This window comes from Pseudobacteroides cellulosolvens ATCC 35603 = DSM 2933, from assembly GCF_001262605.1.
GTDB classification, from domain to species: Bacteria; Bacillota; Clostridia; order Acetivibrionales; family DSM-2933; genus Pseudobacteroides; species Pseudobacteroides cellulosolvens.
In genome coordinates, this window is the sequence record NZ_LGTC01000001.1 from 6,183,530 (window position 1) to 6,241,200 (window position 57,671).

Annotated in this window: 54 protein-coding genes and 1 pseudogene (2 of these 55 running past the window's edge); 48 read left to right on the forward strand and 7 right to left on the reverse strand. The window is 36.3% G+C overall.

The genetic code is table 11. From position 1 onward, the window contains the following. Positions 1–930, forward strand: the 3' portion of a protein-coding gene (locus tag Bccel_RS25570; protein WP_036945020.1) for a DNA topoisomerase III. 1,236 nt of this gene lie to the left of the window's left edge; the window shows 930 of its 2,166 coding nt (coding positions 1,237–2,166); the start codon falls outside the window, past its left edge; it ends in the stop codon at positions 928–930. Between the two features lie 18 nt (positions 931–948). Then, complete coding sequence (locus Bccel_RS25575; protein WP_036945019.1) at positions 949–1,956, forward strand: AraC family transcriptional regulator; 1,008 nt, start codon at positions 949–951, stop codon at positions 1,954–1,956. A 182-nt stretch (positions 1,957–2,138) separates the two neighbouring features. Here the strand turns inward: Bccel_RS25575 and Bccel_RS25580 are convergent, their stop codons facing one another. Next, positions 2,139–2,828 (reverse strand): DUF1287 domain-containing protein, encoded by a 690-nt coding sequence (locus Bccel_RS25580; protein WP_036945018.1) that lies wholly within the window; start codon positions 2,826–2,828, stop codon positions 2,139–2,141. 163 nt (positions 2,829–2,991) lie between these two features. Here Bccel_RS25580 and Bccel_RS25585 point away from each other — a divergent pair, with 163 nt between their 5' ends. The 10 genes and pseudogenes from Bccel_RS25585 (at position 2,992) to Bccel_RS25630 (ending at position 11,977) form a co-directional block, all read left to right on the forward strand. Next, positions 2,992–4,863, forward strand: a complete 1,872-nt coding sequence (locus Bccel_RS25585; protein WP_036945016.1) for a hypothetical protein — start codon at positions 2,992–2,994, stop codon at positions 4,861–4,863. Between the two features lie 26 nt (positions 4,864–4,889). After that, a complete protein-coding gene (locus Bccel_RS25590; RefSeq protein WP_242853193.1) occupies positions 4,890–5,657 on the forward strand; it encodes a sugar phosphate nucleotidyltransferase in 768 nt (255 codons plus the stop codon). Positions 5,658–5,752: 95 nt separating this feature from the next. Next, positions 5,753–6,639: pseudogene (locus Bccel_RS25595) on the forward strand (NAD-dependent epimerase/dehydratase family protein). Positions 6,640–6,644: 5 nt separating this feature from the next. Then, a complete protein-coding gene (locus Bccel_RS25600; RefSeq protein WP_050753859.1) occupies positions 6,645–7,787 on the forward strand; it encodes an NAD-dependent epimerase/dehydratase family protein in 1,143 nt (380 codons plus the stop codon). Next, complete coding sequence (locus Bccel_RS25605) at positions 7,723–9,117, forward strand: UDP-glucose dehydrogenase family protein (protein WP_050753860.1); 1,395 nt, start codon at positions 7,723–7,725, stop codon at positions 9,115–9,117. The genes Bccel_RS25600 and Bccel_RS25605 overlap by 65 nt, the downstream gene beginning before the upstream one ends. After that, complete coding sequence (locus Bccel_RS25610) at positions 9,101–9,310, forward strand: WxcM-like domain-containing protein (protein ID WP_050753861.1); 210 nt, start codon at positions 9,101–9,103, stop codon at positions 9,308–9,310. The genes Bccel_RS25605 and Bccel_RS25610 overlap by 17 nt, the downstream gene beginning before the upstream one ends. Positions 9,311–9,315: 5 nt before the next feature. Then, positions 9,316–9,501 carry a cupin domain-containing protein gene (locus Bccel_RS25615; protein ID WP_152966092.1) on the forward strand — a complete coding sequence of 62 codons (186 nt, stop codon included), beginning with the start codon at positions 9,316–9,318 and terminating at the stop codon, positions 9,499–9,501. A gap of 26 nt (positions 9,502–9,527) precedes the next feature. Then, on the forward strand, positions 9,528–10,859 hold the full coding sequence (locus Bccel_RS25620; RefSeq protein ID WP_036945010.1) for a YheC/YheD family endospore coat-associated protein: 1,332 nt from the start codon (positions 9,528–9,530) through the stop codon (positions 10,857–10,859). A gap of 163 nt (positions 10,860–11,022) precedes the next feature. Beyond that, positions 11,023–11,700: a hypothetical protein gene (locus Bccel_RS25625; protein WP_036945008.1), complete on the forward strand. Its 678-nt coding sequence runs from the start codon at positions 11,023–11,025 to the stop codon at positions 11,698–11,700. Next, positions 11,678–11,977 carry a winged helix-turn-helix domain-containing protein gene (locus Bccel_RS25630; protein WP_050753863.1) on the forward strand — a complete coding sequence of 100 codons (300 nt, stop codon included), beginning with the start codon at positions 11,678–11,680 and terminating at the stop codon, positions 11,975–11,977. The genes Bccel_RS25625 and Bccel_RS25630 overlap by 23 nt, the downstream gene beginning before the upstream one ends. 20 nt (positions 11,978–11,997) lie before the next feature. On the opposite strand, the gene Bccel_RS25635 is transcribed toward Bccel_RS25630, so the two are convergent. After that, the gene (locus Bccel_RS25635) at positions 11,998–12,741 is read right to left on the reverse strand and encodes an N-acetylmuramoyl-L-alanine amidase family protein (protein ID WP_050753864.1); all 744 of its coding nucleotides are present in this window, start codon (positions 12,739–12,741) and stop codon (positions 11,998–12,000) included. A 272-nt stretch (positions 12,742–13,013) separates the two neighbouring features. On the opposite strand from Bccel_RS25635, the gene Bccel_RS25640 reads away from it, so the two are divergent. From Bccel_RS25640 to Bccel_RS25675, 9 genes are all read left to right on the forward strand, one after another. Next, entirely contained in the window at positions 13,014–13,778 is a 765-nt protein-coding gene (locus Bccel_RS25640) for a metallophosphoesterase family protein (protein ID WP_036945007.1), read from the forward strand. Between the two features lie 599 nt (positions 13,779–14,377). Beyond that, complete coding sequence (locus Bccel_RS25645) at positions 14,378–14,782, forward strand: GntR family transcriptional regulator (protein WP_050753865.1); 405 nt, start codon at positions 14,378–14,380, stop codon at positions 14,780–14,782. Next, complete coding sequence (locus Bccel_RS25650) at positions 14,748–15,443, forward strand: ABC transporter ATP-binding protein (protein WP_036945006.1); 696 nt, start codon at positions 14,748–14,750, stop codon at positions 15,441–15,443. Before Bccel_RS25645 ends, Bccel_RS25650 begins: the two co-directional genes overlap by 35 nt. A 104-nt stretch (positions 15,444–15,547) precedes the next feature. Then, positions 15,548–15,715: a hypothetical protein gene (locus Bccel_RS30495; RefSeq protein ID WP_154673507.1), complete on the forward strand. Its 168-nt coding sequence runs from the start codon at positions 15,548–15,550 to the stop codon at positions 15,713–15,715. 33 nt (positions 15,716–15,748) lie between these two features. Continuing rightward, positions 15,749–16,126, forward strand: coding sequence for a hypothetical protein (locus Bccel_RS30500; protein WP_036945004.1), 378 nt, complete (start codon positions 15,749–15,751; stop codon positions 16,124–16,126). 99 nt (positions 16,127–16,225) lie between these two features. Further along, on the forward strand, positions 16,226–17,128 hold the full coding sequence (locus Bccel_RS25660) for an IS982 family transposase (protein ID WP_050753351.1): 903 nt from the start codon (positions 16,226–16,228) through the stop codon (positions 17,126–17,128). A gap of 185 nt (positions 17,129–17,313) precedes the next feature. Beyond that, positions 17,314–18,006: a hypothetical protein gene (locus Bccel_RS25665; RefSeq protein WP_036944842.1), complete on the forward strand. Its 693-nt coding sequence runs from the start codon at positions 17,314–17,316 to the stop codon at positions 18,004–18,006. Between the two features lie 64 nt (positions 18,007–18,070). Then, positions 18,071–18,280 (forward strand): response regulator transcription factor, encoded by a 210-nt coding sequence (locus tag Bccel_RS25670; protein ID WP_036944841.1) that lies wholly within the window; start codon positions 18,071–18,073, stop codon positions 18,278–18,280. Positions 18,281–18,299: 19 nt separating this feature from the next. Beyond that, entirely contained in the window at positions 18,300–18,683 is a 384-nt protein-coding gene (locus Bccel_RS25675) for a phage holin (RefSeq protein WP_160317758.1), read from the forward strand. Positions 18,684–19,102: 419 nt separating this feature from the next. Here Bccel_RS25675 and Bccel_RS25680 read toward each other — a convergent pair whose 3' ends face one another. The 3 genes from Bccel_RS25680 to Bccel_RS25690 all read right to left on the reverse strand — a co-directional run bounded on the left by Bccel_RS25680 (position 19,103) and on the right by Bccel_RS25690 (position 21,252). After that, the gene (locus Bccel_RS25680; protein ID WP_050754077.1) at positions 19,103–19,681 is read right to left on the reverse strand and encodes a CAP domain-containing protein; all 579 of its coding nucleotides are present in this window, start codon (positions 19,679–19,681) and stop codon (positions 19,103–19,105) included. Between the two features lie 114 nt (positions 19,682–19,795). Then, on the reverse strand, positions 19,796–20,167 hold the full coding sequence (locus Bccel_RS25685) for a ribosomal maturation YjgA family protein (RefSeq protein ID WP_036944838.1): 372 nt from the start codon (positions 20,165–20,167) through the stop codon (positions 19,796–19,798). Further along, positions 20,164–21,252, reverse strand: a complete 1,089-nt coding sequence (locus Bccel_RS25690) for an acyltransferase (protein ID WP_036944837.1) — start codon at positions 21,250–21,252, stop codon at positions 20,164–20,166. The genes Bccel_RS25685 and Bccel_RS25690 overlap by 4 nt, the downstream gene beginning before the upstream one ends. Positions 21,253–21,370: 118 nt before the next feature. Here Bccel_RS25690 and nagZ point away from each other — a divergent pair, with 118 nt between their 5' ends. From nagZ to Bccel_RS25735, 9 genes are all read left to right on the forward strand, one after another. Beyond that, complete coding sequence (nagZ, locus tag Bccel_RS25695; protein WP_036944836.1) at positions 21,371–22,585, forward strand: beta-N-acetylhexosaminidase; 1,215 nt, start codon at positions 21,371–21,373, stop codon at positions 22,583–22,585. A gap of 111 nt (positions 22,586–22,696) precedes the next feature. Continuing rightward, complete coding sequence (locus tag Bccel_RS25700; RefSeq protein ID WP_036944835.1) at positions 22,697–25,411, forward strand: transglutaminase-like domain-containing protein; 2,715 nt, start codon at positions 22,697–22,699, stop codon at positions 25,409–25,411. A 40-nt stretch (positions 25,412–25,451) separates the two neighbouring features. Further along, positions 25,452–26,603 (forward strand): hypothetical protein, encoded by a 1,152-nt coding sequence (locus Bccel_RS25705; protein WP_036944834.1) that lies wholly within the window; start codon positions 25,452–25,454, stop codon positions 26,601–26,603. Further along, a complete protein-coding gene (locus Bccel_RS25710) occupies positions 26,581–27,567 on the forward strand; it encodes an AAA family ATPase (RefSeq protein WP_242853181.1) in 987 nt (328 codons plus the stop codon). Before Bccel_RS25705 ends, Bccel_RS25710 begins: the two co-directional genes overlap by 23 nt. Positions 27,568–27,569: 2 nt before the next feature. Next, a complete protein-coding gene (locus tag Bccel_RS25715; RefSeq protein WP_050753866.1) occupies positions 27,570–28,895 on the forward strand; it encodes a DUF58 domain-containing protein in 1,326 nt (441 codons plus the stop codon). Beyond that, complete coding sequence (locus Bccel_RS25720) at positions 28,892–29,533, forward strand: hypothetical protein (RefSeq protein ID WP_036944833.1); 642 nt, start codon at positions 28,892–28,894, stop codon at positions 29,531–29,533. Before Bccel_RS25715 ends, Bccel_RS25720 begins: the two co-directional genes overlap by 4 nt. 536 nt (positions 29,534–30,069) lie before the next feature. After that, the gene (locus tag Bccel_RS25725; RefSeq protein ID WP_036944832.1) at positions 30,070–30,861 is read left to right on the forward strand and encodes an amidohydrolase family protein; all 792 of its coding nucleotides are present in this window, start codon (positions 30,070–30,072) and stop codon (positions 30,859–30,861) included. Between the two features lie 66 nt (positions 30,862–30,927). Continuing rightward, a complete protein-coding gene (locus tag Bccel_RS25730) occupies positions 30,928–33,111 on the forward strand; it encodes a glycoside hydrolase family 3 N-terminal domain-containing protein (RefSeq protein WP_036944831.1) in 2,184 nt (727 codons plus the stop codon). A gap of 151 nt (positions 33,112–33,262) precedes the next feature. Further along, complete coding sequence (locus Bccel_RS25735; RefSeq protein WP_036944829.1) at positions 33,263–33,922, forward strand: hypothetical protein; 660 nt, start codon at positions 33,263–33,265, stop codon at positions 33,920–33,922. Positions 33,923–33,965: 43 nt separating this feature from the next. On the opposite strand, the gene Bccel_RS25740 is transcribed toward Bccel_RS25735, so the two are convergent. Next, on the reverse strand, positions 33,966–34,853 hold the full coding sequence (locus tag Bccel_RS25740) for a L,D-transpeptidase (protein ID WP_152966094.1): 888 nt from the start codon (positions 34,851–34,853) through the stop codon (positions 33,966–33,968). Positions 34,854–35,347: 494 nt separating this feature from the next. Between Bccel_RS25740 and Bccel_RS25745 the strand changes: the two genes are divergently transcribed. The 18 genes from Bccel_RS25745 (at position 35,348) to Bccel_RS25830 (ending at position 56,110) form a co-directional block, all read left to right on the forward strand. Next, the gene (locus tag Bccel_RS25745; RefSeq protein WP_036944828.1) at positions 35,348–36,523 is read left to right on the forward strand and encodes a polysaccharide deacetylase family protein; all 1,176 of its coding nucleotides are present in this window, start codon (positions 35,348–35,350) and stop codon (positions 36,521–36,523) included. A gap of 159 nt (positions 36,524–36,682) precedes the next feature. Then, entirely contained in the window at positions 36,683–37,378 is a 696-nt protein-coding gene (locus Bccel_RS25750) for a response regulator transcription factor (RefSeq protein WP_036944846.1), read from the forward strand. A 1-nt stretch (position 37,379) separates the two neighbouring features. Then, the gene (locus tag Bccel_RS25755) at positions 37,380–38,783 is read left to right on the forward strand and encodes a sensor histidine kinase (protein WP_036944827.1); all 1,404 of its coding nucleotides are present in this window, start codon (positions 37,380–37,382) and stop codon (positions 38,781–38,783) included. Between the two features lies 1 nt (position 38,784). Further along, positions 38,785–40,461, forward strand: coding sequence for a hypothetical protein (locus tag Bccel_RS25760; RefSeq protein WP_050753868.1), 1,677 nt, complete (start codon positions 38,785–38,787; stop codon positions 40,459–40,461). Between the two features lie 228 nt (positions 40,462–40,689). After that, positions 40,690–41,859, forward strand: coding sequence for an iron-containing alcohol dehydrogenase (locus Bccel_RS25765; protein ID WP_036944825.1), 1,170 nt, complete (start codon positions 40,690–40,692; stop codon positions 41,857–41,859). Between the two features lie 216 nt (positions 41,860–42,075). After that, positions 42,076–42,648, forward strand: coding sequence for an ANTAR domain-containing response regulator (locus tag Bccel_RS25770; RefSeq protein WP_036944824.1), 573 nt, complete (start codon positions 42,076–42,078; stop codon positions 42,646–42,648). 350 nt (positions 42,649–42,998) lie between these two features. Then, positions 42,999–43,820: a nitrogenase iron protein gene (gene nifH, locus Bccel_RS25775; RefSeq protein ID WP_036944823.1), complete on the forward strand. Its 822-nt coding sequence runs from the start codon at positions 42,999–43,001 to the stop codon at positions 43,818–43,820. 99 nt (positions 43,821–43,919) lie between these two features. Next, complete coding sequence (locus tag Bccel_RS25780; protein ID WP_036944821.1) at positions 43,920–44,246, forward strand: P-II family nitrogen regulator; 327 nt, start codon at positions 43,920–43,922, stop codon at positions 44,244–44,246. 13 nt (positions 44,247–44,259) lie between these two features. Next, positions 44,260–44,643, forward strand: coding sequence for a P-II family nitrogen regulator (locus Bccel_RS25785; protein ID WP_036944820.1), 384 nt, complete (start codon positions 44,260–44,262; stop codon positions 44,641–44,643). A 15-nt stretch (positions 44,644–44,658) separates the two neighbouring features. After that, positions 44,659–46,251, forward strand: coding sequence for a nitrogenase molybdenum-iron protein alpha chain (nifD, locus tag Bccel_RS25790; RefSeq protein ID WP_036944819.1), 1,593 nt, complete (start codon positions 44,659–44,661; stop codon positions 46,249–46,251). A gap of 5 nt (positions 46,252–46,256) precedes the next feature. Further along, positions 46,257–47,618 carry a nitrogenase molybdenum-iron protein subunit beta gene (nifK, locus tag Bccel_RS25795; protein WP_036944817.1) on the forward strand — a complete coding sequence of 454 codons (1,362 nt, stop codon included), beginning with the start codon at positions 46,257–46,259 and terminating at the stop codon, positions 47,616–47,618. A 211-nt stretch (positions 47,619–47,829) separates the two neighbouring features. After that, complete coding sequence (gene nifE, locus Bccel_RS25800; RefSeq protein WP_036944816.1) at positions 47,830–49,164, forward strand: nitrogenase iron-molybdenum cofactor biosynthesis protein NifE; 1,335 nt, start codon at positions 47,830–47,832, stop codon at positions 49,162–49,164. A 139-nt stretch (positions 49,165–49,303) separates the two neighbouring features. Next, complete coding sequence (gene nifB / locus Bccel_RS25805; protein ID WP_036944814.1) at positions 49,304–52,018, forward strand: nitrogenase cofactor biosynthesis protein NifB; 2,715 nt, start codon at positions 49,304–49,306, stop codon at positions 52,016–52,018. A gap of 78 nt (positions 52,019–52,096) precedes the next feature. Further along, complete coding sequence (locus tag Bccel_RS25810; RefSeq protein WP_036944813.1) at positions 52,097–52,408, forward strand: 2Fe-2S ferredoxin; 312 nt, start codon at positions 52,097–52,099, stop codon at positions 52,406–52,408. Between the two features lie 90 nt (positions 52,409–52,498). Then, complete coding sequence (modA, locus tag Bccel_RS25815) at positions 52,499–53,305, forward strand: molybdate ABC transporter substrate-binding protein (RefSeq protein WP_036944812.1); 807 nt, start codon at positions 52,499–52,501, stop codon at positions 53,303–53,305. Positions 53,306–53,347: 42 nt separating this feature from the next. Further along, complete coding sequence (locus tag Bccel_RS25820) at positions 53,348–54,208, forward strand: ABC transporter permease (protein WP_081927169.1); 861 nt, start codon at positions 53,348–53,350, stop codon at positions 54,206–54,208. Between the two features lie 10 nt (positions 54,209–54,218). Then, the gene (locus tag Bccel_RS25825; RefSeq protein ID WP_036944810.1) at positions 54,219–55,277 is read left to right on the forward strand and encodes a homocitrate synthase/isopropylmalate synthase family protein; all 1,059 of its coding nucleotides are present in this window, start codon (positions 54,219–54,221) and stop codon (positions 55,275–55,277) included. Between the two features lie 32 nt (positions 55,278–55,309). Next, a complete protein-coding gene (locus tag Bccel_RS25830; protein WP_036944809.1) occupies positions 55,310–56,110 on the forward strand; it encodes a beta/alpha barrel domain-containing protein in 801 nt (266 codons plus the stop codon). Positions 56,111–56,344: 234 nt separating this feature from the next. Here Bccel_RS25830 and Bccel_RS25835 read toward each other — a convergent pair whose 3' ends face one another. Continuing rightward, positions 56,345–57,671, reverse strand: the 3' portion of a protein-coding gene (locus Bccel_RS25835; RefSeq protein WP_036944808.1) for a hypothetical protein. Its footprint extends 206 nt past the window's final position; only the last 1,327 of its 1,533 coding nucleotides appear in the window; its start codon lies off the right edge, out of view — the gene reads right to left on this strand; its stop codon occupies positions 56,345–56,347.

Here is a 57,671-nt window from a genome sequence, read left to right on the forward strand (position 1 = left end):
GATGTTCAGGGAGAGACCCTTTATGCAAAGGGGAAAATTGTAAAATCAAAGGGCTGGAAGTCCATATATGATGGAAGTGTTTATGATGATAATGAAGAGGATGAGGATAAGGACCAATCCCTTCCGGATATTAAAAAGAATGAAAGCCTTAAGATTTTAGCTGTAAGAACAATTAATGGCAAAACAAAGCCGCCGGCTAGATATAATGAAGCGACACTTCTTTCTGCAATGGAAAGTCCGGGCAAGTTTGTTGACAACAAGACTTTGAGAGAAGCGTTGGAAAATACCTCAGGCCTTGGTACTCCGGCAACAAGAGCAGATATTATTGAAAAATTATTCAGCTCCTTTTATGTAGAGAAAAGGGGAAAGGAAATTTTTCCTACTTCAAAGGGTATTCAGCTTATAGGCCTGGTTCCACAAGATCTAAAATCGCCAGAGCTCACTGCAAAATGGGAGCTTCAGTTATCACATATAAGTAAGGGAAAAGCCAACCCTGATATGTTTATCAAAGACATGAAAAACTATGCAACAAAGCTGGTTAGAGATTGTGTTACCAGTTCTGCAGCATACACCCATGACAACATGACAAGGGAAAGGTGCCCTGAATGCGGCAAGTATCTATTAGATGTTAAAGGTAAAAAAGGAAAGATGCTTATATGTTCCGACAGGGAATGTGGCTTTAGAAAATCCATATCCCAGGTTTCCAACGCAAGGTGCCCTGAGTGCCATAAGAAGATGGAAATAAGGGGAGAAGATGAAAAGAAATCATTTTATTGTGCTTGCGGATACAGGGAGAGGATTTCTGATTTTACAGAGAGAAAGAAGAATGAAGTAAATAAGAAAGAGGTTAGCAGGATACTAAGTACACAGAACAAGTCCGAAAGCATCAATTCGGCTTTGGCAGACGCATTGGCAAAGTTTAAAAAGTAGGCTTCATGGGGTGAAAAAATGGACAATAAAATCAACTTTCTTCATGAGGAATATAAATCAAGGATTAACAAGGTTCAGGATTATATAGAAGCTAATATTGAAGAAGAACTGACTGTTATAAAGCTTGCTGAGGTTGCTAACTTTTCACCGTACCATTTTCACAGAATTTTTAGTGCAATGACAGGAGAATCACTTTACCAGCATATCCAGCGAATTCGTCTGGAAAAGTCTGCGTATACTCTCATTGCAAACCCTAAAAAGTCCATAACAGAAGTAGCTTTTGAGTGTGGTTTTACAAACCAGGCCTCATTTGCAAGGGCATTTAAGAAGTATTTCAAAGTAAGTGCCGGTGAGTGGAGAAAAAATCCTGGTGTTTACAATAGCAAGAATTGCAAAGTGGAAAGCAATTCCTGCAAAGCCAATAGCAATTTCAGCAAAGAGGAAAGCAATTTGGGAAAAGAAAATGTTCAAGAAATTCCTTACAATAAAGATGCTGCAGCCAAAAAACTTTATTGGAGGGAAAAAGATATGTCAAATATCAAATTTAATGTAGAAGTAAAAGACATACCGGAATTATGCGTTGTGTATGTCAGAAACACAGGCCCTTACAAGGGAAACCCGGCTATATTCGACAGGCTGTTTGAAAAACTGTTTAAATGGTCAAGAGCAAGAGGTCTTATGGATTTCCCTGAAACCAAGACGCTCACAGTATACCATGACAATCCGGATATAACTGATGAAAACAATTTGAGAATCAGTGTGTGTATGACGGCCCCCGAAGATACTCAGGTTGACGGTGAAATCGGAAAGATGAAAATTTCTGCCGGCAAATATGCAATAGGTCATTTTGAAATAAAGTCGGATCAATTTCAGGAGGCATGGAATGCCATATATGGAGATTGGCTTCCTAGAAGTGGTTACCAACCTGATGACGGTTCCTGCTTTGAATTATATTTAAATGACCCAAACCAGCACCCTGAGAATCTGCATATTGTAGATATATATGTTCCTGTTAAACCATTCTAATGAATAAGGTATAATAGGAAATGTGTGCAAGACTGCTTCTTACTTGGTTTGTATTAGTAGGGAGCAGTTTTTTTATTAAGGGCATGATTGAAATATTACTTCCCGTTTTGAGCGTGTGTTCACGAGTTAAGTTAACTTAGAAAGTGAAGTTATACGGGAAGTTATATTTTCATCATGCCTAATCAATTCTTGGGAAATCTGAAATGCCCTATTATATATTTCTTTTTGTACCACTTAAGAAGCAGGTTTTCTTCCATGGCATATGTGCTTGCGTTGTGCAATATGTAAGGTACGCCATCTCTTCTTCGCTTATCGGATATTATTGCCACATGATCTGTTGTTGGGGTTTTTAGTATAACTATGTCCCCTCTTTGCCATTTGGACAAATTATCTTTGTCATAGGGGATTACCTCAATAGTAAGGCTCTTTGCATGTTTTTCCAAAAACACCAATTGATTTTTAACCCGCCTGAAATCAATATTCGGATCAGGCTTATCAATCCTATCAGCGTAATCTTTTAAGTTTTTGGCTATATCATTATCCATAAGTGTCTTAAGGTTATAGCCAGCATTTTTAAGGGATCTCCAAATTACATCAGTACAGACACCCTCACTCTGTGGAGGATAGCCTCCGTCAAAGTATCCGTCTTTATACCTGGTTTTATTGGCAATTTCCTTTCTTGCTCCCTCAACTATATCATCAGGGTCACTAACTCCATCACAATCCTTATCTTTATTAAAATTAATATTCTCAACAGCTATGGAGCCTTTTATATAATAAAAAGGGTTTTGGTACCGATAATAACTGAAAACAGTAATACCGGCTGCCAGTAATGCACATAGTATTGTTGCTATAATTATTACTTTTTTCATATCTACCTAATACTCCCAAAATAGTTTTCATGGTAATTTTGTTATTGCAGTAATATCTATTTTATAATAAATACTTTTACTTTTGTCAAGTTATTATGTAGCTCATTCTTAATCAGGTGAATATATTGATAGTAAAAAATATATTAAAGGGGTAGCGACGAGAGTGAGACATTATTATTGTTCTACATTCAGCAGAGATTATGTCTATAAAGGACTTCTGCTGTACTACTCAATGGAACGCTGGGATAAGGATTTTCATTACTTTATCATATGCATGCATGATGATGTTAAGAATCTGTTGGAAAAAATGGATTTGACACATGCAACACTAATAACGTTAAAAGAAATAGAAGAGTATGACAAGGAGCTTATTAAGGTTAAAAGAACTCGCAGTGACAAGGAGTATGCCTGGACTTCAAAGGCATCGGTATGTTTATATATTCTCAGTAATTATGAAGAAGCTGATCATATTACATGGTTAGATGGCGATACATTATTTTGTTCAGACCCAGATCCCATTTTCGATGAGTGGGGAAACTTTTCCATAATGCTGACTGAGGAAAGATGGAGAAAGCCTCATAGAAGGATGGGCATAACAAACGGTTTTTACAATACCGGGTTTATGGGATTTAAAAGGGATAAGGCCGGTATTGAGTGCCTTGAGTGGTTCAGGGCAAGACTTTTGGAATGGTGTTATGATAAATGGGAAAATGGACTATGGAGTGATCAGGTTTATGTTAATGATTGGCTTCAAAGGTTCCAAAACATCGGAGTAATTAAAAATATGGGGGTAAATGTAACACCCTATATAATAGGCGGCTGCACGGTTCAAAAACACAATAATGAAATTTTTGTAAATGGTGAAAAGCTTATTTTATACCACTATTATGGATTCAAGTACTTTGATGGAAATGAGTTTGACCTGTGTAGTTATAAGATGAAATTTACAGATAATGTAATAAAATGGCTGTATCTTCCTTATATTAAGGCTTCCAATGAAGTTATGAGGCTTATTGGAAAGGTTTGTAAGGGTTTTTATGTGCCTAAATCCATGAATGATTATTTTATGAGAAATTATTTCAACCTTAACTTAAATGAAGCCTATGACAAAGATACCTGCCATATATGTACCATATTGAGCAAGGACTATCTGGTAAAAGGCCTGGCCCTATACATATCGCTTAGTAAGAATACTCCAAAGTTCCATCTTTGGATTTTATGTATAGACGATATGTCATTTAACTTCATGAAAAAAATAAATCTAGAAAATACAACTTTACTAAGGCTTAAGAACTTTGAAGGCAGGAAGCTTTATAAAATCAGAATGGAGAGAAAAACAAACGAGTATTGCTGGACCTTGAAGGCACCTTTCATACAATTTGTTTTAAAAAATAACTATAACCTTGATTCAATTCTTTATTGCGATGCCGATTTGTTTTTCTTTAAAGATGTCAGAGGGGTTTATGAAGAGTGGGGTAATAGTTCCATATTTATAAGCAAGCTTTGGATGAATTCAAAATCGGAAAAAATGTTTGGCAGCTACTCTGCAGGGCTTATAGGCTTTAAGAGGGATAAAACTGCATTTAAATGTATTTGCTGGTGGAAAATTCAGTGTATTAAATGGTGTTATAACAAGATCGAGGAAGATCGGTGGTCTGATCAAAAATACCTGGATTATTGGCCTAAGATGTTCCCAAATATCAAGATTACAGAGAACCGGGGAATCAATCCAGGTCCCTGGAACATAAAGCGGCTTGAAGTTACCGAAAACAAAAAATGTGTGTATTGCAACAATTATGAACTTGTTGTGTACCATTACAGTGGGTTTAATATCTTCAATGAGTGGGAGTATGAGCTGTGCGGAAGGAAGCAAATTCCTGAAAAAGCAGTTAGGCTTATTTATAAAAGATATGTAAGGCAAATTAAAAAAGTTATTGAATTTGTAAAGGTTTTAGACAATGAATTTTATCAGAACATTTTAAAAGATACCGGTTCAAATAAGTTTATTAACTACTTTAGGATAGGTAGGGAATAAGGCTTGGAGGGATTTAATTGAAGGCTGTGATTCTATGTGGTGGAAAAGGTCTCAGAATGGGGTATGATTCGGGTATTACATCAAAGCCTTTGGCAAAAGTTGGGGGTATGCCAATACTATGGCATATTATGAAGTTCTATAAGCAGTTTAAAATTCATGAATTCGTGCTTTGCCTGGGTTTTAAACAGGAAGCGATAAAAGATTATTTTGTAAATATGGATTGGAGAAACAATGATTTTCGCTTGAAAACCAATAAAAGCGGAGTGAAAATAATAAGCAATTTGAACTCACAGGAAAGCTGGAACATAATATTTGCGGATACAGGGCTGGAAACAATGACCGGGGGAAGGATTAAAAGAATACAAAAGTACATTCAAGAGGATGAGTTCATGCTGACTTACGGTGACGGTGTATCTGATGTTAACATTGATGCACTTTATGAATTCCACAAGCAAAAGGGGAAGATTGCAACTGTTACAGGTATAAGACCCAGGTCGGGATATGGTGTTATGGATGTGGAGGAAGGAGTAGTAACAAAATTTGAGGAGAAACCCATAATGGATAGATGGATAAATGCAGGTTTCTTCGTTTTAAACAAGGGAGTATTCGATTATATAAGTGATGATGAAAAATGTATTTGGGAGGATGAACCTATAAGACAGCTGGTTTTGGACAGGGAGCTTGCTGTTTATCAACATGATGGTTTTTGGCAGCCCATTGATACTCTAAAAGACCTTGAAGTTATAAATGAAATGTGGAAGAACAATAAAAGGCCATGGGTTAATTGGGAATAGATAGGGAGGTTAATATGGCAGAAGAATTTTTTAATGGAAAGAAAGTATTAATTACAGGGGCCAGTGGATTCATTGGCTCCCATATGGTACTTAGGATGGTGAGGGAAAATGCCGATGTATGCGTGATGGCAAGAGAATCCTCAGATCTGTGGCGAGTTGAAGATGTCTTAAATGATATAGACATAAGAAGGTTTGATTTAAGGGACCAGGCAGCTCTATCAGCCCAAATGAAGCAAATAAAGCCGGATTTTATATTTCACCTTGGTGCCTATGGTGTTGATGCCAGGCAGAAGGATTACTATGAGGCAGTCAATACAAACATAATAGGAACAATGAACCTTATAAACGCTGCAGGGCCATAGGCTGCCAAAAGTTTATCAATACCGGTTCCTGTGCAGAATATGGAAATAAAACAGAGATAATACATGAAGGTGATGAACTTACTCCGTTAAGTATATATGGAAGTACTAAAGCGGCAAGTGTTATTATAGCCCATCAGATAGCACATGAAAAAAATATTGATATTATTACACTAAGATCATTTGGCACTTTTGGTGAAAATGAAGGCAGCCATAAGTTTTTCCCGCATCTTATTCTTTCCATTCTGAATAACATTGACATTAACCTGACATTTTGTGAGCAATACCGTGACTACTGCTATATTGAGAACATTATTGATGGGTTTGTTCTTGCTGCAAAAGATAAAACCGTTAAAAACGGAATATTTAACATAGGAAGTGGAGTTGTACATAAGATGAAAGTTTTTGTAGACCTCGTCTTTAAAAATATAGATACATCAAGCAAGCCAAACTATGGTGCTGTTCCGTACAGGGAAAATGAAATGTGGAAGCAGCAGCCTGATATAAGTAAGATCAGGGATGTGTTAGGTTGGGAACAGCGAATAAGTCTGGAGGATGGTATTATCCGCACTATCCGCTGGTATGAAAATAATCTGCATAAATACAAAAATACAGGGAGATGATTGTTTTGAGCTTTAACAATGTTATATATGAAGATGTTGTATATATTTGCAACGAACTTGGGGAAAAGCTAAGAAAGGCTGAGGGAAGCACGTGGCTGATTAGCGGAGGTGGCGGCTTTATAGGAGGATACTTCCTTGACATATTAGATTATTGCAACAGGTATATTTTTAAAAAGCCATGCCGTGTAATATGCCTGGAGAATTTTATTTCTGGAATCCCTGAAAGAATCAGTCATCTGGGTGATAATAGAAATTTTAAATTTCTAAACAGGGATGTAGCCAAACCCTTTTCCATAAGAGGCAAGGTGGATTATATAGTTCATGCTGCAAGCATTGCTTCACCTACATTTTACAGGAAATACCCCATTGAAACCATTGAAACAAATGTTACAGGATTAAAAAACCTGATGGATTTGGGAGTCAAAAAGAAGGTAAAGAGCTTTCTGTTTTTCTCTACCAGTGAGATATATGGAAATCCTGATCCTAAATGGATTCCGACTCCGGAAAATTACAACGGAAATGTATCGTGTACCGGGCCGAGGGCTTGTTATGACGAGTCCAAAAGGCTGGGTGAAACCTTATGTGTAAACTATCATAGCCAGTATGATCTGCCTGTAAAGGTAGTACGTCCTTTCAATGTATTCGGACCGGGTCTTAGGATAGATGATAAAAGGGTTATTCCTGACTTTTTCAATAATGCTCTTAACGGAAGGAAAATTGAGATATTAAGTAACGGCTCACCAACACGTAGCTTTTGCTATATAAGCGATGCAATGTGCGGTTTTATGAGTGCCATACTTTCTGATTGTAATGGTGAGGCCTTCAACATAGGTAATGATCAGTTGGAAGTTTCAATGATTGGCTTGGCAAAGGCAGTAGCTAAGACGGTTGGGGGTACTGATGTGGAATATAAACAAAGCAGTGATATAAACTACCTTGTTGACAATCCTCAAAGAAGGTGCCCGGATCTTACAAAGGCCAGAAAATTATTGGGTTATGAGCCTAAAATCGATTTGGATAAGGCTTTAAGGAGGACTATGGAATGGTATAGGAAGGCATATCAGTTTGAAGGGGGAGTCAGAAATGAAAATTTCCATTATAGGAACTGGATATGTTGGCCTTGTTTCAGGTGTGTGCCTTGCACATAAAGGACATAAAGTGATTTGCGTAGATAAAAGGGAGGATATTGTAAGAAGGATCAACAACAGGGAAGCCACTATCTATGAACCGGGGCTTCAGGTCTTGTTGGAACAGGTTATTGATAAGGGTAAGCTTAGTGCCACTTCTGATTTGAGACATGCGGTTATGAATTCCGATGTTTCCATCATTGCGGTTGGAACCCCCTTTGGAGATGGAAGAATAGATTTGAGCTATATAATTAGCTGTACAACTGAAATAGGTGAGATTCTGAGAGAAAAGAGCAAATATCATGTTGTTTGTGTAAAAAGTACTGTTGCCCCAACTACTACCGACATTGTTGTAAAGAGTATTTTGGAAACTGTCTCGGGAAAAAAGGTTGGGGAGTTCGGACTTTCCATGAACCCGGAATTCCTGCGGGAAGGTAAGGCTGTGGAGGATTTTATAAACCCTGACAGGATCGTTATTGGGGCATCTGACAATAAGAGCTTTAATGTTGTAAACAGAATTTACAAGGGATATTTTAAGGCTCCTATCATACGTGTCAACTTGAGGACGGCTGAAATGATCAAGTATACATCCAATGCATTGTTAGCCACGCTTATATCCTATGCCAATGAGATTGCCTCCATTTGTGAGGAAACAGGCGGAGTTGATGCACGGGAAGTTCTTGAGTCGGTTACCCTTGATAAGAGGTTCAATCCAAAGGTAGGAAAACATCTGATAAATCCGGAAATGGTAAGTTATCTGAGGGTAGGATGCGGTTTTGGAGGAAGCTGTTTCCCTAAGGATGTCAAGGCACTGATATCATTTTCAGCCGGAAAGGGATATGAGCCTCAGATGCTTGAATCTACAATGAGTATTAACGAAACTCAGCCTGTAAGGCTTGTTAATAGGCTGGAAAAAACAATAGGAGATCTTGATGATAAGAAAATTGCTGTTCTGGGATTGGCTTTTAAGCCTGATACAGATGATGTAAGAGAATCGCCAGCCCTCATAATAATAAGGGAGCTCCTTCGGAAGAAAGCCAAAGTGTTTGCAGTAGACCCAATAGCTGTTAATAATGCGGCCATGATGCTTCCTATGGATGCCGATGAGCTTGTGCTTCTAACTGATTATAAAGTAGCACTACAGAATGCCAATGCAGCTATACTTGTAACAAGTTGGCCAGAGTTTGTCTGCATACCTTCATATGAGTTTGTCAGCTTGATGAATAAACCGATCTTGGTAGATGGACGCAGGGTATATGATAAAAAGACTATGGAGAATGCAGGTATAAGCTATGTAGGAGTTGGTTTGGAGGATACAGGAGAGGTTGAAAATCATGGATACCAGATTTGAGTTCATAAGTATTAATCCTTTCCGGGATAAACGTGGCAGCCTTAAGAAAATAGCTATGAAAAGCCGTATTGGTACGGAAATAGAAGAGGTATATGTTTTATACTCAAACAAAGGTGCAGTACGTGGAAACCATTATCACAAAGAGACATCAGAATATTTTTCAGTTCTGGAAGGGACTGCCTTTTTTCCTTGAAGGATTTGGAGACTGAAGATTTTGAAACAGTTAAGATTTCTTCTGACGATAACATTATTGTAAAGGTGCCGGTAAATGTTGTGCATGCCTTTAAAAATGATACTGATCAGCCTATGGTAATGCTTGCTGTTTCATCACGGGAGTATAACCCGGATGATGACGACACTTACCCTATGGTTATTTTGCAGTAAAGTCTTAGAATCAGGGAGAATGTAATATGAGCAAGACTTATATCATAAAAACAGATTCAAATAACTACTCCGATTTCACTATTAGTCCAAAAACAGCCGAACAAATTAATACAATCTATAAAAAAGAAGCATATGTAAGGTTTGGTTGCAAGAGATATTATGTAAATGTTAAAATATCAGAATATATCCCTGATAATGTAATTGTACTGTCAAAGGATATAGTGTCAGATCTTAATCTCCCTGATTATACTTCATATGAAATATCGGTAAATAAAAATGAAATTATAGTCGGACCCTATATAGGTCTCCTTCTAAAAAAACAGGATAAGGATTTTACAGGCACCTGTTTGAAAAAGCTGTTGATATATGCGAAGGATTATTCTGTGCTCAATGGTGCGATTGTTATATTTGCTCTTGACAAGGTAGATGCTGCAAACCTTTTGATAGAGGGTTTTTGCTATAACCCACAATTGGATAGCTGGCAAAGAGGTACCTTTCCATATCCTTCAGCCATATACCGAAAGATTGGACTCAATGATCAATGGAAGAACCATTTCCTTAGCATTATGGGGGACTGTGTATTTAACAGTCACTATTTTAACAAATGGTATATGTATAAATGGCTATCAACAAGTACTACTGCCGGTCCCCATCTGCCCTGCACCACATTTTTCTCTTCTTGTAATGATGTGCTTAATATGCTCAAGAAATTTGACAAGGTTTATATAAAGCCAGCCTCAGGACTAAAGGGACATGGTATAGTGCAGGCGAGTATGAATGGAAACAGCATTGTTTTAAGATACCGTGATAAGGCAAAGAATCATGAGACAGTGTTAAATAATACAGATGAAGCTTGTGCATATATGGATAAGCGTTTTACTGACAGAGAATACATTGTTCAGCAGGGTATAGATCTTTTAATGTATGATGAGAAGGTAGTGGACTTTAGGTGTGTCGTGCAGAAAAATCAATGGAACAAGTGGGAGTGTATGGCCGTATTTGGAAGATGCGGCGAGAGGGGAAGCGTTGTAAGCAATATTTCCAGCGGAGGTACGGCCTTTTATGGAGAGGAGCTTTTAAAAATGACACTGTTATCATCATATGAGCGTGCGAAGGAGGTTAGGGAAGGCATAGAATATCTTGCAGTCAAGGCATGCTATGAACTGGATGAATGTGGAATAAATTGCGGTTTCCTTGGGCTGGATATAGGGGTTGATGTTTATGGCTATTTATGGCTTATTGAAATCAACAACAGAGACCCATGCCTTTTATATGCCCTGGATGTTAAGGATGAGGAGCTTTATTACAGATTGAAGACTCAGCCTCTTTATTATGCAAAATATCTTGCAGGATTTTAGGGAGAATGAAACAGAAATATGTGCCTATAAAGCAAAAGCAGTGGTTTTTGAATAAGAATCATTGCTTTTGCAATTTTGTATTAACAACTATTGACAGAGTATTTTTGTGGGTGTATACTTTAAAATACAAAGTACTTTAAATACTAAATAAGGAGTTGATTTTATGGATGAAAAGAAATTAAATGAAGCTGTAGAGAATATCTCATTGATTAAGGGTGTGATAGATAAGACCAGCAAGTCCTTTAGTGCCTTCAGCAAAATATTTATATACTGGGGCATGCTTTTTATATTGAACAGTATTGTAACCTTGTTTATGATTGAAAATAAGGATAGTATATTTGAAGTATTCAAAAATTACCATTTTATTTGGTTTATATTACCGGTTGGTATTGTAGCTTTGATGGCAACATTAATCTATAGAAATATATCAAAAAAAATACCGCTTGTGGGATTGGAAAAACACCTTATGAAATTATGGATATTAATTCTTATAATGAATATTATACCTGTAAAAATAAATGTTAATGCTCCTCAGTCATCAGGAATTGACTTGCAAACAATTGTTGTACAAACTAGTTATTTTTCTACAACTCTTTTCAGTCTGGCAATTGCATTGATTGTTACGTCCCTTTTTACAGGATATAAGCATCTTATGAAAATGGGAGCCGTATATATTGGCATAAGCTTAATAAATGCGTATTCCAATATATCTTTTACTGATGCTACTATATTCCAATTGCTGTATTCACTGGCATTGCCTTTTACCTTCTTATATACAGGCTTTTACTTAAAGGCTCAACAGGCAAGGGGGGAGCAGCTTGGATATAAATTCGATTCCTGATATATTTCAGTCTAAGCTTCGGATAGCAATTGTTGCGGCACTTATAACAGGTGAGAAAACTTTTAAAGAGGTAAAGGAAGTTACAGGTGCTACTGATGGAAATTTGAGCATTCACCTGTCAAAGCTTGAGGGGGCAGGCTATATTGAAATATATAAAGATTTTTTTAACAACAAACCAAGAACTAGATATAACCTTACGGATAAGGGGAAAAGTGAGTTTGTTGAGTATGTAAATAAGTTGGACAGTATTATAAAAAGCCATGGATTTCATAACTAAAAATTATAAAGAGCAACCTACTAATCTAATACAGACTGATGGGTGTTGGAAAGGTTTTCTGAATAATAATTTTCAACACCCATTGCAATTGCTTTTGCTAGTTCATCTTTAAATTCATCAGTCTTTAACAGGCTCCTATCGTAATCATTGGATATAAAAGCGGTTTCCACAATTACCCCGGGGATGTTAGCGTTATTTAGTATAAAATAATTGGCGAGTTGGGGCTCATGTGCAGACCTTTTATTTCCATCGATGGTGATGGTATTTAATTCTTCTTGTACATTATTTGCAAGTGATTTTGATTCAGGGTACTTGTTGCTGAAAAAAACTATCGCACTATTTGCACTGGGGTTTTTTAGGTGACAATTAACATGTATGCTTAAAAACAGTTTGGCATTGCATGAATTTATTATATTCACCCTGGCGTTCAAATCTCTCAGTTGACGTGTTGATCCTCTCTTTGAGAGTTCATCTAAAGATGTATCTTTGTCACGGGTCATTTTAACCTCAAAACCATTTTGTTGAAGATACGATTTGACTTTTTTGGCTATATAGAGATTTGCATCTTTTTCTATCACGCCCGAAAGTGACGTACCTCCATCTATACCGCCATGTCCTGGATCAACCACAATTACCTTGGAACATGAATCATTATTGACACTTTTTATAAAATTAAGTATAGTGCAAAAGATGGAAAATAAAAAAAGTATTGCTACAAAAGCTGCGGTAACAAGTGTTTTTCTTTTTAAAATTATTATCTTCATATAATTATTTGATACTCCGGTATTTATTCATTAATAAATATTCATAAATCTGACGATATATGAAGAGAAAGTAAGTAAAAGGGCTAGAGTATTGAATATTTTAACTTTTACACATAATATTGACAAATATATAAATTATATCTAAAATAGTTTATTATACAATTTGCTCTGCTATGTAAAATTAATGTGATTTTTGTGCAGCAAAGTTATGAATATATTTAGTCTTATAGATAGTGCGTTTTTATTATGCATGAAAGGGAGAACTATGTCTATTGAGGATATACGCAATATCTGATATTCATCTTGACTATAAAGTGAATAGACAGTGGCTTAATGAATTATCCCGACAGGAGTATATAAATGATATTCTTATAATTGCTGGAGATATAACAAGTGATATTAAGCTTTTGGAATATGTGTTTAAAGAGTTAAAGAATTGCTTTTCAGAAGTGTTGTACGTTCCTGGTAATCATGATCTATGGGTTATGGATAACAATAAAATAACTTCCATAGGCAAGTTTTATAAAATAATAGAGCTGGCAGAGAATAATGGTGTAGTAACTAAGCCATATACATATAAGAACTTATCTATTATACCTATATTCGGATGGTATGATTATTCATTTCAAAAGCAAACAGTCAACATATCCGGTGTATGGATGGATTATCACGCATGTAGATGGCCCGATAATTTTGATGAGTATGATGTATGCAATTTTTTTACTGAGTTCAATGTTAGTAATGGTAACATGAATATAAAAAATGACTTTATAATTTCATATTCTCATTTTTTGCCAAGAATAGATATAATGCCGTTTTTCATACCTCCTAAATACAGAGAATTGTATTGCGTATTAGGAAGCAGTGTAATTGAGGAGCAGATTAGAAAACTAAGGTCGAATATTCATGTGTATGGTCATAGTCATGTCAATTTAAGCGATTTTAGGGATTCTACTCTTTATATAAATAATGCTTATGGATACCCATATGAGACCAAGATATGTGCTAAGAAATTAGTTATGATTCATGAGGTGTAAATAAATTTCATAATATATTATGTCTTGATAAAACACTTTAGGTTTTTGGATCTAAAGTGTTTTATCATTTCTGACATAATTTGATGTCTAAGGAACTATTGGTTCACACCACAATTCCTTAGAATCAATCAATGTTGCAAAGTTTATTAATATAAAAAGCATTATTGATTGCTTTTTATAAAGGGGGTAAGTGTGCGTACTTTAAGCCTGAAATTGTTATATTTAAAGTAAATCAACACTAGTGTGTCTACCGGATTTAAGGAAAAACTGTTTATGGATTTTGCTGAGCTCATCTTAATATTAAAGCAAGAATAGGGAAAATGAAAGTTAGCAAAAATATATATATAATTCCTTATAGACAGCCAGTACAAGCCGTTTTCATAAAATTTTACATTTTTTTAAAAACTTATTGACATTAAAAGTGTGGGAGTGTATTATATAAGTAATACAGTGCGACACTACTTTAAGTCCATTAATTAATTTTATTTGTTTTTTCTAGAAAATTTGCTCTAGATTGCTTTAAGACTACATTTTTTATTATTTGCCGAGGCCTGGCTTCAAAACACTTATAATATGATTCTAAGAAGATAGGAGATTGTATGGATTTAAAGTTTGAAAACAATACACCAATTTATGTTCAGATTATGAACTGGATAAAAGAGCAGATAGTTTCCAATAGATTTTTACCTGGAAGCAGACTTCCTTCAGTCAGGGATATGTCCGAACAATTCAATGTTACATCCAATACAATACAGCGTGTATTACGAGAACTTGAGATTGAAGGAATAATATATACACAAAGGGGAATTGGCGTGTTCATAACTGAGGATAAGGATAAGATAACAAGTCTAAGGCTTAATATGTCCAAGCAATTGGTGGAAAAATTTATTGTAAGCATGCAATTATTGGGGTTTAACAATGATGAGATTATTAACGCAGTTATTAGAATATCTAAGGCAGGGTTAACGGATGCAGACGGTAATCAAAATAAAGGATCTATGTAAGAAATACAAGAAAAGATATATATTAAAGGATATAAACCTTGAAATAGAAAAAGGTGTTATTACTGGTATCTTGGGGCAAAATGGGAGTGGGAAGTCAACTCTTATGAAAATTATCTCAGGTATTGAGAAACCAGAGTCGGGTGAGATACTTATAAATGGTGCAGAGCCCGGCATATCTACCAAGTCCCAGGTAGCCTTTTTGACTGAAAACAATCAGCTGTATGATTGGATGAATATAAACGATGCAATTAAGTTTCATCAGGATTTTTTTGAAGACTTTGATGCCCAAAAGTGTGGTAAATTGATAGATTTTATGGATCTTTCAGAAAACTACAAGATAAAAAAGCTATCCAAAGGGATGCTCCAAAGATTAAGACTAAGTCTGACTTTAGGCAGGAATGCGTCGGTTTATTTGCTAGACGAGCCTTTTATGGGGATAGATACAATAACAAGAGATAAGATAATTAAGGCTATTAACAGTTACTATTGTGAAGACTCCTGCATATTAATAACTACACATTTAATTAGTGAAGTAGAACGTATTTTGGATAGGGTAGCATTTATCTCTGATGGAAACATTGCTTTAACAGGAGATTGCGAGCAGCTGAGGTATGAGAAGAATCAATCGATAGAAGATATGTACAGGAAGCTATATGTTTAATAATAACTAAAACTATTAATTAAAAATAATCCACTCATAGACTTATGAGGATTGGTTAAAATAGATTGTTTATCTTATGGGATGTATGTATCGGGGGTGAAGGTGTGGGTTTATGGGATGCTATTATAAACCAGATAAGGTCGATATTAAAGCCTGGAATAGTCGTATGCGATTCAGAAACAAACGAAAAGAACAGTAAGCCTGTAAATAAAAAACAAGAAAAAAAACCTAAGTCTGGTAAAACAGATAAAACACAAGTAGGAAATGCCTGACAATAAATTTTACTGGTAATTTGGGAGAAATGTATGACGAAGCTATTAAAATACGAGTTTTTAAGAAGTTTAAAGGTTATATTACTATCTAGTGCAGCTATAATACTGTTTAACATTATATTACTTTTTGATAATTCATTATCACGATCACAAGAACTAATATTTCTACTTTCGATAATAATTTTGGGGATATTTTCTATAATGGTATTTTATGAAATAGGAATTTTTAAAAAAGATTTTATTAATAGCTCGCCAAACATTATACAGCTTGTGCCTAAGTCGGCATTTCAAATTATTGGTACTAAAATACTGAAAGCATTCCTATGTATACTGATTTATTACTCCATCATGGTGGTATTCAGCCTTATTAACAGTAGAGTTTATATAAATAACGTGAGTTCGATAATATGATTGTAATAAGAATGAAACAGAAATGAAAAATGAAGCTCCTGTCCGAATCTGTATAATCAATGTTGGCAAAACAAATTTAACAGAGGGAGATGGAGCTTCATGGAAGATTTACTTATTAAAATTTTCTGCGATACTGATGATTTTTGCATTAGGCTCAACAACTATTTAAAGCATCATTTGGTTACTGATAATAGACTGAAGGAACCTAACCTCTTTAACATTTCAAGAATGATGACACTAAGTGAAGTAATAACAATAACAATATATTTTCATCATTCGAGTTATAGAAACTTTAAGCATTATTATAAAGAATTTGTTTGTAAAAGATTAAGTGGGTACTTTACGAGCCTTGTAAGTTATACAAGGTTTGTAGAGTTAATGCAGCAAGCACTAATTCCATTAATATTATACACACAAAAGTTTAGACTAGGCAAGACAACAGGAATTTCCTTTATTGACTCTACGACATTAGATGTTTGTGATAACAGGAGGATTCACTCTCACAAAGTTTTTAAAGATATTGCTCAGAGAGGTAAATCTTCTACAGGTTGGTTCTACGGGTTTAAGCTGCACATTGTAGTAAATGAAATAGGAGAAATTTTATCGTTCTTTTTAACACCAGGTGATACAGACGATAGAGACTCAAAGGTGATAGATATACTTACAAAAGATCTATTTGGAAAACTTTTTGGAGATAAGGGCTATTTATCACAGCCTTTGTTTAAAAAGTTGTATGATCGAGGGATAAAGCTAATAACCAAGATAAAAAAGAACATGAAAAATAAGCTAATTGATATAGAAGAAAAGCTTCTACTCAGAAAGCGAGCTCTTATTGAGACAATAAATGATTTTCTGAAAAATACTTGCCAGATTGAACATACTAGGCATAGAAGCTTTACAAACTTTTTAACTAATGTTGTAGCTGGTATTGCTGCGTATAGCTTTTTGCCGAGCAAACCAAGCTTAAAGTTTAGTAAAAGCATTCTTGTTGCCACACTCTAAGGTTGCTTTTCATAATAAAAAGGCTTCAGAATTCAAGAAACTAAAGCCTTACTTAATTATAATCTATGAGTATGGTTAATTATGGCACTTATTTTATCGAACTCACGTTAAATAGCATACTTATGTTTTATAATTCGTACAACGCTATTCCAATGATGATAATAGTCTTTGCAAGCTTGGTTTTTATGATATTAAATATGGTATTAGTTGGAATATTATCATTGATAATAGCACACAGGGTATCCTTTGATAAAAAGAAAGCATTAGGGTTGGCAATAATATTTGGTGTATTGACTTTCATATTAATATTGTTCCTGTTATCTAATGTTAAAAGTCCATTTGTTTACTCGGATAATATTTTTGAATGTGAATGTTTGGCTGTTATTTTCGTAATACTTTATTCATCCATCAGTTTATTATTGGACAATAAGCATATTATATCGAAATTAAGTATCAAATATTTTATGGTTCCTATTTTATTGATTTTAGCTATATCTGCAGCAGCACAAGGAGTTGCTTATTCCAATAGAATTGTTGAAAGAATAGATTATTCATTTGAAAGCGACCAGGAGGCTATTGGTCAGTGGGAAAGCATCGGCAGGGTAGATGACATGGAAAGCTTTAATCCTGCTAAAAACCGTTATGTTTCAATCTATCCGGAATTGGAAACAGTAAACATAATGGCTGGAGGAAAGACCGATATTTCAGATTTAAGCTGGACCAGCAGCATGCTTTTAAATCATAAGCTGTCTACGGTAAATCCATACAAGATAAAGACTTTTAACGGTATAAAGTATATGTTTGTCCAATGGAAGAACGAAGAGTTTGTCTATGAACATATAAAGCCGTTTTATCTGGTATTGCAGGAAAAAAGTTAATGTATAGCAATGCGAAAATTGTAATCAAATTAAAATTGTTATTTAGATTTTAGGAGGAGAGAACATGTTAAAAACTGAACCTAAGTTGACAAATATGCAGCAAAAGATTGCCGGCCTTATAGCGAAAGGCTATACAAACTATCAAATTGCAAGTGCTCTAAAAATAGCCGAAGGAACTGTAAACGCACATATACATAACATATTCAACAAATTTAGGTTCCATAACAGGGCTCAGATTGCAGTTCTTGCGTATGAGAAACAAATAATTGATTAAAAGCAATTGGGAGGATACTGTGGATATACTTCATGATATAATTCTAAAGACACTGCAGTATATAATAGAAGCTACTATAGCAATTTTAGTACCTATTGTTATCAGATTTGTACTGACTAAGACCAATAAGGAAAATTTATCAAAGTATGTGACCATTGCGGAGTTTATTGTTAAAGCAGTGGAACAGATTTACGGTGGTGGAAATGGATCCGCGAAGAAGTCAGCTGCAGTGACTAAACTTTCACAAATGACCAAAGGAAAGCTTTCTACCGATGATTTACATCATTTGATTGAAGCTGCTGTCTTTGAAATGAATAAGGATTTAAAGCAAGCAATTAAAGCAATTCCAGAAATGAAAGATTCAAAAACTGTAATAGCTAAAAAAAATGCAGCAGTGGTTTAAATATATAAAAGTAATTTTATTTAAATTGTTTAAAAAGCTCCCGTATATGTGGAAACATTTTAGGATAAATACAGATCTATACATTAGAATAATACGCAGTAAATATTTTACTTGAGTAACATATGAATATATAATTTATAACAATTGTTCACAATAATTATTTTCAGCCAAAAGACTCAGCTCAATTTAAAAGTACAGAATGATAAGATTACTAATACTTTAATTTTGATTAAGCTTTAGTTAAATTTATAATTATAGACATTTAAGATATATTGTTGAATTGATCTAATATACATAGAGGGAGTTTTCTAATAGGTGCATTGAATAATGAATATATTCAAATGCCATCAATAAAAGATAACCAGCTGGTTTATATAATAATTTTATATAAAACGGCTGGTTATATTTATCCTTAAAGCCTAACTTAAAGGTTTCATAAACATCTGAGTCCAGTAGTTAACACCACTGCTGGTTTTTGCAAGACCAACACCAATGTGTGTAAATGAAGGGCTTAGAATATTAGCTCTGTGTCCTGGTGAATTCATCCACCCATTCATAACCTCAGCAGGTGTTCTTTGACCGTATGCTATATTCTCACCTGCAGCTGAGAAACGAATACCGAAGGATTCCATCATCTTGAATGGCGAACCATATGTTGGTGATGTGTGCGAGAAGTAACCCTTGTTAACCATATCCTGGGATTTATATCTCGCAACCCTTGAAAGCTGCCAATCAGATTTTAGAGCAGGCAAGCCGTTTTTTGCCCTTTCGACATTAACCAGTCTCAGAACTTCATCTTCATAGGCTTTTGTGCTGCTTTGAGAAGGAATTATGAGCTTTTGTCCAGGATATATCAAATTTGCATTTTTAACCTGTGGATTTTGTGTCAATATTTCATTAATACCAGCCTGGTGCTTAACTGCAATCTTCCAAATGGTATCACCCGGCTGTACGGTATAAGTAGTGTTTTGTGCATAAACCTGCACAGTGCATAGCATAATAAATAATGATGCTAAAAAGAATATTTTTTTCAAATTAATCACCTCCACAAATATTCTTTGTCCGGCACAGGATATTATGTCAGGCAATTATTCTTTATTCATGAAATTATTTTAATGTCTTATTAATTTTGTATCAATTATATAAACTGTGATTGCACCCAAAGTATATGCAATCAAGTCAAAAGGATCAAAGACTGATCCTATTATGAGCTTTGCTATTGTATTTTGTTCAAGTCCTAACAATCTTATAAGTTTGGCATATTGCAGAAATTCTGTGATAAAACCCAAACCGAGAACTAAGATGGCAAGATGCGATGGCTTAACGTCATAAATTGCCTTTACAAGAAAATAAATAAGCAAAATTACAATTATATCTCCGGTAAAACCCCTGATAAACAGATTATCGTCAAAGAGCTTTACTATAATGATACATGATAAGAAGCATAATATTGATAAGGTAAAATACATTAAACGTTTTTTCAAAGTGATAACTCCTGTGATTTGTTAAAAACTGTTTGTTTTTTGATGCTTACTCCTCCAAGCCAGGAGATAAATGGGATAAAACTCAATAAATATGTGAATACAAGTGTTGATAATACAGTAACGATGAAAAATAGAGTCATGCCGGAAAGGGAGTCCCAAATATTAGTAAAACCTATTCTATAAGCAGCAGCACGGACCAACCTCATTATCAGGATATGGCTTAAATATATTATAAATGATTGTTCGGATATCCATGTGAATATTTTCTGAATAAATGTCTTTGTGGCAATATACTTCGAAACCAAATAGAACAGGAAAAATGTTATGATGCTGTAAACTATTATTATCGGTTTCATTGAAGATTCAAAAGTCCCGGTAATTTTGCTCTCTGCAATTAGCAGTGCAGAACAAATAAACCAAGCTAATGAAATGTTTAATTTGATATTTGTAACTTTATCCTTCCATTTATCCATATGGGTTACCAGGTACATACCCAGGGCAAAATAGAATATCCAACATGGAAATGAAATGTAATTATAGACCAATAATTTTTTCGGTAATATTAAATACCCCCAATTACTAACATATGATGCCAACTGGAAGTAAAAGGTCATTAGAAAAGCCAGCAGTAATACAAGTTTATCATGACCCTTTTTAAATGACCACTTTAATAAGGGATAAAGCAAATACAGCTGGAATATAATAACCATGAAGTAAAGATGATCTATTCCGGTTAGTAAATGCTTTAAATAGTATGGCACAATTTCTCCTAAAGAATGATCATGGATAATTGAACCTCTGAAATTATATAGAGCATATATTGCCGACCATAAAAAATATGGGATGAGTATCTTGTTTAACCTCTTTGCTAAAAAACTCAGATATCCCATTTCTTTGTTTCTGTCTGAATTGTATAATAAAAAGCCGGAAATAATTATAAACATTGGTACAGCGTATCGTATTAACTGATTCCAAACATATCCTATATCGTTTGTAAGTATGTAGGCACTTGTTGTATGAATTGCTATCACTGATAATGCTGATATTGCACGAATAAAATCAAATTCATAAAGACGTACCTTCATAAGATTAGAATCCTCCAAATTATTTATGCTTAAGCATATGCAGATATTATATTGAATAATAGCATGCATTGCAAGTACAATATATACATTAAAATAATCATGAAATTGGGGAATGAGTATGGATAGAAAGCTTGTTATACCGATAATCATTTTAATATTTACATTTTTGACATCTTGTGCACATACAACTTTGCCTGAAACGACTCCTACAGTGACCCATAAAACCAGCACTCCAAGAAGTGATGAGATAATGGAAAAACTAAACAAGATGACTTTGGAAGAAAAAATAGGGCAGTTGGTAATGGTAGGGGTTGAAGGCAAAACCTTGGATTCCAATATAAAGGAATTAGTCGTGAAGCACTATGTTGGTGGTGTTATACTTTTTAAAAAGAATATAAAAAGTGCTACACAGGCTGCAGCCTTTATAAATTCAATCAAGGAAGTAAACAGCGTTAATAAATTGCCGATATTTATTTCAGTGGATGAGGAAGGCGGAAGGATATCAAGGATGCCGGATGAGTTTAAGAAGATTCCCTCAGCTAGGGATATAGGAAAGAAAAATAAGGAGAATCTTTCTTTCGGTATTGGAAGTGCTATTGCAAGTATGATTGGTCAGATGGGTTTTAATATGGACTTTGCACCTGTTCTTGATATTAACAGCAATCCGCTTAATAAGGTAATTGATGACAGGGCTTTAGGTTCTGAACCTGATATTGTAAAGCGGCTTGGAGTAAGCACCATGAAGGGACTTCAATCAAAGAATATTATACCTGTTGTAAAGCATTTTCCAGGGCATGGGGATACGACGGTAGATTCACATAAGGGCTTGCCAGTTATAGATCATAGCTTGGATAGATTGCAAAACTTTGAGTTCATACCTTTTGCCGAAGCTATACAAAATGATGCCGATACGGTAATGATTGCACACATCCTTATGAAAAAGATTGATGAAAAATATCCTGCATCCATGTCCTATAAGATTGTAAACAATATTCTGAGGAATAATATGGGATTTCAGGGTGTTGTGGTGACTGATGACCTTACTATGGGTGCAATCGAAAAGAATTTTGTAATTGATGACGCTGCCGTTAAATCTTTTAATGCCGGGTGTGATATATTGCTTGTTTGTCATGGATATGATAAAGAGTTAAAGGTTATTGAGGCATTAAAGCGAGCAGCAGAAGATGGTACTATATCAAAAAAGCGTATAGACGAAAGTGTATATAGAATAATTCAGCTTAAAGTAAAATATGGGTTGACTGATACTAAAAATCATAACGTGGATATAAGGAATATAAATAGAGAGATTGAAAGGGTTTTAGAAAAAGGTTAATATAAGCATAGAAAAATCATAATAAATTGTTTACAATATTAAGATAAGGTTTTTTTTAGCATTATAAAACAAATATGTTACATTTGATTTATTATATAAGGACGGTCATTTATGAATTTTTCTAATATAAAAAATATTCTAAAAGACAATAGGTTCAAAGCTTTGCTGCTTGCATTAGTTACCCTTGTTTCGGCACTGCTTATTATTTCATCCATCAACATGCTGTCCTTCACTTATATGGGAGAATCCAAGAAGACAGCTGACAGCGGAAGCGGAAAAGATAATAAAAATAGCCCGGGAAATAATAATAGTAATAATCAGGAAAATAATGAAAGCCGGCAAAATGATGGACAAGCCGATGATAAAAATGATCATAAGTTGGAAGAAGATGAAGCAGAAGGGGATAACCGGGATTGGGACAATGAAGGTATGGATCGGGAGAACAGAGACTTCAACTTTGATCAACCCAATAATTCTCATGAAAATAATGGAGAGACGCAGGATCCCGAATCAAAATCCTCTGAAAACGGACAGGATGGAGAACGGCCGGATGAAGATAATCCAAGGGATTCCGAGGGTGAAGGGAATGAGCGGGATGACGGATACTCAGGAGGTTATACCATACCCGATGAGTTAAGGAATAGACTAAAAAACCAGAGGCCTGAATTCAATATTGATTTATCCAAGGACGACAGCTTACCTAAAGGGCGTTATTTCGGGGATGGTGACTCATACTCTATAAGTAATGCTAAAAAAGGAAATCATGTACCTTTGTTTGAGATTCTTGGAAAGCTGGACAGCCCTTTTATAAAGATGACTGTTCAGGATACCTATTCAGGCAGTAAGTGGTATTCAAACCCTGAAAAAACAGCAAAAGTATATAAATATAATGAAAATAATAATGATGAAGAAAATTCATGCAAAATAAAATTCATAAATCCTGCAAAAGGGTTTATTCCTATGCCTGTAAATATGCAGAGCGTTAAAGTGCCTGTTTTAGGATTGCTCAATTACCCTGATGAAGGTGTATTTTATTCAGATTTCTTGATAAATGACTATTATGAGGTTTTTTTAAAGAATGAAATGCCGGACAGGTATGTCCTTGAAAACAGCGATATTGATCCGAGATTTTTGTATAATACCGATAGCCTGGGCAAATTGAACAGTGGAGTGGAGGAGCTTGTGGAGGGCTTGGAAACTCCATATGAGAAGATAGAAGCTATCGCAAATTATCTAAAGTTCAACTTCACAAAGGGAACTGTAAAAAACAGGGCCAGAGAGGATGCCTTATACAGGTTTTTAAATGATAGGAAGGGAAGTCAACTTGACTTTGTGTCAACATTTGTTACCCTACTCAGATGTGCTGATATTCCGGCACGTCTTGTTACCGGTTACAGAGCTGACCCGAGTGCCGAATACCAGATTGTATATGCCGATCAGATGTGTGTTTATCCGGAGGTTTGCTTTCTTGGCTATGGATGGGTTCCGGTGGATTATTTTGCACAGATTAATCCCATTGATCCTCCCAAACCTTCAATAACTCATATTACCAAGTTGAATGAAACTGCCTTAAAGGGTGAGGGATTCAATGTGGCAGGTACGGTAAAGGATGTAGCAGGAAAGGCTCTTAATGGACAGACGGTTCTTATTTACCTTAAGAAGGATAAGTCAGAAGAATGCTTGTCCTATGATAAGGCAATTGTAAAGAACGGTGTGTTTGACATTGACTGTATTCTGAAGGAGAACATAGATGTAGGAAGCTATCAGGTTGTAGCAAGGATGCTTGCTGATTCCACTTATAAGGAATCGGACAGTGATCCGGAGCTTAAGGTTCTGGCAGAAACAGATATGTCAATTGCACAGCCTAAAATAACCGATAATGGAAGCAAGCTTGTTATAGATGCAAGTCTTTTTGAGAGACTTTCTAAAAAGCCTGTGAGTGATGGTGAGGTGGAGATATCATATACCAATATAGCTCATGATAGTGATAAAGAAATGGGCTTAGTTAGTGTAAAAGGGGAGGTGCAGGCCGGGAGATTTGTTACATCTGTAGATATTTCCAAAACTGTTAAGCCTGAAGGAAATTACATTTTCTTCTCTCGTTATCTCGGTGTACTGACAGGCAAGTACATTGGAACTGATTATTATATACCGTCAACTGGTGAAGTGGATGTGAATCTTACAATAATCTATTGGTGGAGGATTATAATAACATTGTTTATTTTGATTTGTCTGGCTGTTTTAATTATTGGATTTGTTCTCCTTAGGAGAAAGAGGCGGCTTGCTGCAGTATCAGCTTACGGAAACGGACTTGATTATTTTAATAATAAGTATCGCACAGAAGATAATGTAAATATTGAAGAGTTGAAAATTAGATTTCCTGACATAGTGCCGGAATTTGAGGATGTCTGGGGAATAAACGAACCCTTTAGGGTGATATTTTACGATTCTTATGGAAATTTTGACGAGCTGGACATGGTTTTTGATAAAAAGGGTTTGAAAAGGATTAGTGTTTTGCCGGATTCAGGCGGTAGAGCAAATATAAGTAGAAATATTCGCATTGTATGTTATGGTGAGGAAGTTTTGGTTCTTGGAAAAAGGCTTAATGATATTCTTTATAATAAATTCGGTTTGATGCCCAAGAGGCTTACACCCAGGGAAATTATAAAATACCTGCAGAGTTTCCAAAAGAGCAATGCAATAAATGGATATACCGACAGCAACATAGAGGACCTTATACTGATATTGGAGAAAGCAGCATATAGCAGTGATGAAGTTAGAAGAGAGGATTACGAGCGTTTTTACAAGTTCGTGTCTTCATTATAATTAACACTTTTAATATATAACCATTGAAAGGAATTAAGAAATGGGAAACAAAAGCAGTAAGAACGCCATTTACGTATACATTACAGCAATAATTATACTGACAGTAATATCAGTATTAATGGGAATAAAGGGATTGGGTCAGGAAGACGGGATCAGGATTAGGCTGCTTTTTATGCTGATTCCAGCTATATCTGTCCTTATGGGTTATCTAGCCAGAAATATTATCAATATTCTCTTAAAAGGTCAACTGGCAAATGCTTTTGAAAGAATGTCGGTAATGGTGGGTTGGGGCTTTGCAATATTTCTTTTTTTGTTTCTTTTACCTGAAGCTGATAAAATGAATACCGCAAGCTTTGGAGTGCCTTTTTTAGTTTTGATTGTTACCTTTAACAGCTGTTTCTATGAATTTATTAAAAATAATATTATATTTTCCAGAGTTATTAAAGCACTTTTGTATTTTCTACAGGGGTTTGTTTTAAGACAGATGATTTTTGTTTTGTGGGAGAACGGTTCATGGGATATTGGAGTGACAATATCGTTAGGGGATATGGTTTTATTTGGACATATAATGCTGTTTGCTGCTGCTCTTATATCTATACTGGAGCTTTCTGATTACTCTATCTATAAAAAAATCGGAGAATGGTTTTCAAGAAACACTTGGCTAAAGTTTTTTGTCGGGTGTGCTTTAGTTTTATACTTTAAAGATATAAGAGTGAGGATTAATGAGAGTTATCCGGAGCTTTTTGTATATGTTGAGTGGGTGGGCATATTTTTAATTCTACTTATAATATTTATAGGAGCCTTCAGTAAAATACGGGGCGAAAGGGCACCTCAGTTTAATGAAAGGTTTGGAAAACATGTACAGGAGATTGTATATAATAAAAGCTATGATGGACGGGAGATCTCAATGTTTCTTGATAATTATGTTAGCAGGGGAGAGTTGTCAGGAATGCTGACATTCCTTGTGGGGCTGGCAAAGGAGCGTATGATACCTGATGTGGAAATTAGCCGCTTGATTAAGCCACTGACTGACTTTAAGGGAATGGAAGTTCCCAAGGTATGTTATAGGGGTGAGTATAACTATATTATGAAGATGAATATGGACGAGCGAAAAAAAATTATTGAGGTTGTGATTTGGAATATTAAATACTACGGGAGGAACAATGGCTATGTTTACCAAAATGAATACTGAGGATATACGGACAATGTGTGGGAGAATCATTGATGAAGCAGGGAAGATATTTGTTGCTGCCGATAAAAGTGTATTGGTTAAAATATTAAGTGGTTTTCTTGCAGGAGGGCATATTCTTTTTGAAGATAATCCAGGGCTTGGAAAAACCTTGCTTGTTAAAGTTTTTGCTAAAATTGCCGGGTGTGAATGGAAAAGGATACAGTTTACTCCCGATCTGATGCCTGCCGATATTATTGGAACCAAGGTTTGGAAAGGTATCAACTCCAGTTTTGAGGTGGAAAAAGGACCAATCTTTACAAATTTTCTTTTAGCTGATGAAATCAACCGTGCCATGCCCAAAACCCAGTCTGCATTGCTAGAGGCCATGGAGGAGCACCAGGTAACCATAGAAGGCATCACTTATAAAATGGGACAATTGTTTACAGTTATGGCCACTCAAAATCCAATTGAGATGGAAGGTACATACCCGCTTCCAGAAGCTCAAATGGATAGGTTTATCATGAAAATTTCAATGGGATATTTAGATTCGGTGGAAAAAGAGAGTGAGATCTTAAGAAGAAGAGTATTGTGGAAAAAGGATGATCCCACGGAAGGGATTAAAAGCGTTATAACAAGAGATGATATTATAATGCTTCAGAATGAAGCCGAAAATGTTTATGTAGATGAAAACATAATAAGATATATATCAGAAATTGTAAGAGCTACACGAAAGAACTCAAATGTAAGGATGGGTGCAAGTCCAAGGGGAGGGTTGGCTCTCCTTAAGTTGACTAGGGCATTTGCACTTATAAATGGGAGAAGTTTTGTTATTCCCGACGATGTGAAGTATCTTGCCTCAAATGCGTTATCTCACCGCCTGATGCTAAACGTTGACAGCATTTTGGAGGGAGTTACAGCAGATACAGTTATAAATATGATATTAAAGGGCGTTGAAGTCCCTAAAGAATATACGAGAGGTATATAAATATGTTGCTGCCGGATCCTGTTGTAAAAATGATAAGACTCTTTTGTTGGGTTTTATTAATAGGTGTGTTTTTTGCCAATACAATAATTATAATGCTGTCTTTTATTCCTTTTATGTTTGCAGCTATAGGGCTATTAATTAAACCCCCGTCAAAAATTACTTTTGAAAGAAGCTACACCAAAGACAGGGTTTTTTCGGGGGATACTATTGAAATAAGCCTTGATATAGAAGTTCATGATGGTACAGGAATTGTTGAGATTTCGGAAATACTTCCAAGGCACTTTGAAGTGACTGAAGGCAGCAGTTATAAAGTCTTGTGGAAGGGCATGGGACCCCAAAAATATAGGCTGGTATATAAATTAAGATGTACTACTACCGGCACTTACCACATAGGAAATACAGCTATAAAAGTTTCTCACTGTATCTATGGACACGTTCACAGTTTTATGGAAAGGGATCCTAAGATTATTGAGGTTAGTCCCAGGCTTTTTGATACAACAAAGGCAAAAAGCATTTCCAACTTTAGCAAAATACCTATGCCTTTAGGAAGTGTTTCAAATTTAGGAATGTCCACCCTTGAGTTTAAGGAGATAAGGCAATATTGTTATGGTGATTCCTTTAAGTCCATCAATTGGAAAGCAACAGCCCGAAACTTGAATAAGGGCGGATACTGGCCAATAGTCAATGATTATGAAAAAGAGGGTAAAAAATCCGTTTGGATTTATCTTAATGTGTCAACAAGCATGAGTATGGGTTCAAACATAAAAAATTCATTTGAATCAGGGCTGGAGGCAGTAAACTCATTAGCGGATTTTTATCTCAGACAGAATGCATTTGTGGCCTTTGGTACCTACAATGACATGCAGGAATTCATATATCCTGGGTCAGGTCAAAAACATTATTTTAAGATACTTAAAGCTATATTAAAGTGCAGCTCCAGCATTGGAACTGCAAGAAAAAATGGTAACAAGCAGATTACATTAAAAGAGGCTATAATTTCCAACAAAAAATACATATCTGGATCAGAGCCATTATTTATAATAGTTACAAGGTATTATGACAAGTTTTATGATGCATTGTCAGATGGAATAGATGAAATGTCAAAGTACACGTCATATAGAAGAGGCGGCTTTAAAATAATGGTTGTTAACATAATCGGTTATGGAATGACGGCTAGCACCGATTTGGAAATGCTGTGTGCGGAGCTTATGCAGCTTAGGGATTATAAAAATATACAGAGGCTTAGGAAGAAATGCATATGGATTGATTGGGATCCTTCACAAATGAGTTTTTCCAAAGCACTCATAAGTCAGGTGGTAGGTATATGACAAACCGTTTAAGGCTTGTAAAGATAATTCTATTAAGTACAATGTTTTTCAGTTCATTTTTTTTGCTTATAGGCACATCCTGGTTTGATTATTTGATTAAAATGTCAGGATCATATATGTATGCGGTAATTTTTATAAATGCAGCTGTAGTAAGCGTAGTGTTTTTGACCATATTTGCTGGAGCCAGGCTGGAGAAAATTATTTATATTGTTTCACTGGTGTTTTGCTTTCCATCTGTATTATATAACTCCAAGCTTAACTGGTTTGAAATTATTTGGGGGTTAAAGGTAAGTGACAGGAATCCATTTATTCTGACTGCCCTAATAATTATTTACATTGTATTGGGAATATTCCTTGTAGAGAGGCTGATTAAGTATGATAACCGATATGACGACTGGATTGCATCGGGAGCTCTTGAATCTGATGCTATTGAAGCATACAAAAACAGGATGGATGTGCTAATTTTTACGGTTGGTTTTACTGCCGTGCCTCTATTCGCAATTTCGATTTTTGGTTCATTAACAAATTTACCTAGGTTTAAAGCTATGGGTTCTGTGGTACTGGCTATTTTAGGTGCTTTGGCGGCAGCGTTTGCAGTGTTTTATTTTGCAGGTATAAGCACAGAAGAAAAAGATTAAGGGGTAAAAATTTTTTAAACTCTTTAAAAAATAAAAAAATTTTGTACACAAAATAATTTTTTGTACGAATATTACAACGAAGGGGTAAGCACTGATATTAGCAACTTAAATATATTCTACATTTAAAATTTGTATAAACAGAAGTTTCCTGTTCTGTATGAAAGTAAATATGTTAAAGGAATAACACTATGGGGATGGCTTCAAAATTAGACGTAGAAGGCAAATGCCCATTTAATGACATGAGGTGGTAAGGAACGTCCGGCACTTACATGGCTGATATATTAATTATCGCTCAAAATTTCGGCAAGACAGTCTAAGGAATGGCTAAAAATATTACCAAATAATTACAAGCATTATAATTAATAATAGTTTCTTCTCTCCTATTACAATATACAAAAAGGCGATGAAAATTGATTTTACATCGTCTTTTTTGTATGCTTATGGGTAAATGGTAATATTAGTGATAGTTATAAAGTTGCATTTTTATTTTAATAAATGTATCATATAATCGAAAGTAATAGATGGAAGGTGACATTATGAAGGAGTTTGGTATTATAGATGCACATGCACATATTTTCCCTGATAAAATAGCGGATAAGGCTGTTGGTTCCATAGGTTATTATTATGGTATACCTATGGCATGTGCAGGTACTTGTGAGGACCTTATTGAACATGGAAAAGAGATAAATGTTGTTAAGTATATAGTTAATTCAACGGCTACCAAAGTAGAACAGGTACAGCCCATAAACAGCTTTATTGCAGATGCATGCAAAAAACATGATTGCTTTATAGGATTAGGGACTATTCATCCCGATGTTGAGGATGTTGAGACTGAGGTTAGCAGGATCATCAGCCTTGGACTTAAGGGTATAAAGCTGCATCCTGATTTTCAGGATTTCAATATTGATGATGAATCTGTTTTGAAAATATACAGGGCAGCAGAGGGAAAATTGCCGATACTAATACATATGGGAGATGAGAATAGAACATCTTCAAGACCAAAAAGGCTTGCAAAAGTATTGGACATGTTTAAGGATTTAGTTGTTATTGCTGCTCACTTTGGTGGTTATAGCATGTGGGATGAATCGATGGATTGCCTTGTTGGCAGGGATGTATATTTTGATACATCAAGCTCATTGGCTTTTATGGATAAGGATAAAGTTAAAAATATAATCAGGAATCATGGTGCACAAAGGATACTTTTTGGTACCGACTACCCCATGTGGACTCATAAAGAGGAATTGGAAAGGTTTAATAAGCTGGAGTTGGATGATAATGAAAAGGAAATGATATTATATAGTAATGCATGTAAGCTCTTTAACATTTAAAATGTTAAAGAAGGGGTAAGTAATTTTTAAATCTCGTTTTTACAATATATTACAAGGAGGTTCCGTATGAAAGAAATATACAAGGATCCGGCATATTCGCCAGTAGAGAGAACCAAGGATCTTTTAAGCAGGATGACTCTTGAAGAAAAGGTTGGCCAGATGTGCCAGATTGATGGAAGAGAAAACCCAGAGTTCTGGATAAATGAAAGACACATAGGATCCTTTCTGCATGTAAGAGGCAAGGAGGCTCAAAGGCTCCAAGAGATTGCCGGTAAGACCAGACTTGGAATTCCTATTATATTTGGTATTGATGCTATACATGGCCATGGGTTTTACAGTGGTGCCACAGTGTTTCCATCACAGCTGGCTGCAGCATCCAGTTGGAATCCGGATATATTGCAGGAAATGGCAGCTATTACAGCTAAGGAAGTTAGCTTGACAGGCTTGCATTGGACATTCTCTCCCGTTATTTGCCTTGGCAGGGATGCAAGGTGGGGACGTGTTGATGAAACCTTTGGTGAGGATCCTTATTTGGCAGGTATTTTAGCTGCAGCAATGGTAAAGGGTTATCAGGGAGAGAAGCTATCCGACCCATACAGCATACTTGCTTGTGCAAAACATTATGTAGCTTATGGAGAAACCGTGGGGGGAAGGGATTCGACTGAGTGTGATGTACCGGAAAGGAAGGTAAGGTCTACGTTTCTACCGCCTTTCAAAACAGCTGCTGATGCAGGATGTGCAACATTTATGACTGCATATCACGCCATTGACGGGCTTCCATGCACAGCAAACAAAGTGCTTTTGAAGGATATATTGAAGGATGAGTGGAAGCTGAATGGATTTATTGTAACGGATTGGGATAATGTTGGACATATGCACAGGCTGCAGAAGACTGCATCTGATATGAAAAAGTCAGCAGAGCTTGCTATATTAGCAGGAAATGACATGATGATGTCAACTCCGGAGTTTTATGAATGTGCGATAGAGCTTGTAAAAGAGGGAGTAATTGAAGAGGAGATCATTGATGAAGCCTGCGGAAGGATTTTAGAAACAAAATTCAGGCTTGGACTTTTTGATGATAAACGGTACACCGATTTTACAAAAGCCCAGAGTATAATAGGATGTGCAGAACACAAAAAGGCATCCTTTGAATGTGCACTGGAATCTATTGTTCTATTGAAGAATGAAAATAACGTACTCCCTGTTTCGGATAAAGTAAGAAAGATAGCTGTAATCGGGCCGAATGCCCATGATGTCGAGGCACAGTTGGGAGACTGGACTTTTGGTCCGAGATATTATCCTGAAAAGCCGATGCTTGAGTATAATGAATATGATATAACTCCCATAGTCACCATCTTGGATGGTATTAAAAAACGTGCAGGCAATAAGGTGGAAATAGTATATGACAGGGGCTGTGACATGCTTGACGCTTCAAAGGAAAACATTGCAGGGTCGGTTAAGTTGGCACAGGAAGCTGATATGGTAATAGCTGTCGTGGGAGATACAATACTCTTAAACGGTGAGGTCCGTGACAGGTCAAGCTTGGATCTTACTGGTGCACAGCAAAAGCTGCTTGAAGCACTGAAAATTACAGGAAAACCTCTGGTTGTTGTTCTTATTAATGGAAAACCGCTGACAGTGCCATGGATAAAGGACAATGCAGACTCCATCATTGAAGCATGGAATCCTGGAATGGAAGGCGGAAACGCAGTAGCGGCAATTCTTTTTGGCGACTATAATCCTTGCGGAAAAATAACTATATCTTTCCCAAGAAACGTTGGACAGCAGCCGGTTTACTACAATCAGTATTCAGGATGGCATGGTCCGGCAAGATATATAGATGTAGACCCTGAACCTCTATTTTCTTTTGGATATGGACTTTCATACACCAGCTATAAGTATTCCAATATGAGTATTACACCGAAGGAAATAGGTGTGGACGGCGAGATTACTGTTTCTGTTGATATAACAAATACAGGTTCATTAAAGGGAACCGAGATTGTACAGCTTTATATAAATGATATATACAGTTCAGTAACTACTCCAATAAAGGAACTAAAAGGATTTGCAAGGGTAACAATTGATCCTGGACAGACAAAGAATGTAAAGATTAAGTTGCCTGCTGAGGCTCTATCGCTCATCAATAGAGAGTTGAAAAGAGTAGTGGAACCGGGTGAGTTTGAGATAATGATTGGAAGTTCCTCAAGAGACTGCGATTTACTGAAGGATATTATAAGGGTTATAGAGTAAATTTAATATTTTTAATAAATAATTTACAATTTGTTCATTGACAAGTTAATTATATTTACGATATGATTAAAATAGTTAAAGTATTACATGTTGTACTTTATTGCTCCTGCTTGTTTAATGATGATGGCTAACTGAGGAATTGGAGGTTGCTATGGGCATTATTATTAATAAAGGCACAAGTTTTAAAAATAAGAATTTACATTTAAAGAACTATAATATGGAATCATATATTGATAAGGTTTATTTGGATGGCAGGTTAAAAGACGCTTCAATGGTAAACGAGCAGGATAAAAGCTTTGGAGTATTTATGCATTCATTGATTTTAAGTAATACAATAGATTTGGAAAAGTATGAAATTGGTGTTTGCAGAAGAAAGGAAGACAAGCTGAAAAAGGCAGTATTGACGTATGCTGAGTCAATGGGTTTTGACACCAAGCTTATTGAAAGTATAGCTCCAAAACTGCCAGGTCTGGATATCAACCATGATAACAGGTTCAGCTCATCAGTGCATCTTATAAATGGAGAACTCAGGGTTGTAATTAGGGGAGCAGCAGAGTACATGTTTAGAAGCTGTACGCATATTCTTATTGAATCACGTTTTGTCAGGGTAACAAGAAAAGTTTTACGGGAAGTATATGATACATTTAAATATATGGCTGCGAAAGGCATGGATGTTTATGCAGTCGCACTTAGGGACTTATCAAGCTTACCGGAAAACTTTAATGATAATTTCCTAAGAAGTAATTTGGCACTTGTATCCCTTATCGGGGTCAATAAAAAGTTAAGAGCTAACAAAAATGCGGGGATATAAAGTCCTCGCATTTTTTAATGTCCGGGAAATTAAATTTTGGTCTCTACTTCACTTCTCCCTGTGTAATTCCCCATATTTCAAGCTCCTCTTCATTGCCTATAAATACCTTTATACTCGTGGGGATTTTGGGAAAAAGGCTTTCCACATCAAAATTAAACATCCTTATACAGCCATGGGAAGCATATGTACCTATAGAGTAGGGATCTGTTGTACCGTGTATGCCATAAGATGATCCGCCTTTTATTGAAAGCCCCATCCATCTGTATCCTAATGGATTGGATGGAGAACCGCCTTTAATAGGTTTAGCGTAACCTCCGCCGCCCCAGGCAGGGTTTACCACTTTATTAACTATGGTGAATTTTCCCGAAGGAGTAAGAGTGGAAGGATTTCCTATAGCTACAGGATACTTCTTAACAGGTTTACCCCCTTCGTATAATGTCAGTATGTTTTTTGACTTGTTAATTGTAATCCATAGGCCTACAGAAGGAATATCCAATACCTTGTCAGGAGGCGTAGTATTAAGGCCTGCAAGCTTTTTAAGTACTATTTCGGCTATTCGCTTATCCCATTTGCCGTCAGGCTTGATATTATTTTCACTTTGCAAGTGAATAAGAGCACTTCTTATATTTAGGTTTTTATCTTTAAACCTTTCCTGATAATAACCGAGTTTCTTTAATGCGGCCAAACTGTTTGCATTAACCAGCTTTCTTATACGAGAATCAACAATTGGTACTTTTTTAATCAGGTCTAATACATAGCCTTTATTCATGTTTTTACCATAAGTGTTCACATAAGAAATGGGTTCTTTTGGAGATTTTGTAGTACTGCCATTACCAAAGGTGTATCCTGTTAGGGATACGGCTGTAAATGAAATTAGAAGTGGGTATAGGAGTAACTTTGTTGATTTTACCTTAAGTGTTTTGAATTTCATATGCAAGAGTATCACTTCCTAAATATGTATAATTAGTTGAAAAATAAGTAAAATAATAAATGTCATGTACACTTATATTTTACCTGTTCCCAAGCTTAATAAACATTATATGCTGGGAACTTGCTTTCTAAAACCATATATATTTATCTAGAACAAAATCATTATATGATTTTGTCAACTTAGATATTATAAAAAGTGTATATAACCTTACATTTTGCGGAGCAGATAATGAAGGGGTAAATGGGATTTGGGACAAGCAAATGTAAGAGATTTGAGCAGAATATTTTATTTAATCTACAAAATGTAACCGTTCTGTAATTATTCTTAATTAATTCTTAAATTAATGTAATATGAAAAGTTGTATATTAAATGTGCAAATACATAAAAATCAATGTAAAAAATTGATTGATTTTATGCAGTCTTTAGATTTGAAAGATCTTACATTATAAATATCGGAATAAATTATGGAAAAGTTTATAGGGGGTGGCAAAAAAGTGAGAAGTGGAAAAAAGGCAAAATTTAATATAATACTGTTGCTATTTATCGTGCTGTCTTCAGCGTGCAGCAGTTCTGAAGAACAATCTATCCTTGCTGTGAGTAATAATAATATTCTAAATTCAGCTAATGAGGCCAATAATTTTTATGAAAGTATGTATGTGGATAGAAAAAGGGAATATAAACCTTATGAAAATTCCTATAAAGAGGAATTAGTAGAATATAAAGGCACTGTAAATCACATTTTTTTCCACCCTCTTATAATATATCCGGAAAAGGCTTTTGATGGTGATTATTTGTCCGAGGGTTATAATGATTGGTTCGTTACGGTGAAGGAGTTTAAAAAGATAATAGAAAGCCTCTATCAAAAGGGTTATATGCTGATTGATATTAATGATACCTTCGATGCTGCTGAAATCGCCGGAAGAAAGATGTTAAGGGAAAAAAGGCTAATGCTTCCAAAAGGGAAGAAGCCTTTAATAATATCAATTGATGACATGAACTATTATGAATATATGATTAATAACGGTAATGCACATAAGCTTGTAATAGATGATAATGAAATAGTAAAGACATATTCAAAAGATAAAAATGGACAGTCAGTCATATCTAATGATAATGATATTGTACCTATATTAGATGATTTTGTTAGTGAACACCCGGATTTTTCTTTAGAAGGTGCTAAGGGAATTATAGCATTAACAGGCTATGAGGGTATTTTAGGCTATAGAACTAACAATATAAAATCCCTAACATACGAAAACGAAAAACGGGAAGCAGTAAATTTGGTAAATAGGCTTAAGTCTACGGGATGGACTTTTGCGTGCCATGGATACGGGCATCTGGATGCATATAAGATTGATATCAGCAGGCTCATGAGAGATACCAACCGTTGGAAAAGTGAGGTGGAACCCCTTATTGGACCAACATCCGTCTATATTTATCCTTTTGGCAGTACTGTCAATTATACCGACCCAAAATTTAAGTTTTTAATGGATAAAGGGTTTGATGTTTTTTGCGGAGTTGGGCCTGAAACTATCACCGAGTACAAAAAGGATTGCATAATTACAGACAGAAGGCCAATTGACGGAATCAGCCTAAATTATCCCAAAAGGCTAGCAGATCTGTTTGATTGCAATTCGGTGATAGATAATGTCAGACCAGATAAATACTGAAAACTATAACGTTAAAAGCATTCGTGATTTTGTTCTGCCAAATGTAAGATTATAACTGATTTTAATTATATGGCGGTTAAAGCTTAAATATAGTACAATATCTATTAGAGAATCTACATAAAAATGATTGATTCCTATATAATATACGGGGTAAAAAACATGGAAAATGTTAAAGTACTTGTTGTTGAGGATGAAAGCTCCATTAGGAAGTTTATTAATATAAACCTTGAAAGAAGTGGGTTTGAAGTAATAGAAGCTGAATCAGGGGAAGACGGACTCAAAAAACTAATGGAATGTAGTCCAGAGGTGGTTGTGCTGGACATAATGCTCCCTGGTATTGATGGCTTTGAGGTATGCCGCAGGATTCGCGAAGAAAAGTCCGATGCGGTTGTTATAATGCTTACGGCTAAGGGCCAGGATATGGATAAAATTGTAGGCCTTGAATTGGGGGCTGACGACTATATGGTAAAGCCATTTAACCCGTTGGAACTGGTAGCAAGGATAAGGGCTAACCTTAGAAGAATAAGCAAACCCTCAGAAGAAGATAAAAACATTATCGCAACTGGAAAGATAAAGCTTGATATATCAGCACAGAAGTTTTACAAGGATGGAAATGATATTGAGCTTACGCCAAGAGAATTCGCAATTGTCAAAGTATTCATGGAGAGCCAAGGTAAGGCCTTCAGCCGGGATGAGTTATTAAATCATATTTGGGGAAGGAACTATTTTGGAGATATAAAGACAGTGGATGTCCATATTAGAAGGCTCAGAGAGAAGATTGAGGATGATCCATCCGATCCAAAGCTTATAGAGACAGTCTGGGGATTTGGATATAGATGGCGGAAGGCGGAATAGTATGAGAAGCATAAGAACCAGATTGGCAGCAAATTTCATGTTTGTAATTATTATAACAGTCCTTATTTTGGAGATACTTCTCATAAATGTAATAAAGCAAAACTATTATATCAGCAGGGAAGGCTTTTTAGTCAGCCAAATTAAGGTGTGTTCTGATATATATCTTAGGTATTACTCCGATACGTCAATTTATGAAAATGTTTTAAATGATGTTGATACATTTTGGAAAACTACCACTGCACAAGTTCAGATAGTTGATCTTAAAGGTGTTGTAACAATGGATTCAATCCCTAATGAGCATAAAGATGTATCTGGTATGAAGGACGTTCAACAAGCTTTAGGCGGAAGAATAGGTACATGGGTAGGGAATGTTGATTACACTGATGAGGAGGTTATGGCAGTCTCATGCCCTTTAAAGTCGAAGTCGGAAAATAAAACTGTTGCTGTTCTGAGGTTTATAGCATCTTTGGAGGATATAAACAGAGAAGTAGGGAGAATTACTAAAATTTTTATTTTTATAGGGATTGCTGTAATTTTGATTTGTGGTCTTTTAAGTGTATTGCTTGCCAATTCAATTGTTGAGCCTCTTAAGGAGATTAAAGGTGTTGCAGAAAGAATGTCATTAGGGGATTACAAGATAAAGAGTATTAAAAAGAATGATGATGAGATCGGAAGGCTTTCCGATACATTGAATCATATGGCTGAGGAAATACTAAAGAAGGAGCAGCTTAAGAATGATTTTATATCATCGGTGTCCCATGAGCTGAGAACTCCACTTACATCAATAAAAGGCTGGGCAGTTACCTTAAAAGTTGGAAACCCTGAGGACAGGGAGCTTATCATGGATGGTCTTGAGATAATTGAGAAGGAGAGTGACAGGCTTACTTCCATGGTTGAGGAGCTATTGGATTTCTCTAAGTACGTATCAGGTAAATTGCAAATAGTAAATAAGGAGGTTAATCTGAATGACCTTCTTCAATACTTGGAAATACAGCTTGCAGCAAGAGCTGAAAGGGAGAATGTTGAGTTTTCCGTTACACGCAGTGGAGAGCTTCCAAATATATTTTCCGATGAAAACAGGCTAAAACAAGTATTTATCAATATAGTTGACAATGCTTTCCGTTTTACTCCTCCAGCCGGTAAGATTAATTTTAATACTCATTGCGAGGATAACAAGGTCATATTTGTTATTAAGGATTCTGGCTGCGGGATTTCACCGGAAGAACTCCCAAAGGTAAAGGAGAGGTTTTATAAAGGAAAAAACGAGAAATCAAGAAATGGAATAGGTCTTTCAATTTGTGATGAATTAGTTACTCGAATGGGAGGGTCCTTAAGTATAAAAAGTGAGCTTGGATTAGGTACTGAAGTTACAGTCATAATACCTTTTGATGGAGGTGGGATTTAATTTGATTAAAGCATTAAAGCTTAGTGCATTGATGTTAATATTTGTTCTTCTTCCAGGATGTTTTACTATGGGCAAATCGCCGGGTATTGAGATAGCTCCTCCCAAAAACAATATTTTACCCTTTGAGGGTGTTTGGGAGGTTGTAAATTATATAAATGGAGGATTTCCATCATCAAAGAAAAAGGATGTTGAGAGTTGGATTGGTAAAAAGGCTGTTTTTTCAACTTATGGAATAAAAGTTGGGGATAATATATGGGCTAAAACCGGGTATAAGGTCAAGCGAGTAGTTGCTGAAGATTACTTTCTATTCAGGTACGGTATATCTTCCATTGATTTTACTGCCAGCGAAAAAGAGGTATCTGTTACAACCATTACATCGGGAGACAAGTTTCTATATGATTTTATCAGGATAAGTAACGATGAAGCATTGCTTTCAATTCAAGGCAGTATATATATGATAAAAAGGCTTGATAAAAATATAGATCAAATGCTTGTTAGGGAATTGGCCAATATGAAAGATCAGGAGAACGAGACCCAGCTGCAGACTGAGTCTGAGAGTATGAGCTCGGGCTTGCTATTGGGAATCAGATTTATAAAGAATAACGGCTCTATTACAGAGTATGGCTATAAAACATTATGGATAGCATGTAAGGATTCTGTTTTTCATCCTGTCTTGGAAACGGATAACATATTTCTTCCAAGAAAGAATGGTTTTTGGAAGGTTGAAAGTGACAGAGTGAAGGTAAGTTCTTCAGAAGTGGTTGGAAAAGAAGGTACACATGAAAGCACTATAGGAGGAGTCTTTAAGGATACAGCAACTAAGAATGCAGAATTAAGGGAAGAAGACAAACTAATGGTTTATAATCCATACCAATTGAATAATAAAAGTGTGGATTCAGGAACATCAAACCTTTCTGATAAAAGCAAGTCATTAAACTCTTCCATAATACAGCCTCCAAACAATAAGGAGCAAAATGGATTATTCAGTAACTGGAAAAACGTATATAGAAAAATCCTTTTTATTGGTAATGATTATGCATCCATGGAAGTTACTTATAGAGATAAACTGTCTAATGAAAAGGAAGGTAAAGAAATTAACATCATGAAGGTACAGCCTGTTGATAATATTACAGGTGAACATGGCCTGAAGATATCTCATATAGCAGGAGATAAAGGTCTTAAGATGCTACGGGACTCAAGAAACAGTTTGATCTCAGGCCTTAGATCATCAGGAGGCAGCATGATGGATGAAAGCATTGAAGAAGAGAATTTCTATATGCAAAGAAAAAATGGACATTGGTTTTTAAAAGGAAGGCTCAATTACAATAATAATGGTGTATTTGGATACCATGATTTTAATATCAATCTTATTATACCTTATACATTGGTGAGGTATGATGTTCTTGCATTGCCATGGACAGATATTAAGGATCGTGTCCCGGATGCAGTTGATGCATTTACTTCTCCGAATGAAGATTTGGCAGTTATTGTATCCGAATCCAAGCTTTATGTCTATCAGATTAACGAAGGAAGACTTAAATATGAGCCTTATGCAAAGATTAAGCTTAATAAGGGCGAATCCGTTATTATGGCTGAATGGGCTACAGGAAATTATGTTGATAACTGGGAGGACACATTTATGAAAAACGACTACAAACGGGTAGCTGGTGAAGAATAGCTAAACATGAACGGGATTTGCAACAGAAGTTACGTTTAGGCATTAACAAATAATCGACTAGTCAATGAGGCATTTCAGAAAGCTGAATTAATGATATTATACAAAAAAGACTTGAATAATATATTTTTTAAAATGGCCTTAGTCATTACTAAATAGGGCCTATGATGCCTGGAAGTAATATGGTATACTGGATAAAATGCATTAAAATTAGTTATCAGGAGGATGGATATGGAGAATTTTGAATTTTACAGCCCTACCAGGATAGTGTTTGGGAAGGATACGGAAAATCAGGTAGGATTACTCACCAAAAGCTATAGTAAAAAGGTATTGCTGCACTATGGCGGAAGCAGTATTAAAAAATCCGGCCTTTATGATAGAGTGGTTAAGTCATTGAGGGATGAAGGTATAGAGTTTGTTGAGCTTGGAGGAGTTGTTCCAAACCCAAGGCTAAGTCTGGTAAAAGAAGGTATTAAGCTTTGCCGTGATAATGGCTTAAACTTTGTGTTGGCTGTTGGAGGGGGAAGTGTTATTGATTCTGCTAAGGCTATTGCAATAGGTGTTCCTTATGAAGGAGATGTTTGGGACTTTTTCAACGGTAGGCAAGTAGAAAAAGCACTTCCTGTAGGTGTAGTTCTTACAATACCAGCAGCGGGCAGTGAAGCTAGTCCTAATTCAGTTATAACAAATGAAGACGGATGGTATAAAAGAGGTATGGGATCAGATTTGGTACGTCCGGTATATTCTATCTTGAATCCGGTTCTTACTTATACGTTGCCTGATTACCAGACAGCATGCGGGGCTGCTGACATTATGGCACACATTATGGAAAGGTATTTTACCAATACAAAAAATGTTGATTTGACTGACAGGCTTTGTGAAGCTACATTAAAGACCATGATTAGAAATGTTCCCCTGGCATTGGAAAACCCCAATGACTATAATGCAAGAGCAGAGATCATGTGGGCAGGAAAAGTTGCACACTTTGGTTTGCTGGGTACTGGAAGGGTTCAGGATTGGGCTTCTCATGATATTGAACATGAGATCAGCGGTATATATGATGTAGCTCACGGTGCAGGGTTGGCAGTAGTTTTTCCGGCGTGGATGAAATATGTTTACAAAGAAAATGTTGAAAGGTTTGTTCAGTTTGCATCCAGGGTTTGGAATGTGGATGTTTGCTTTGAAGATCAGGAAAAAACTGCTTTGGAAGGTATTAAAAAGCTGGAGGACTTTTTCAGACGGATTGGGCTTCCAGTGACTATGAAAGAGCTTGGAATTACAGACGACAGGATGGAAGAGATGGCTTCCAAATGTACTAGGGGAGGAACTTCTACAGTAGGTAATTTCAAAAAGCTTGCCAAGAATGATGTATATAATATATTGAGGATTGCCAATACGTAAAGCAACGGGATGGAAAAATGCAATTTTATAAATCTACACTTGCAAAAAAGTCTAATTCATGTTAATATTTATTTATCCTTAAAAATTGTTTTCACTACTATGGTGTAGTTGATGAAAGGCATAGAGGCTTTCTTGTTACATGGAATATGTAACGGAAAGCCTTTTTTAGTGCAAAAAAAGTGTTAGAGCAATTATCTTTAGAGGAGGGGGAAGCATATGGATTGCAGTAAGTTCATCATATCAGGCGAAGATAAACGGACATTAACTTTATTTAAAAATATATTGGTAAGCAGCGGCCATGTTTTTATAGGTTACTTAAAAGAGCCTACCAACCTTCTAAGATGCATAAGAACCAACGTTCCAGACTTCATTATTGTCGAAGCCACAAATGATTTTTCTGAACTTAAAAGAGTACTTGAAATAATTGATGATGAGATTCTTGCAGCATGTGTCGTGGTGATGAATACTAAAAATGATAAAATTATTGAATTTATAAAGGGAAAAAGGGTATTGTCATATATTACAAAGCCTGTATACGAAGAACCTGCACTTCAGGTAATAGACATGTCTTTATTGAATTACAGCAGAATTATTGAATATGAAAGAAAAGTAAAAAAGCTGAACGAAACTTTGGAAAGCAGAAAAATAGTAGAAAAGGCAAAGTGGATTTTGGTTCAGAAGGATGGATACACTGAAGAGGCGGCTTATGAAGTGATAAGAAGAAAGAGCAGGGATAACCGCATTCCCATGAAGGAAATAGCGGAAGCCCTGATATTAACTAAGGGATGATTAAAATATTACTTCCGCTTTTGAGCGGGTGTTGACGAGTTAAGTCAACACATGAGCGAAATTGATAGCGGAAGTTATATTTGAAGCATCACTAAGGGATGATTAAAATATAACTTTAAAATGCAATTTATAAAAATAAAACTTGCAAAAATATATTGACAATTAATAATAATGGTGCTATAGTAAGTAGTAACAGAAAAGTTAATATCTGATGTAAGATCCTTGAATGATTTTTATATCGGGAAAGAGCCAGGGTGCTAAAATCGAAAACTATGATTTTAGTGCCCTTTTTTGTTAAATGTCTAGCTTAAAAGTAATCATCAATCAAAAAATGAATGGAGGTCGTTATTATGAGACAGGTAGCTATTTATGGTAAAGGTGGAATAGGAAAATCAACTACAACACAGAACTTGACAGCCGGATTGGGTGAAATGGGAAAGAAAATAATGATTGTAGGCTGTGACCCGAAAGCAGATTCAACAAGACTTGTACTAGGCGGGTTGGCACAAAAGAGTGTGTTGGATACACTTCGTGAAGAGGGTGAAGAAGTTGAACTCGAAAACATCATGAAAAGAGGCGTATTCGATATAAGATGTGTTGAGTCAGGAGGTCCTGAGCCTGGTGTGGGATGTGCAGGAAGAGGTATTATAACCTCCATCAACATGCTTGAACAGTTGGGAGCTTATACGGATGATCTTGATTATGTGTTCTATGATGTATTGGGTGACGTTGTTTGCGGAGGGTTTGCAATGCCCATAAGAGAAGGAAAAGCACAGGAAATTTATATTGTTGCTAGTGGTGAAATGATGGCTCTGTACGCTGCCAATAACATATGCAAGGGTGTTCAGAAATATGCTTCAACCGGAGGAACTCGTCTTGGAGGTATTATATGCAACAGCAGAAAAGTTGATGGTGAAAAAGAACTTCTTGAAGCCTTTGCAAAAGAACTGGGAAGCCAGCTTATATACTTTGTCCCAAGAGACAATCAGGTTCAAAGGGCGGAGATAAATAAGAAAACTGTTATTGATTTCTCTCCTGAACATGAACAGGCTGAAGCATATCGTGGTCTTGCAAAAGCTGTTGATGAAAATGACATGTTCGTTGTACCAAAACCGATGGTACAGGACAGACTTGAGTCAATCCTTATGGAACATGGTATTTTGGATATTTAACATTGGAATTTGAGACAGACAAATGTAAGAGATTAATCACTTTAATTTAAATGAAAAGCTTATCAAAATATAGATCTTAATAGATTGGAGGAATTAATTATGTTAATGGTAAGAGCTATCATTAGACCTGAGAGAGTTAATACTGTATTGTCCGAGTTGTGCGATGCAGGTTTTCCGGCGGTAACGAAGATAGATGTAATGGGGAGAGGAAAGCAGAGAGGTGTTAAAGTAGGAGATGTATTCTATGATGAAATACCAAAGGAAATGCTGATAATGGTTGTAAAAGATGAAGATAAGGATGATGTAGTAAAACTGATAATGAAAAATGCCAAAACCGGACAGAAAGGTGCTTTTGGTGATGGAAAAATCTTTATCAGTCCTGTTGAAGAGGCCTATACAATAAGCTCAGGATCAAGCGAACTATAGGGGGTAGAAGCTTATGAAGGAGATAATGGCAATAATAAGAATGGATATGATCAATAAGACGAAAGATGCTCTTTTAAAGGAAGAGTTCCCATCTTTACACTGTAAAAAGGTAATGGGCCGTGGAAAGAAAAAGGTTGATTACTCATTGATAGAAGATTTAATTAATGGAAATGAAATGATGTCCCCAATGCTGGCTGAGGTTGTCTCAGAGGGCCACAGGCTTTTACCCAAGAGGCTTTTATCTCTCATTGTTGAGGATGATCAGGTTAAAAAAGCAGTTGAAATAATTATTAATACAAACAGCAAAGGTAAGCAGGGGGATGGTAAGATATTCGTTCTGCCTATTCTGGATACTATAAGAGTAAGGACTGGCGAAACAGGAAATGAAGCCGTTTAGTGGGAGGTGGCAGTGATGAAAAGTAAAATAGATAGAGTTATTGAGCAGTATCCGGCAAGTGTCTTTAAAAATCGTAAGGAGCATGTTCTCCTTAGAAATACCGAAACACCGGAACCACAAACTATAACAGCCAATACAAGAACAATTCCTGGAATAATAACTAATAGGGGATGCTGCTATGCAGGCTGTAAGGGTGTTGTTTTGGGACCTTTGAGAGATGCTTTGATTATAACACATGGTCCTATAGGATGTGGATTCTATACCTGGGGTACAAGAAGAAACAAGGGAAGAACCAAAGGAGATGAGCAGAATTATTTAAATTACTGCTTCTCAACAGATTTACAGGAAGGCGATATTGTATTCGGAGGAGAAAAAAAACTGAGGAAAGCAATAACTGAGGCAGTAGGCATTTTCAAACCCCAAACTATAATGATATGTTCCACATGTCCTGTAGGTCTTATCGGTGATGACATAAACGCAGTAGCCAACTGGGCTACAAAAGAATATGGGATAAAGACTATTGCATTTAGTTGTGAAGGATACAAGGGTGTCAGCCAATCAGGAGGTCACCATATTGCAAATAACGGTCTTATCAAGCATATTATCGGTACAGGTGATAGGGCTGTAGGTAAATATGCTATAAACATATTGGGAGAGTATAACATTGGTGGTGATGGCTGGGAAATTGAGAGGATGCTTAAAAAAATAGGCTATGATATTGTTGCACCAATACCTGGAGATGGTACTGTAGAAGAAATGAAAAGTGCACATAAGGCAGATCTCAATTTAATCCAATGTCATCGTTCAATAAACTATATAGGTGAAATGTTGCGTACCAAGTATGGAACTGACTGGATAAAGGTTAATTTTATTGGAGTAAATAGTACAATAAAGAGCCTAAGGGACATAGCCAAGTATTTTGATGATCCTGATCTCACAGCAAGGACTGAAGCTGTAATAGCAGAGGAACTGTCTGAAATTAGTGAAATGATGGATCAGTATAAAAAGCTGTGCCAAGGTAAGACAGCAGCACTATTTGTCGGCGGTTCCAGGGCTCATCACTATCAGTACTTGCTAAGGGATTTAGGTATTGAAACAATACTTGCAGGGTATGAATTTGCTCACAGAGACGACTATGAAGGTAGAGAAGTAATACCAAACATAAAGGAAGACGGTGACAGCAAAAACATTGAAAGCATAGAGGTTCAGCAGGATCCCAAATATTACAGGGTAACTTTATCACAAGACAGATATGAGAAGCTGAAAGAAGAAATATCATTAAACTACTATGCCGGTATGATGAAGGATATGCCTAATGGAACCATAGTTATAGATGACCTTAATCATTATGAAACTGAAGAACTCCTTAAGATTTTAAAGCCCGATATATTCTGTTCAGGAATAAAGGATAAATATATTGCACATAAGGCTGGTATTTTCTCAAAACAGCTTCATTCATACGATTACAGCGGACCGTATGCAGGGTTCAGAGGTGCCGTAAATTTTGCAAGAGACATTACAATGGGATTAACAACTCCTTCATGGAAATTCGTGACTCCACCGTGGAAGACCGAGCCTATGATTGAAGGAAGTTATGTAGGGAGGTAATTGATATGTTAGATTTAACACCTAAGGAATATTCCGAAAGAAGTGCCTTGACAGTAAATCCTGCGAAGACTTGTCAGCCGGTAGGAGCAATGTATGCAGCACTTGGAATTCATAAATGTCTTCCTCACAGCCATGGGTCACAAGGCTGCTGTGCATACCACAGAAAGTTTCTTACAAGGAATTTCAGAGACCCCGTAATGGCTTCAACAAGCTCTTTTACAGAAGGTGCATCGGTTTTTGGAGGAGGAACAAACTTAAAAACAGCAATTAAAAATGTTTTTTCAATATATAACCCAGATATTATTGCCATACACACAACATGTCTGTCAGAGACTATAGGAGATGATATTCCTTCGTTTGTTGCGGGAGCACAAATCCCTGAGGGTAAACTGGTTATTCATGCAAATACACCAAGCTACCAGGGGTCACATGTAACTGGTTTTTCAAACATGGTAAAAGCCATGGTTACGTATCTGTCAGAAAACAGCAAGACTCCAAATGAAAAGGTTAATATACTGCCTGGGTTTGTAAACCCAGGAGATATGAGAGAAATGAAAAGAATAATGAAGGCCTTTGGCCAGGAGTACATAATGCTTCCTGATACAAGCGGAGTACTTGATGCTCCAATGACAGGAAAATATGAAATGTACCCGAAGGGCGGTACTACAGTAGATGAGATAATTGATTCAGGTAATTCCATGGCGTCTGTTGCTTTAGGAAGCTTTGCTTCAAGCGATGCAGTATATGCACTTGAAAAGAAATGTAAGGTACCGGGAAAGGTGCTAAAGACTCCAATTGGAATAAAAGCAACTGACGATTTCCTTATGGCGATATCAAAGCTTACAGGTAAGCCAGTCCCGGCAGAACTGGAAGAGGAAAGAGGTCAGGTGGTAGATATAATGGTGGATTGCCATTACCACTATCACGGCAAAAAGGTAGCTATTTTCGGTGATCCTGATCTGGTTATTGCTCTTACTGAATTTGCTCTAAGCCTAGGAATGATTCCAAAGTATGTTTTGACAGGAACTCCTGGAGAAGCATTTGAAAAGGAAGTAAAATCCATGCTGGAGGAATCAGGTATAGAAGGGAAAGTAAAAGCCCTTGGAGATCTTTTTACTCTCCACCAATGGATTAAAGAAGAACCTGTTGATCTCATTATGGGAACAACTTATGGTAAGTATATAGCTAGGGCGGAAGACATACCGTTTATGAGGATTGGATTCCCCATATTAGATAGAAGTGTACATTCCTATTTACCCATAGTAGGGTACAAAGGTGCTATGAGAATAATTGAAATGATCAGCAACACATTACTTGACAGACAGGACAGAGATGCAGCAGATGAAGATCTGGAGCTCATACTGTAAGCATACCCCTTCCTCTTATTCCTCACTTTTACCAATTACGCAAAGTCGCATTTATAACCATTTTATCTGTTGCACCACATACCAAAGACGTTCGTCAAGGCCCTTTGGGGCATTGAGGTTCCATGAATGGGCCATTCTGTCTCACTGGTAAAAGTGAGGATATTATTAATTACCTAAAAATTTAGAAAAACAGCCGAAAGGGGTGATAGCTATGGAAAATATTTTAGAGAATGACATATTGGAAGAAAGAAAAAAGTCTATATTCTGTAATTCAGAGTTTAAAAACAATTTAAAATGCGAGTCCGACAGCGTTGCAGGTTCTATTAGCCAGCGTGCTTGTGTGTACTGCGGTGCAAGAGTTGTATTAAACCCTATAACCGATGCGTTTCATTTAGTTCATGGTCCCATTGGTTGTGCCAGTTATACATGGGATATAAGGGGTAGTCTTACAAGCGGATCCGACACTTACAGGAACAGTTTTTCAACTGATTTAAGAGAGGAAAATGTAATTTTCGGTGGAGAGAAAAAACTTGAAGCTGCGATTGATGAAATTGTAGAAAGGTTTTCACCAAAGCTTATATTTGTTTACGCAACATGTATTGTTGGAGTAATTGGTGATGATATTGAAGCGGTTTGCAAAAGTGCAGAGAAGAAGTATTCAATAAGGGTTATACCTGTTTTATCAAGCGGATTTGCAGGAAATAAATCAATGGGATATAAAGCAGCTTGCAGGGCACTGTTAAAGCTAATGGGAGAGCCCAACGCGGAAAAGATTAATGGAGTTAACTTTTTAGGAGATTTCAACCTGGCAGGTGAGATGTGGATAATAACAAAATACTTAAAGCAGGTAGGGATAGATGTAGTTGCAAAGGTTACAGGGGATTCTACTTACAAGGAAATTATAAATGCCCCGAAAGCATCTTTAAATGTTGTTCAATGTGCCGGATCAATGACATTCCTTGCAGAAGAAATGCAGAAAAGATACGGTATACCATATATAAAAGTAAGCTTTTTCGGTATTGAGGATACAAAAATATCATTAATGAATATAGCTAATATGATTGAAAATAAGGAAACTTCAGATAGAGTAAAGAAATTGGTTTTTATTGAAGAGCTTAAAGTAAGAGCAGAGCTTTCACGTTACAGAGAACGGCTAAATGGCAAGAGAGCTGCTATCTATGTAGGAGGAGGCTTTAAAGCAATATCACTCATAAAACAGTTTGCAGATCTTGGCATAAAAACCGTCATGGTAGGAACGCAAACTGGAAGAAAAGATGAATATGATGTTATAAGAAGTCTTGCAAGCAGTGATACCGTGGTACTTGATGATACAAACCCAGCAGAGCTTGAGAAGTTTATCAAGGAAAAAGGTGCAGATGTCCTGGTTGGGGGAGTGAAGGAAAGACCCTTAGCCTACAAGCTGGGAATTGCATTCTGCGATCATAACCACGAAAGAAAGCACCCGTTATGCGGTTTTGAAGGTGCAGTGAATTTTGCAAAAGAAATAGATTCGACAGTAAATAGTCCTGTATGGAATTTTGTTTAAGGCGATTTCAAAAATTTCCTTGGTCAATTTTTAATGGTGAAAAGTACTAAATTCAATATTTTTGAAACCGCCAGTTGACCAGTTATTTTTTAGGAATTACCTAACGTCAAGGCAGTTTATAAAGATTGGGGTGATTAAAATGGCAGGCAGAAATTTTGTAAACTTAAATATGAATCCTTGTAAGATGTGTATGCCAATGGGTGCTGCACTGGCATTCAAGGGTATTGAGAACAGTATCTTGCTGCTCCACGGATCACAAGGTTGCAGCACCTATATAAGAAGACATATGACAGGCCACTACAATGAGCCTATCGATATAGGATCCTCCTCATTAAGTGAAGAAGGTACTGTTTATGGAGGTGAGAGCAACCTTAAGAAGGGCCTTAAAAATATTATCAAGGTTTATAACCCGGATATAATTGGCGTTGCAACCACATGCCTTGCAGAAACAATAGGGGAAGATATAAAAAGGATAGTAACGGAATTTAAAGAAGAGGAAGAGATAAAAAATCTTAAAATTGTGCCTGTACCTACACCGGGATATAGCGGAACCCAGTTTGAAGGCTATTTTTCAGCCCTTAAAGCGATGGTTGAGGAGCTAGCCAAAAACAACAAGCCAAATGGAAGAGTCAATATAATTGTAAGCAACCTGAACCCGGGAGATGTAAGGAACATAAAAGAAATACTTGAAGCATTTAAGATATCTTATACAATGTTTCCAGATGTTTCCGAAACGTTAGATGCCCCTTACAGCAAAGACTATAAGCGTATCCCTCCCGGAGGTACCAAAATAAGTGATATAGTGAATATGCCCGGAGCATCTGCCACTATTGAAATAGGTTATACAATCAGCAAGGAATTATCCCCTGGGCAATACCTCATGGACCATTGGGGAGTAAAGCTCTATAGATGTCCAATGCCCATTGGGATTGAAAATACAGACTTGTTTTTAAGTATTCTTTCAGAAATCAAAGGGAAGCCTGTTCCTGAGAAGATATTGAAGGAAAAGGGCAGGCTGATAGACGGAATGATAGATTCACATAAATTTAATTCTGAGGGAAGAGCTGTAATATATGGTGAGCCTGAGCTTGTGCATGCACTAGGTAAACTCTGCTTTGAGAATGGGATTAAGCCTGTGTTGCTTTCAACTGGATCTCAAAATAAGGTTATAGGCCAGATTGTCCTTCCCAAAAACTTTGAGGAAAAACCGGTAGTAATTGATGATGCCGATTTTGATACTATCAGGGAGAAGGCAAACAGCTTAAATGCCAATATACTTATTGGAAGCTCTGATGGAAAAGTAATTACTGAAAAGGATGGAATTCCTCTTGTGAGAGTAGGATTTCCCGTACATGACAGGGTAGGAGCACAGAGACAGGTGATAACCGGTTATAATGGAACGCTAAGGCTCCTTGACGAAATCACAAACACACTTATTGAAAATAAATACAATAAATATAGAAAAAGCATGTTTGATAAGTATTATGAAGATGATGAAGCCAGGAATGAAGCTAAAAATGTCAAGAATGAAGCTAAAAATGAAGTGGAAAATAGGTTTGAAATTGAAGCAAATGAAGTAAAAAATGGAGCGAAGCAGAAGAAGGAAGAAGCCACAATTGATGAGAAGACTTTAACCCATCCATGTTTCAGCGGAGGATGCCAGAATGCCAGAATGCACATCCCTGTAGCACCGGCGTGCAACATTTCCTGCAATTACTGCAATAGAAAATATGACTGCCAGAATGAAAGCAGACCGGGTGTAACCAGCAAGGTTTTGACACCTGAAGAGGCGGTGGAGAAATTCATCTATGTGAGACAAAAGGTACAGAATCTTAAGGTAATTGGAATTGCAGGACCTGGGGATGCATTGGCAAACTTTGATGATACAAAAAAATCCCTTGAAATGATAAGGTCCGTCGATCCTGATATAACATTTTGCCTTTCTACTAATGGATTGATGCTCATGCATTATGCCGATGAAATAATTAGGCTGGGTGTAACCCATGTTACTATCACTATAAATGCTATTGATCCTAAAATAGGTGCACTCATATACAGGGAAGTAAACTTTATGGGGGTAAAGCTAACAGGGGAAAAGGCAGCTAGAGTCCTTTTGGCAAACCAGCTTGCGGGTCTAAGGTATTTATCCTCCAGAGGCATAGTCTGTAAAGTGAACATTGTCATGATAAAGGGCGTAAATGATAATCACATTGAATCTGTAGTAGAAAAGGTGAAAGAATATGGTGCCTTTATGACAAACATAATGCCGCTTATACCTGCGGCAGGGAGTGTTTTTGAAAATATGCCCATGACCAGCAACAAGGAACTTAATGATCTGAGAAAAAAATGCAATATACACTTAAAACAGATGTATCATTGCAGGCAGTGCAGGGCTGATGCCATAGGTGCTTTGGATGAAGACTTATCGTCGGAATTCATGAATGACAAATGTGTAGCACCATGCACAGAAAAGGCAAAAGTTGATAAAGACAATGTTTATACCTTTGCGGTAGCATCAAAAACAAATATATATGTCGATCAGCATTTCGGCCATTCAGAGGGGTTTTATATATATAAATACAGTAAATCCGGTGTAGAGCTTATTGAACAGCGAATGATAAGCAAGTATTGCACAGGCAGCGAGGATTGTAATCATGAAGACAAAATACAAGCAATTTTAAAGACAGTTTCCGATTGTAATGCTGTGATTGCAATGAGAATAGGGTATCAGCCGTTAAAAGAGCTTGAAAAGGCAGGCGTTAAGGTGATTCAGACATGTGAAAGAATTGAAGATGCTGTACGTAATGCTATGGAAGGACTCTCAAATACTGGTCAGGTTGACCTGGTTGTATAAGTAATAATTTTGTCTAAATTGTATCTATAAGTGCTTGATATTGAGCATTTTAAAAATAATTATTGGAGGTGTTTTGTAATGCAGAAACCAAAGTATCATGTATTTGTTTGTTCAAGTTCAAGGGTTACGGGACAGCAGAAAGGTTATTGTTTTTCAAAGGATTCGGTTTCCGTTATACAAAAGTTTATGGAAGAAATTGAAGAGAGGGAAATGGGTGGAGATATTCTAGTTACAAATACAGGATGTCTCGGAATATGCAGCAAGGGGCCGGTAGTAATTGTATACCCCGATGGTGTCTGGTATAAGGAAGTGACTGTTGATGATGTTTCAGAAATTGTTGAGGAGCATCTTGAAAACGGTAGGGTAGTAAGTCGACTGGAAATTAAGTGATGATTGAAATCTAAGTAGGGAATGCTTTATTGATTTTGTTGCAGCAATATGATTGGTTTGCACATTTATAATAGTTCAGAGGTGGTTTGAATGAAAAAGATATATTTATTGCTGCTTGCTATGGTAATGATGTATGTGTTTGCAGGCTGCGGCAAGGGAGATGAAATAGCGGCTGAGAGCGGTAGTGAAAGAATAACTGTATTTGCTGCAGCCAGCCTAAGTGAAAGTTTTACTGAGCTCGCCAAAGAGTTTAAAAAGAAGGAAGGCAATAATGTAAAAGTGGAGTTTAACTTTGCAGGGAGCCAGACCCTTAAAACCTTATTGGAAAACGGTGCTAAAGCCGATATTTATGCACCAGCCGAAATAAGTTTTATAGATGAATTAAAAAACAAGGGTTTTCTCAATGATTATAAGGTTTTAGCAAAAAATAAACTTGTTTTAGCAAATAATATAAGGTCAAAGTATGATGTTAAAGATTTAAAAAGTTTAGCATCAAGAGGCATCAGGATAGCTGTTGGGGATAAAACCGTTCCGGTGGGTAAGTACTGGATAAAAGCATTGGAGCGGGCATTAGAGGATGATGTAATAGATGAGGAAGATATGCAGCTTATTGAAGGCAATATCAAAACAAGGGAGCTTAACGTGAAAGACATTGTAAGTAAAGTGTATTTAAATGAAGTTGATGTAGGTGTGGTTTATGCAACCGATCTTACAGAAGCAAACACGGGAAAGTTAAAGGCAGTAGAAGTAGCTGTATTTGACAAAATAATAGCATCCTATCCTATAGCTATATTGAATGGGTCAGAGGACAGGGATTATGTGAAAAGGTTTTATGGTTATGTTCTATCTGATGAGGGGAAGAAATTACTTCAAAAACACAAATTTATTGTAGATTAAGGTATGATTAAAAAGTGATTGGCGGGATAAGGAGGTGCGGTTATGAGCAGAAGCGGTGTAAGTACGGTAAAGTATAAGGCTAAAGATATAAATCATACATTAGATGTAGATAAGCTGAGATTGGATAAAGAAAAAATCCTTTTAGCATTTATGGTTATAACTGTGCTTCTTTATTTTATAATCATAATGATACCTATGGTTTCCATAACCGGCACAGCAGGATTTATTAATACTCTGTTTTCGCTAAAAAGCACCGAAAGCCTGTCTGCTATAGGTATAAGCCTGATGACAACTGCATTTAGCGTGATAATGACATTTGTGTTGGGAACCCCCGTAGTTTTTATTCTTATGAATAACAAAAAGAGCATTTTTACCAGACTGCTTGATATGACCGTCAATATACCTGCAGTATTACCTCCAGCAGTAGCAGGTCTAGGTTTGCTTCTGGTTTTCGGAAGAAATGGATTTATTGGAAAAATACTTGAAGGTTTCGGGGTGGAAGTAGTTTTCACTCCCCTTGCTGTTATTTTGGCACAGTTCTTTGTTGCCTCGGGCCTTTATATAAAGGTCTTAAAAACAGCAACCGATGCTATTGATCCGGAAATACTCGAGATAACCTATGTGATGGGGGCTGGAAAGATAGAAACCTTTTTAAAAGTTGTTATTCCAATGATAAAAAAACCAATAATTGTAGGGTTAATCCTTTCATGGACCAGGGCATTGGGTGAATTCGGTGCTACCATTATGTTTGCAGGAAATGTTTTGGGAAAAACCAGAACCATGCCGCTGGAGATATATACTTTGATGCAAACCGATATAACTAAGGCGGCTGCTTTAGCGACGGTGCTTTTTATAATAACGTTCATTATGCTAGTTATAACAAAAATATGGTTAGAGGAATGAGGTGTTTAGAATGGCGATGTTTCTGGGGAATAATAGGATCTTGAAGATAATTGACAGAACACTGCCTGAGATTGTTGCAAGTAAGAGCAAATTTAATGGCAGTGATATATTGAATTTTTGCAATCTTGTTAAAATCATGGGAATAGATCTTTTCGAAGTGGATTCTGCAGTGATGAAAAAGATCAATAAAATGCCAAAGGGAATAGATTTTATATACAGGGCAAACTCCGAGTACGAGCTTGAAGAGTGTATAAAGAAGGGAATCAAATACTGTGTTGTTAAGTGGATAAAAATGTTAAACCCTTATTTCTGCGATATTATATTAAAAAGCAATTTGTCGGTAACGGTTGAGTATAAAGTCGAAAGCATACAGGATCTTAATAAATTGGATAAGATGCTTGCTATGGGAAAATTAAGAAGTAAAGGCAAACTCAGAATCAAGGGACTTGATAGGGTTGTTTCCGATGAGTGGGTAGAAGTTCTCAAGAGCATAAGCAAAAAATATTATTTAGATATTGATGTTTGCCCTGATAACACATTTAACATCGCTACAGCGATAAGCATTGAAGGAATAATGGGCGGGATGAATACTATTACAGGGTCATTTATGGGATATGGAAGCGGGAATGGTTATGCTGCAATAGAAGAGGTTCTACTGGCAATAAAACTGCTTATGAATACCAAAACAAACACGAAACTTAATATATTGCCGCAATTAAAAAAATCCTTTTGTAAGATGACAGGTATGGTGGTGCAGGACAATAAGCCTGTTGTAGGAGAGGATATATTCAAGTATGAATCGGGAATACATGCAGACGGAATTGAAAAGGATCCATCAACTTACGAGCCTTATAATCCGAACGAAGTGGGCCAGCAAAGGAAGCTTGTTATCGGCAAGCACTCAGGTAAGAAATCAGTGTGCAAGAAGTTTAAGGAGCTCGGACAGGAAGTGGATGAAGATAATATATGCACTATATTGGATATGGTGAGGATTAAAAGCATTGAGATGAAAAGAGAATTGTATGACCATGAGCTGAAAGACATTTTGTCATGCAGCAAAGCTGTATGAGATGATTAGTTTAAATTCAATGGAGGGGTGCTATGATCAGGATAGTGGACACCACATTAAGAGATGGGGAACAAAAAGCGGGTGTGGCCCTCAGCATTGATGAAAAAATACAAATAGCCGGGATTCTTGATAAGGCTGGAATTTATCAGATAGAAGTTGGTGTTCCTGCCATGGGTGGAGATGAAAAGAAGAGCATACAGAGAATTGCCGGGCTAGGCCTTAAAAGCAGAATTTCCACATGGAACAGGATTAATATTGACGATATTAAGCACTCGGTAGAATGTCAGCCCGATATAATACATATATCTGTTCCCACCTCCGATATTCAGATAAAATCAAAACTGAGAAAAGAAAGAAGCTGGGTTATAAATACCCTTAAAAGGTGTCTATGCTTTGCACTTGAAAGCGGACGTGAGGTGACGGTGGGGCTTGAGGACGCATCAAGGGCAGACTTCGGCTTTCTTTTGGATGTGGTTGCAGAGGCTTCTTTGGAGGGAGTAAAAAGGGTAAGGTATGCTGATACGGTAGGGGTATGCTACAGACAGAAAGTGTACGAGGAAATATCGGCAATAAGGACAAAGATTGGAGTGGATGTAGAATTTCATGCACATAACGACCTGGGTATGGCTGTTGCCAATTCCATGGCAGCATATATGGCCGGTGCAGATTTTATAGATTGTACAATAGGGGGGATAGGTGAGAGGGCAGGAAATTGCAATTATGCCGAGTTTGTGGCCGCGGTTAAAGGTTGTCTTGATGAATGGAATAATGTCAGTATAAGGGATGTTATGGAAGTGCAAAGCAGAGTGATGAACATAATTTATAAGAGGTAGGAAGTATTTGCAGGGATCTTTCTGGTTATTTTGTTATGTCTAACTTTTAGATTTCAAGCATTATCCCAATTCAATCATTTGCCAAGAAGTATGGTGAGACTAGGTATTTTAAATCTTTGCTTATTACCCAAAATTGGATAGTTAGCTCTTGTGATATATCTAACGGATATTGTTCTAAATATATTGGAGGTGCAAAGCCCGGGGGTATAGTCTAAACGTTGTTAATAATTACCCTTATGGACCATAGAAATTATAAAAAATATCTCTTTGATACATGGGATCATTTAAGAATCTATTTATATGAAGCTTTGTATCCTCAAGCTTTTGAATATATTCATCCAAGTCTATATCCACACCAAAAATGATAATGTTGTTATTTGCATATTTACCGTCTTCATACTCATCTCTTAGCTGTTTATATGGTATGCCGGAGAAATAGCTTGAAAAAGCAAGCAATAAATCAGTATTTTCTACTTTGTCTAGTGCTTTATCTACTAAATAAGCTACCACTACATATGATACAGATGCAGCAATCCAACACCATCCGATACCAGGTATTACTGCGGCAACTGCCCATGATGCAGCTATACCGGCTGCAGCAGATAAAATGCCTTTCGCTGTTTCACAGGCAAAAACATAAGCTGCACGCTCAAAACTCCTGGAGATATAATATTCCTCTATTGCACAATATCCTGATATTATAAATGTGATTATGAGATTACCCTTTATTCCTGATTTTATTTTAAATTTGACCATGTTTTTGGGACTTAGTCTGGATTTGGTACTAGGGCCAGTTTTTATCTCGTATTTATTATTTTTTGGTGTGATTTTTTGTGCAAACTTAATCTCTTCTTTTATGTTTATAGCGAGAGATATCTCGTCGGTACAAAGCCGGAAAGGCTCCGGCTTATTTTCTTTTGGTGCAGCATGAAGCTGGGCGTTATGTTTATCCACAAAGCCCTCATATTCAGGTAGCTTAAAAAATTTATCATTTATCTTAAAAGGATAATTGGGGTCATATAACAAAGGTCCATACTCATATTTTGCACTTAGTGTATCTTTATATCCTTCGAGATATTTCATATAAGGCATTGTGGTTCTTCCTGGGACAGAAAAGTATTTCCCGTCAATATTCACTATTGGAAGCGGTTCGTAAAGCGGGTAACTTTCCATAGAACCGTTATATATGTATTCTTCATAGAATGCTTTTTTGGGATAAATTAAAATATCTCCTTTTTTATTATTAATAATCATTTGATTATACTCAGTATGTTCAGAATATTCCTCTATGATATTATAAATGTCCCCTCTAATATAGGAAAACTTTGTGGTGTTTTCGATGTTTGGATATTTGGATAGTCTATTATAGTCAGGTATTTTTAGTTTTTTATTCGGTTTATATATTGTCCCTTTTATTACAGGCCAAAACACCCTAGAGCCCTCACTGAATGAGTGACATAATTTTCCGTTTGCATCGAAAATTATTTGTTCAAAAAAATCATACGCATTTCCTTTTGAAGACTTATACTCTTTTTTAGCGATATCATATAACGAAACCTCA

Bases quoted from the DNA above. Each gene is read 5' to 3' on its own strand.
- Bccel_RS25700 (WP_036944835.1), top strand. From the start codon at position 22,697: ATGAATTTTTCTAATATAAAAAATATTCTAAAAGACAATAGGTTCAAA.
- Bccel_RS30500 (WP_036945004.1), top strand. From the start codon at position 15,749: ATGACGAAGCTATTAAAATACGAGTTTTTAAGAAGTTTAAAGGTTATA.
- Bccel_RS25680 (WP_050754077.1), bottom strand. From the start codon at position 19,681: ATGCTATGCACTGTGCAGGTTTATGCACAAAACACTACTTATACCGTA.
- Bccel_RS25710 (WP_242853181.1), top strand. From the start codon at position 26,581: ATGTTTACCAAAATGAATACTGAGGATATACGGACAATGTGTGGGAGA.
- nifH (WP_036944823.1), top strand. From the start codon at position 42,999: ATGAGACAGGTAGCTATTTATGGTAAAGGTGGAATAGGAAAATCAACT.
- nifK (WP_036944817.1), top strand. From the start codon at position 46,257: ATGTTAGATTTAACACCTAAGGAATATTCCGAAAGAAGTGCCTTGACA.
- Bccel_RS25730 (WP_036944831.1), top strand. From the start codon at position 30,928: ATGAAAGAAATATACAAGGATCCGGCATATTCGCCAGTAGAGAGAACC.
- Bccel_RS25755 (WP_036944827.1), top strand. From the start codon at position 37,380: ATGAGAAGCATAAGAACCAGATTGGCAGCAAATTTCATGTTTGTAATT.
- Bccel_RS25820 (WP_081927169.1), top strand. From the start codon at position 53,348: ATGAGCAGAAGCGGTGTAAGTACGGTAAAGTATAAGGCTAAAGATATA.
- Bccel_RS25825 (WP_036944810.1), top strand. From the start codon at position 54,219: ATGGCGATGTTTCTGGGGAATAATAGGATCTTGAAGATAATTGACAGA.
- Bccel_RS25735 (WP_036944829.1), top strand. From the start codon at position 33,263: ATGGGCATTATTATTAATAAAGGCACAAGTTTTAAAAATAAGAATTTA.
- Bccel_RS25720 (WP_036944833.1), top strand. From the start codon at position 28,892: ATGACAAACCGTTTAAGGCTTGTAAAGATAATTCTATTAAGTACAATG.
- Bccel_RS25660 (WP_050753351.1), top strand. From the start codon at position 16,226: ATGGAAGATTTACTTATTAAAATTTTCTGCGATACTGATGATTTTTGC.
- Bccel_RS25575 (WP_036945019.1), top strand. From the start codon at position 949: ATGGACAATAAAATCAACTTTCTTCATGAGGAATATAAATCAAGGATT.
- Bccel_RS25715 (WP_050753866.1), top strand. From the start codon at position 27,570: ATGTTGCTGCCGGATCCTGTTGTAAAAATGATAAGACTCTTTTGTTGG.
- Bccel_RS25780 (WP_036944821.1), top strand. From the start codon at position 43,920: ATGTTAATGGTAAGAGCTATCATTAGACCTGAGAGAGTTAATACTGTA.
- nifB (WP_036944814.1), top strand. From the start codon at position 49,304: ATGGCAGGCAGAAATTTTGTAAACTTAAATATGAATCCTTGTAAGATG.
- Bccel_RS25620 (WP_036945010.1), top strand. From the start codon at position 9,528: ATGAGCAAGACTTATATCATAAAAACAGATTCAAATAACTACTCCGAT.
- Bccel_RS25740 (WP_152966094.1), bottom strand. From the start codon at position 34,853: ATGAAATTCAAAACACTTAAGGTAAAATCAACAAAGTTACTCCTATAC.
- nagZ (WP_036944836.1), top strand. From the start codon at position 21,371: ATGGATAGAAAGCTTGTTATACCGATAATCATTTTAATATTTACATTT.
- Bccel_RS25580 (WP_036945018.1), bottom strand. From the start codon at position 2,828: ATGAAAAAAGTAATAATTATAGCAACAATACTATGTGCATTACTGGCA.
- Bccel_RS25670 (WP_036944841.1), top strand. From the start codon at position 18,071: ATGTTAAAAACTGAACCTAAGTTGACAAATATGCAGCAAAAGATTGCC.
- modA (WP_036944812.1), top strand. From the start codon at position 52,499: ATGAAAAAGATATATTTATTGCTGCTTGCTATGGTAATGATGTATGTG.
- Bccel_RS25785 (WP_036944820.1), top strand. From the start codon at position 44,260: ATGAAGGAGATAATGGCAATAATAAGAATGGATATGATCAATAAGACG.
- Bccel_RS25625 (WP_036945008.1), top strand. From the start codon at position 11,023: ATGGATGAAAAGAAATTAAATGAAGCTGTAGAGAATATCTCATTGATT.
- Bccel_RS25705 (WP_036944834.1), top strand. From the start codon at position 25,452: ATGGGAAACAAAAGCAGTAAGAACGCCATTTACGTATACATTACAGCA.
- Bccel_RS25750 (WP_036944846.1), top strand. From the start codon at position 36,683: ATGGAAAATGTTAAAGTACTTGTTGTTGAGGATGAAAGCTCCATTAGG.
- Bccel_RS25650 (WP_036945006.1), top strand. From the start codon at position 14,748: ATGCAGACGGTAATCAAAATAAAGGATCTATGTAAGAAATACAAGAAA.
- nifD (WP_036944819.1), top strand. From the start codon at position 44,659: ATGAAAAGTAAAATAGATAGAGTTATTGAGCAGTATCCGGCAAGTGTC.
- Bccel_RS25830 (WP_036944809.1), top strand. From the start codon at position 55,310: ATGATCAGGATAGTGGACACCACATTAAGAGATGGGGAACAAAAAGCG.
- Bccel_RS25690 (WP_036944837.1), bottom strand. From the start codon at position 21,252: ATGAAGGTACGTCTTTATGAATTTGATTTTATTCGTGCAATATCAGCA.
- Bccel_RS25605 (WP_050753860.1), top strand. From the start codon at position 7,723: ATGAAAATTTCCATTATAGGAACTGGATATGTTGGCCTTGTTTCAGGT.
- nifE (WP_036944816.1), top strand. From the start codon at position 47,830: ATGGAAAATATTTTAGAGAATGACATATTGGAAGAAAGAAAAAAGTCT.
- Bccel_RS25645 (WP_050753865.1), top strand. From the start codon at position 14,378: ATGGATTTAAAGTTTGAAAACAATACACCAATTTATGTTCAGATTATG.
- Bccel_RS25610 (WP_050753861.1), top strand. From the start codon at position 9,101: ATGGATACCAGATTTGAGTTCATAAGTATTAATCCTTTCCGGGATAAA.
- Bccel_RS25765 (WP_036944825.1), top strand. From the start codon at position 40,690: ATGGAGAATTTTGAATTTTACAGCCCTACCAGGATAGTGTTTGGGAAG.
- Bccel_RS25810 (WP_036944813.1), top strand. From the start codon at position 52,097: ATGCAGAAACCAAAGTATCATGTATTTGTTTGTTCAAGTTCAAGGGTT.
- Bccel_RS25725 (WP_036944832.1), top strand. From the start codon at position 30,070: ATGAAGGAGTTTGGTATTATAGATGCACATGCACATATTTTCCCTGAT.
- Bccel_RS25665 (WP_036944842.1), top strand. From the start codon at position 17,314: ATGATATTAAATATGGTATTAGTTGGAATATTATCATTGATAATAGCA.
- Bccel_RS25635 (WP_050753864.1), bottom strand. From the start codon at position 12,741: ATGAAGATAATAATTTTAAAAAGAAAAACACTTGTTACCGCAGCTTTT.
- Bccel_RS25770 (WP_036944824.1), top strand. From the start codon at position 42,076: ATGGATTGCAGTAAGTTCATCATATCAGGCGAAGATAAACGGACATTA.